This is a genomic window from Stenotrophomonas mexicanensis, from assembly GCF_032911605.1.
In the GTDB taxonomy this organism is placed as follows: domain Bacteria; phylum Pseudomonadota; class Gammaproteobacteria; order Xanthomonadales; family Xanthomonadaceae; genus Stenotrophomonas; species Stenotrophomonas maltophilia_A.
In genome coordinates, this window is record NZ_JAWJTG010000021.1 from 1 (window position 1) to 56,282 (window position 56,282).

Annotated in this window: 50 protein-coding genes, 1 tRNA gene and 1 pseudogene (1 of these 52 running past the window's edge); 16 read left to right on the plus strand and 36 right to left on the minus strand. The window is 68.0% G+C overall.

Annotated features, from left to right (window positions below; translation table 11 throughout):
- Positions 1-202: 202 nt before the first annotated feature.
- The 3 genes from R1L06_RS10680 (at position 203) to R1L06_RS10690 (ending at position 3,175) form a co-directional block, all read left to right on the plus strand.
- Positions 203-970 (plus strand): hypothetical protein, encoded by a 768-nt coding sequence (locus R1L06_RS10680; RefSeq protein ID WP_317217681.1) that lies wholly within the window; start codon positions 203-205, stop codon positions 968-970.
- Positions 971-1,349: 379 nt separating this feature from the next.
- On the plus strand, positions 1,350-2,288 hold the full coding sequence (gene panE / locus R1L06_RS10685) for a 2-dehydropantoate 2-reductase (RefSeq protein ID WP_317217682.1): 939 nt from the start codon (positions 1,350-1,352) through the stop codon (positions 2,286-2,288).
- Between the two features lie 50 nt (positions 2,289-2,338).
- Entirely contained in the window at positions 2,339-3,175 is an 837-nt protein-coding gene (locus R1L06_RS10690) for a Rossmann-fold NAD(P)-binding domain-containing protein (RefSeq protein WP_317217720.1), read from the plus strand.
- A 100-nt stretch (positions 3,176-3,275) separates the two neighbouring features.
- On the opposite strand, the gene R1L06_RS10695 is transcribed toward R1L06_RS10690, so the two are convergent.
- Entirely contained in the window at positions 3,276-4,073 is a 798-nt protein-coding gene (locus tag R1L06_RS10695; protein ID WP_049424300.1) for a TatD family hydrolase, read from the minus strand.
- Positions 4,074-4,140: 67 nt separating this feature from the next.
- Here R1L06_RS10695 and hrpB point away from each other — a divergent pair, with 67 nt between their 5' ends.
- Positions 4,141-6,645 (plus strand): ATP-dependent helicase HrpB, encoded by a 2,505-nt coding sequence (gene hrpB, locus R1L06_RS10700; RefSeq protein ID WP_317217683.1) that lies wholly within the window; start codon positions 4,141-4,143, stop codon positions 6,643-6,645.
- A 136-nt stretch (positions 6,646-6,781) separates the two neighbouring features.
- Entirely contained in the window at positions 6,782-7,156 is a 375-nt protein-coding gene (locus tag R1L06_RS10705) for a hypothetical protein (RefSeq protein WP_006401326.1), read from the plus strand.
- A gap of 93 nt (positions 7,157-7,249) precedes the next feature.
- Here R1L06_RS10705 and R1L06_RS10710 read toward each other — a convergent pair whose 3' ends face one another.
- From R1L06_RS10710 to R1L06_RS10720, 3 genes are all read right to left on the minus strand, one after another.
- Positions 7,250-7,789, minus strand: a complete 540-nt coding sequence (locus R1L06_RS10710; protein ID WP_317217721.1) for a pseudouridine synthase — start codon at positions 7,787-7,789, stop codon at positions 7,250-7,252.
- 68 nt (positions 7,790-7,857) lie between these two features.
- Positions 7,858-8,178: a hypothetical protein gene (locus tag R1L06_RS10715; protein WP_317217684.1), complete on the minus strand. Its 321-nt coding sequence runs from the start codon at positions 8,176-8,178 to the stop codon at positions 7,858-7,860.
- A gap of 77 nt (positions 8,179-8,255) precedes the next feature.
- Positions 8,256-9,113 carry a class I SAM-dependent methyltransferase gene (locus tag R1L06_RS10720; RefSeq protein ID WP_049398658.1) on the minus strand — a complete coding sequence of 286 codons (858 nt, stop codon included), beginning with the start codon at positions 9,111-9,113 and terminating at the stop codon, positions 8,256-8,258.
- Between the two features lie 169 nt (positions 9,114-9,282).
- On the opposite strand from R1L06_RS10720, the gene R1L06_RS10725 reads away from it, so the two are divergent.
- The 4 genes from R1L06_RS10725 to R1L06_RS10740 all read left to right on the plus strand — a co-directional run bounded on the left by R1L06_RS10725 (position 9,283) and on the right by R1L06_RS10740 (position 13,719).
- A complete protein-coding gene (locus tag R1L06_RS10725) occupies positions 9,283-10,239 on the plus strand; it encodes an aldo/keto reductase (RefSeq protein ID WP_049424161.1) in 957 nt (318 codons plus the stop codon).
- Positions 10,240-10,886: 647 nt separating this feature from the next.
- Positions 10,887-10,960, plus strand: a tRNA-Thr gene (locus R1L06_RS10730).
- Between the two features lie 357 nt (positions 10,961-11,317).
- Positions 11,318-12,442: a slipin family protein gene (locus R1L06_RS10735; RefSeq protein ID WP_317217685.1), complete on the plus strand. Its 1,125-nt coding sequence runs from the start codon at positions 11,318-11,320 to the stop codon at positions 12,440-12,442.
- Positions 12,443-12,498: 56 nt separating this feature from the next.
- Positions 12,499-13,719 carry an RtcB family protein gene (locus R1L06_RS10740; protein WP_317217686.1) on the plus strand — a complete coding sequence of 407 codons (1,221 nt, stop codon included), beginning with the start codon at positions 12,499-12,501 and terminating at the stop codon, positions 13,717-13,719.
- A 167-nt stretch (positions 13,720-13,886) separates the two neighbouring features.
- Here the strand turns inward: R1L06_RS10740 and R1L06_RS10745 are convergent.
- Together R1L06_RS10745 and R1L06_RS10750 are read right to left on the minus strand one after the other, a co-directional pair.
- A pseudogene (locus tag R1L06_RS10745) lies at positions 13,887-14,789 on the minus strand (NAD(P)/FAD-dependent oxidoreductase); the annotation flags it as partial.
- The gene (locus R1L06_RS10750) at positions 14,779-15,234 is read right to left on the minus strand and encodes an Rrf2 family transcriptional regulator (protein WP_253143681.1); all 456 of its coding nucleotides are present in this window, start codon (positions 15,232-15,234) and stop codon (positions 14,779-14,781) included. The pseudogene R1L06_RS10745 and the gene R1L06_RS10750, both read right to left, overlap by 11 nt.
- Positions 15,235-15,417: 183 nt before the next feature.
- On the opposite strand from R1L06_RS10750, the gene R1L06_RS10755 reads away from it, so the two are divergent.
- Entirely contained in the window at positions 15,418-17,538 is a 2,121-nt protein-coding gene (locus tag R1L06_RS10755; protein WP_317217687.1) for a methyl-accepting chemotaxis protein, read from the plus strand.
- A 73-nt stretch (positions 17,539-17,611) separates the two neighbouring features.
- Here R1L06_RS10755 and R1L06_RS10760 read toward each other — a convergent pair whose 3' ends face one another.
- Positions 17,612-18,514: a LysR family transcriptional regulator gene (locus R1L06_RS10760; RefSeq protein ID WP_006401534.1), complete on the minus strand. Its 903-nt coding sequence runs from the start codon at positions 18,512-18,514 to the stop codon at positions 17,612-17,614.
- 107 nt (positions 18,515-18,621) lie between these two features.
- Here R1L06_RS10760 and R1L06_RS10765 point away from each other — a divergent pair, with 107 nt between their 5' ends.
- On the plus strand, positions 18,622-19,836 hold the full coding sequence (locus R1L06_RS10765; protein WP_317217688.1) for an MFS transporter: 1,215 nt from the start codon (positions 18,622-18,624) through the stop codon (positions 19,834-19,836).
- Between the two features lie 88 nt (positions 19,837-19,924).
- A complete protein-coding gene (dkgB, locus tag R1L06_RS10770; RefSeq protein WP_317217689.1) occupies positions 19,925-20,734 on the plus strand; it encodes a 2,5-didehydrogluconate reductase DkgB in 810 nt (269 codons plus the stop codon).
- Between the two features lie 113 nt (positions 20,735-20,847).
- Here the strand turns inward: dkgB and R1L06_RS10775 are convergent, their stop codons facing one another.
- A complete protein-coding gene (locus R1L06_RS10775) occupies positions 20,848-21,555 on the minus strand; it encodes an alpha/beta fold hydrolase (protein WP_317217690.1) in 708 nt (235 codons plus the stop codon).
- Positions 21,556-21,693: 138 nt separating this feature from the next.
- Here R1L06_RS10775 and R1L06_RS10780 point away from each other — a divergent pair, with 138 nt between their 5' ends.
- On the plus strand, positions 21,694-22,074 hold the full coding sequence (locus tag R1L06_RS10780) for a YbjQ family protein (protein WP_071228577.1): 381 nt from the start codon (positions 21,694-21,696) through the stop codon (positions 22,072-22,074).
- 63 nt (positions 22,075-22,137) lie between these two features.
- Here the strand turns inward: R1L06_RS10780 and R1L06_RS10785 are convergent, their stop codons facing one another.
- Positions 22,138-24,858, minus strand: coding sequence for a bifunctional acetate--CoA ligase family protein/GNAT family N-acetyltransferase (locus R1L06_RS10785; RefSeq protein WP_317217691.1), 2,721 nt, complete (start codon positions 24,856-24,858; stop codon positions 22,138-22,140).
- Between the two features lie 143 nt (positions 24,859-25,001).
- Entirely contained in the window at positions 25,002-26,372 is a 1,371-nt protein-coding gene (gene mgtE / locus R1L06_RS10790) for a magnesium transporter (protein WP_317217692.1), read from the minus strand.
- A 346-nt stretch (positions 26,373-26,718) separates the two neighbouring features.
- Here mgtE and R1L06_RS10795 point away from each other — a divergent pair, with 346 nt between their 5' ends.
- Positions 26,719-28,497 (plus strand): monovalent cation:proton antiporter-2 (CPA2) family protein, encoded by a 1,779-nt coding sequence (locus tag R1L06_RS10795; RefSeq protein ID WP_317217693.1) that lies wholly within the window; start codon positions 26,719-26,721, stop codon positions 28,495-28,497.
- A 126-nt stretch (positions 28,498-28,623) separates the two neighbouring features.
- On the opposite strand, the gene R1L06_RS10800 is transcribed toward R1L06_RS10795, so the two are convergent.
- The 26 genes from R1L06_RS10800 to R1L06_RS10925 form a co-directional block, all read right to left on the minus strand.
- The gene (locus tag R1L06_RS10800) at positions 28,624-31,962 is read right to left on the minus strand and encodes an ankyrin repeat domain-containing protein (protein WP_317217694.1); all 3,339 of its coding nucleotides are present in this window, start codon (positions 31,960-31,962) and stop codon (positions 28,624-28,626) included.
- Positions 31,955-32,215, minus strand: a complete 261-nt coding sequence (locus tag R1L06_RS10805; protein ID WP_010482302.1) for a YcgL domain-containing protein — start codon at positions 32,213-32,215, stop codon at positions 31,955-31,957. The genes R1L06_RS10800 and R1L06_RS10805 overlap by 8 nt, the downstream gene beginning before the upstream one ends.
- Before the next feature lie 160 nt (positions 32,216-32,375).
- Positions 32,376-32,816, minus strand: a complete 441-nt coding sequence (locus tag R1L06_RS10810) for a hypothetical protein (protein WP_010482305.1) — start codon at positions 32,814-32,816, stop codon at positions 32,376-32,378.
- A 62-nt stretch (positions 32,817-32,878) separates the two neighbouring features.
- Positions 32,879-34,117 carry a beta-ketoacyl-ACP synthase gene (locus R1L06_RS10815; protein ID WP_317217695.1) on the minus strand — a complete coding sequence of 413 codons (1,239 nt, stop codon included), beginning with the start codon at positions 34,115-34,117 and terminating at the stop codon, positions 32,879-32,881.
- Positions 34,117-34,848 carry a 3-ketoacyl-ACP reductase FabG2 gene (locus R1L06_RS10820; protein ID WP_057497835.1) on the minus strand — a complete coding sequence of 244 codons (732 nt, stop codon included), beginning with the start codon at positions 34,846-34,848 and terminating at the stop codon, positions 34,117-34,119. The genes R1L06_RS10815 and R1L06_RS10820 overlap by 1 nt, the downstream gene beginning before the upstream one ends.
- Positions 34,845-35,300, minus strand: coding sequence for a hotdog family protein (locus tag R1L06_RS10825; protein ID WP_317217696.1), 456 nt, complete (start codon positions 35,298-35,300; stop codon positions 34,845-34,847). Before R1L06_RS10825 ends, R1L06_RS10820 begins: the two co-directional genes overlap by 4 nt.
- Positions 35,297-36,481 carry a beta-ketoacyl-[acyl-carrier-protein] synthase family protein gene (locus R1L06_RS10830; protein WP_317217697.1) on the minus strand — a complete coding sequence of 395 codons (1,185 nt, stop codon included), beginning with the start codon at positions 36,479-36,481 and terminating at the stop codon, positions 35,297-35,299. Before R1L06_RS10830 ends, R1L06_RS10825 begins: the two co-directional genes overlap by 4 nt.
- Complete coding sequence (locus R1L06_RS10835) at positions 36,478-37,035, minus strand: DUF3261 domain-containing protein (protein WP_317217698.1); 558 nt, start codon at positions 37,033-37,035, stop codon at positions 36,478-36,480. The genes R1L06_RS10830 and R1L06_RS10835 overlap by 4 nt, the downstream gene beginning before the upstream one ends.
- Complete coding sequence (locus R1L06_RS10840; protein WP_032129172.1) at positions 37,023-38,273, minus strand: NAD(P)/FAD-dependent oxidoreductase; 1,251 nt, start codon at positions 38,271-38,273, stop codon at positions 37,023-37,025. The genes R1L06_RS10835 and R1L06_RS10840 overlap by 13 nt, the downstream gene beginning before the upstream one ends.
- 53 nt (positions 38,274-38,326) lie before the next feature.
- On the minus strand, positions 38,327-40,702 hold the full coding sequence (locus tag R1L06_RS10845) for an MMPL family transporter (protein ID WP_317217699.1): 2,376 nt from the start codon (positions 40,700-40,702) through the stop codon (positions 38,327-38,329).
- A complete protein-coding gene (locus tag R1L06_RS10850; RefSeq protein WP_107433483.1) occupies positions 40,674-41,303 on the minus strand; it encodes an outer membrane lipoprotein carrier protein LolA in 630 nt (209 codons plus the stop codon). Before R1L06_RS10850 ends, R1L06_RS10845 begins: the two co-directional genes overlap by 29 nt.
- Positions 41,300-41,731 carry an acyl-CoA thioesterase gene (locus R1L06_RS10855; RefSeq protein WP_071228589.1) on the minus strand — a complete coding sequence of 144 codons (432 nt, stop codon included), beginning with the start codon at positions 41,729-41,731 and terminating at the stop codon, positions 41,300-41,302. The genes R1L06_RS10850 and R1L06_RS10855 overlap by 4 nt, the downstream gene beginning before the upstream one ends.
- Positions 41,718-43,268, minus strand: a complete 1,551-nt coding sequence (locus tag R1L06_RS10860; RefSeq protein WP_317217700.1) for an HAL/PAL/TAL family ammonia-lyase — start codon at positions 43,266-43,268, stop codon at positions 41,718-41,720. The genes R1L06_RS10855 and R1L06_RS10860 overlap by 14 nt, the downstream gene beginning before the upstream one ends.
- The gene (locus R1L06_RS10865; protein WP_317217701.1) at positions 43,258-44,199 is read right to left on the minus strand and encodes a lysophospholipid acyltransferase family protein; all 942 of its coding nucleotides are present in this window, start codon (positions 44,197-44,199) and stop codon (positions 43,258-43,260) included. Before R1L06_RS10865 ends, R1L06_RS10860 begins: the two co-directional genes overlap by 11 nt.
- A 1-nt stretch (position 44,200) precedes the next feature.
- Positions 44,201-44,971, minus strand: coding sequence for a glycosyltransferase family 2 protein (locus tag R1L06_RS10870; protein WP_317217702.1), 771 nt, complete (start codon positions 44,969-44,971; stop codon positions 44,201-44,203).
- Positions 44,961-46,646, minus strand: coding sequence for an ApeI family dehydratase (locus R1L06_RS10875; RefSeq protein WP_317217703.1), 1,686 nt, complete (start codon positions 46,644-46,646; stop codon positions 44,961-44,963). The genes R1L06_RS10870 and R1L06_RS10875 overlap by 11 nt, the downstream gene beginning before the upstream one ends.
- The gene (locus tag R1L06_RS10880; protein WP_012512473.1) at positions 46,639-47,190 is read right to left on the minus strand and encodes a COG4648 family protein; all 552 of its coding nucleotides are present in this window, start codon (positions 47,188-47,190) and stop codon (positions 46,639-46,641) included. Before R1L06_RS10880 ends, R1L06_RS10875 begins: the two co-directional genes overlap by 8 nt.
- Positions 47,191-47,212: 22 nt before the next feature.
- The gene (locus R1L06_RS10885; RefSeq protein ID WP_006402206.1) at positions 47,213-47,470 is read right to left on the minus strand and encodes an acyl carrier protein; all 258 of its coding nucleotides are present in this window, start codon (positions 47,468-47,470) and stop codon (positions 47,213-47,215) included.
- 17 nt (positions 47,471-47,487) lie between these two features.
- Positions 47,488-47,745 (minus strand): phosphopantetheine-binding protein, encoded by a 258-nt coding sequence (locus R1L06_RS10890; protein WP_005411610.1) that lies wholly within the window; start codon positions 47,743-47,745, stop codon positions 47,488-47,490.
- Positions 47,732-48,529, minus strand: coding sequence for a lysophospholipid acyltransferase family protein (locus tag R1L06_RS10895; RefSeq protein WP_006402207.1), 798 nt, complete (start codon positions 48,527-48,529; stop codon positions 47,732-47,734). The genes R1L06_RS10890 and R1L06_RS10895 overlap by 14 nt, the downstream gene beginning before the upstream one ends.
- A complete protein-coding gene (locus tag R1L06_RS10900) occupies positions 48,522-49,265 on the minus strand; it encodes a beta-ketoacyl synthase chain length factor (RefSeq protein ID WP_317217704.1) in 744 nt (247 codons plus the stop codon). Before R1L06_RS10900 ends, R1L06_RS10895 begins: the two co-directional genes overlap by 8 nt.
- A 217-nt stretch (positions 49,266-49,482) precedes the next feature.
- A complete protein-coding gene (gene cydB, locus R1L06_RS10905) occupies positions 49,483-50,496 on the minus strand; it encodes a cytochrome d ubiquinol oxidase subunit II (protein ID WP_010482330.1) in 1,014 nt (337 codons plus the stop codon).
- Between the two features lies 1 nt (position 50,497).
- Positions 50,498-51,895: a cytochrome ubiquinol oxidase subunit I gene (locus tag R1L06_RS10910; protein WP_317217705.1), complete on the minus strand. Its 1,398-nt coding sequence runs from the start codon at positions 51,893-51,895 to the stop codon at positions 50,498-50,500.
- Between the two features lie 213 nt (positions 51,896-52,108).
- Positions 52,109-52,324 (minus strand): hypothetical protein, encoded by a 216-nt coding sequence (locus tag R1L06_RS10915; protein ID WP_125893349.1) that lies wholly within the window; start codon positions 52,322-52,324, stop codon positions 52,109-52,111.
- Positions 52,321-52,974: an RNA polymerase sigma factor gene (locus R1L06_RS10920; RefSeq protein ID WP_317217706.1), complete on the minus strand. Its 654-nt coding sequence runs from the start codon at positions 52,972-52,974 to the stop codon at positions 52,321-52,323. Before R1L06_RS10920 ends, R1L06_RS10915 begins: the two co-directional genes overlap by 4 nt.
- A 37-nt stretch (positions 52,975-53,011) precedes the next feature.
- Complete coding sequence (locus R1L06_RS10925) at positions 53,012-53,341, minus strand: hypothetical protein (RefSeq protein ID WP_005414880.1); 330 nt, start codon at positions 53,339-53,341, stop codon at positions 53,012-53,014.
- Positions 53,342-53,508: 167 nt separating this feature from the next.
- Here R1L06_RS10925 and R1L06_RS10930 point away from each other — a divergent pair, with 167 nt between their 5' ends.
- Together R1L06_RS10930 and R1L06_RS10935 are read left to right on the plus strand one after the other, a co-directional pair.
- A complete protein-coding gene (locus R1L06_RS10930; RefSeq protein WP_317217707.1) occupies positions 53,509-55,878 on the plus strand; it encodes a S9 family peptidase in 2,370 nt (789 codons plus the stop codon).
- On the plus strand, positions 55,875-56,282 hold the 5' portion of the coding sequence (locus R1L06_RS10935; RefSeq protein ID WP_317217708.1) for an NUDIX hydrolase. The gene runs 12 nt beyond the window's last position; 408 of the gene's 420 nt are visible here — the first part of the coding sequence; it begins with the start codon at positions 55,875-55,877; its stop codon lies off the right edge, out of view. Before R1L06_RS10930 ends, R1L06_RS10935 begins: the two co-directional genes overlap by 4 nt.

The following is a 56,282-nucleotide window of genomic DNA, read 5'->3' on the forward strand; positions in this document are numbered from 1 at the left end:
CGCATCCATGCGGCTCACGCCCCCGCAACCGGACCCACCCCGCCTTCGACAGATTTCCGCGAGATGTCGGAACGGCATGGACCGCTGTTGGTAGGTGTCGACCTTGGTCGACACGATAGATCCACGCCATGCGTGGATGGAGCGTTCACGGTAAGGCCGATGCTTGGCTCTTTTCGTTTCGGATTACGGCTAGGCTGTGGCGATGAAGATCACTCCCATTCCGTTGGACAAGGCCGTGTCGGATGGTCCGATCGATGCGTTCAGCCATGTCCTGCTGAGCGATTCGCCCATGCTGGATGAGGTGCTGGATTGCCTGGCCTCGCTGCAGGCGGCTGATCCCCTTCATCGTTATCTGTGCACGCTCGACGAAGTCGGCCAGTGCCGCTACACCAGCATGCACGCGTCCGACGACGAGCGCATCGCGCTGTACGAGGACGAAGACCCGGCGACGCCGGAAGATGCGTTGGCGGCACGCGAGCGGTTGCTGGCGCACGTCGTCGCGCAGCTTGAGCATTCCACGCATCGGTTGCAGTGGACAGCGCTGGCGGGTACGTTGATGTGCAGCGACGAAGACATCGAGGCGCTGGTCGCCGCCAATGCGAAGCCGGATCTCATCATCGATGACGTGGTCTGCGTGCAGCAGGTACCCGTAGCCAGTGACGACCTGCTGATTGCCGCCCTGCCCAACGGCTACTTCAGCGCGGACTGGGACCTCTTCCAGAACCACGCCCTGATCCGGCATCTGCAGGAGCGCTACGACTACCGTCTGTTCGGACTCGGCGCATCGTGGCTCGGTTTCCAGCGCGACCGCGCACCGTCGCCTGCAGAGGCGGGCGCGTTGGTCGCGGACCTGCAGCGCATCTACGCGGCCGGAACGCACGACACCTGGGCACAACTGGCTGCAACGCTGGCCACCCGCACCACACTGCTATTGGGCTACACCGAAGACTTCAGCGAACAACTACCCTGAGCACCGCTCTACACGAGCGAGCGCAGCGAGCGACCCGCTTCCGCTCTTGATCTGCTTTCCGTGGTGGCCGCGCCCGGAACATGTCCGTGGCCGGGCGGGTAGGTTGCGCAGGGGCGTGAGCCGCATGGGCCCGAAGCATGCCTCGGGCGGGTTGGGCAGGACGCCCAACCCCGGTCTTGCCGTGCGCGCAGGACTGCGCGCACGAGCAAGCGGCGACCGAGCTTACATGGATGTACTTGCAGCGCCCCCTGCGCGGCCTACCCGCCCGGCCAACCCCGATGAACAGTGCATTCCGCGAACCACCACGAGGGGCTCCGCCGTTGGCCGCAATCTCCGGCACAATCGCACTCCTGATTCCCCAGAAAACGGTGAACGTGCAATGCGCATCCTGATCCTCGGCGCCGGCGGTACCGGCGGTTACTTCGGCGGTCGCCTGGCCCAGGCCGGCGTGGACGTGACCTTCCTCGTGCGCCCCGCACGCGCCGCCCAGCTGGATCGCGACGGCCTGGTCATCCGCAGCCCGCTCGGTGATGCCAGCTTCCCGGTGCAGCACGTCACCGCCGATGCGCTGCCCGCATCGGCCGCGCAGAAGCCGTTCGATCTGGTCATCCTCAGCTGCAAGGCCTACGACCTCGACAGCTCGATCGACGCCATTGCTCCAGCCGTGGGCGCGAACACCACCGTGCTGCCGATCCTCAACGGCCTGCACCACTACAACGCGCTGGACCTGCGCTTCGGCCGCGACGCCGTGCTCGGCGGCCTGTGCTTCATCAGCGCCACCAAGGCCCCCGACGGCGCCGTGCTGCACCTGGGCAAGCCGGCCAAGCTCACCTTCGGCGAGCGCGACGGCGGTGCCATCTCCGAGCGCGTGCGTGCCTTCGCCGCCGCCTGCGCGCGGGCCAACCTCGATCACCTGGCCAGCGAGCACATTGGCCAGGAACAGTGGATCAAGTACACGTTCCTGACCGCGCTGGCCGCCGCGACCTGCCTGCTGCGCGCGGATATCGGCAGCATCGTCGCCACCGATGATGGCGAGGCGATCGTGCGTGGCCTGTACGACGAATGCCTGGCCGTGGCCGAAGCTGCCGGTGAGCCGATTCCCGATGCTGCGCAGGACACCGCACGCGGTACCCTGACCCAGGCCGGCTCTGCGTTGAAGGCTTCGATGCTGCGCGATCTGGAAGCCGGCCAGCAGGTGGAGGCAGAACAGATCGTCGGCGACATGCTGGCGCGCGCGCGCAAGGCCGACCAGGAAGCTCTGCTGCTGCAGGTCGCCTACAGCAGTCTGCAGGCCTACCAGGCGCTGCGCAGCGCGTGAGCGCCGCGTTGCAGACCAACGCGCTGCCGGCGCGGGTGCTGATCCTCGGCATGGGCTGGAGCGGGTGCGTGCTGGCTACGCATCTGCGGGCGTTGGGCGTACACGTGACCGGCACGGTGCGCGACCCGGCGTCGGCACCGCACGATGGCCTGCTGCGCCATCAGCTGCGAGCTGACATACCACCGTCGCCCGCCCTGCTCGATGAGATCGCGCAGGCCGAGGCCGTGCTGTGCAGCGTGCCGCCCGATGCCGAGGGTGACCCGGCACTGCGTCTGCTGCTACCGGCACTGCAGGAAAGTCCGGCACTTCGCTGGCTGGGCTATCTGTCATCCACGTCGGTCTATGCCGATCGGGCCGGCGGCTGGGTCAACGAGACCAGCGTGGCCGATGCCACTGAAACGTCCGGCATGCAACGCAGACGCGCCGAGGACCAGTGGCGTGCGCTGGCGGAGCAGCGCGGTATCGCCTCGGCGGTATTCCGCCTGCCCGGCCTGTACGGGCCGGGACGCAATGCGCTGCTGCAGTTGTCACAGGGCCGCGCACGCCACGTAGTGCGTCCTGGGCTGGTGTTCAACCGACTGCACGTGGATGACCTGGCAAGGGTCGTTACCGCATCGATGCAGCGGCTGTGTGTGGATGGGCTGTATCTGCCGGCCGACGACGAGCCGGCACCGCCGCAGCAGGTACTGGCCTTCGCCGCGCAGCTGGGCGGGTTTTCGATGCCACCTGCCATGCCCTGGGACGATCCCGCGCTGAACCCGACACTGCGGCGCTTCTACGAGAGCAGCAAGCGCATCGACAGCACCGGTACGCGCGAGGCGCTGGGCTGGGAGCCGCGCTTCCCGACGTATCGGGAAGGGCTGCGCGGGCTGCTGGAAGCACTCTGACCCGCTTGTAGAGTCGAGCTTGCTCGACTGCTTCTGCACGGCAGTCGAGCAAGCTCGACTCTACGACACACGGTCGCCGCGTTCGACGCGACGAAGGGAATCAACCCGCGTCGGGCAGGCGGAAGAACGCACGCGTCGCGGCAGTTGCATTCGCGGCGGTCACCGCCACGTCTTCGCCACGGTCACGCGCCAGTTCTTCCACGATGTGCGAGAGGAACATCGGTTCGTTGCGGCGGTCCTTCGGCAGCGGCTTCAGCGTGCGCGGCAGCAGGTACGGCGCGTCGGTCTCGATCATCAGGCGGTTGGCCGGGATGTTCTTCACCAGCTCGCGCAGGTGCCCGCCACGGCGCTCGTCGCACAGCCAGCCGGTGATGCCGATGTACCAGTCCTGGTCCAGGTAGTCGAACAGCTCATCGCGCTCACCGGTGAAGCAATGCACCACTGCCGGGCCGATGCGGCCCTCGAAGTTCTTCATCTGTGCCATGAAATCGGCATGCGCGTCGCGCTGGTGCAGGAACAGCGGCTTGCCATTGTCTGCGGCCAGCTGCAGCTGGCGCTCGAACGCGCGGTGCTGGGCCGGGCGCGGCGAGAAGTCACGGAAGTAGTCCAGCCCGCACTCGCCCACTGCCACCACTTCCGGGTGGGCATGCAGCGCGCGCATCTCGGCGTCGCATTCCTCGGTGTACTCCACCGCATGATGCGGGTGCACGCCGGCGGTGGCATACAGGAAGCCCGGGTGCTGCTGCGCCAGCTGCAGGGCCAGTGGCGAGTGCTCGCGGCTGGCACCGGTGATGACCATCTGCACCACGCCGGCCTGGCGCGCGCGGTCCAGCACGGCATCGCGGTCGCGGTCGAAGGAGTCGTGGGTCAGGTTGGCGCCGATATCGATCAGGTGCATGGTCATCGCGGGGGAAAAGTGCCCGCGCATTGTACCTGCGCCCGCCGTGGCCCCTTATCCTTTGCACATGAACGCCCCGCTCTTCCCTATCTCCCCGCTGCTGCCACAGATCCAGCAGCACCTGGCCGCACAGCCGCGGCTGGTGCTGGAGGCGCCGCCCGGCGCCGGCAAGACCACCCAGGTGCCGCTGGCGCTGCTCGATGCACCGTGGCTGCAGGGGCGGAAGATCATCCTGCTGGAACCGCGCCGGGTCGCCGCACGCAGCGCCGCGCTGTTCATGGCGCGGCAGCTGGGCGAAGAGGTGGGCGGCACGGTCGGCTACCGCATCCGCTTCGAGAACAAGGTTTCGGCACGCACCCGCATTGAAGTCGTCACCGAAGGCATCCTCACCCGCATGCTGCAGGACGACCCGATGCTGGAAGAGGTCGGTGCGATCCTGTTCGACGAATTCCACGAGCGCCATCTCAGCGGTGATCTCGGCCTGGCACTGGCGCTGGACGTGCAGGCACAGCTGCGCGATGACCTGCGCCTGGTGGTGATGTCGGCAACGCTGGATGGCGAACGGCTGGCACGCTTCCTCGATGCGCCGCGGCTGAGCAGCGAAGGCCGCAGCTACCCGGTGACGGTCAGCCATTTCCCGGCGCGCCGCGATGAGGCGCTGGAACTGCAGGTTCGCCGCGCGGTGCAGCAGGCCCTGGCTGAACATCCCGGTGACCTGCTGGTGTTCCTGCCCGGCCAACGCGAGATCGCGCGGGTGCAGGCCGGGCTGCAGGAATCGCTGGATGCCGGCGTCGAAGTGCTGGCCCTGCACGGTGAACTTCCGGTGGAGCAGCAGGCGCGGGTCCTGCAGGCGGCCAGTGATGGTCGTCGGCGTGTGGTGCTGGCCACCAACGTGGCCGAGTCGTCGGTGACGCTGCCCGGCGTGCGCGTGGTGATCGACAGCGGCCAGGCGCGCGAGCCGCGCTACGACCCCAACAGTGGCTTCACCCGGCTGGACGTGGTGGCCATCGCGCAGGCGTCGGCCGACCAGCGCGCCGGTCGCGCCGGTCGCGTGGCCGAAGGCGTGGCCTGGCGGCTGTGGCCGCAGTCGCAGCGGCTGGAACCGCAGCGCCGCGCCGAGATCGATCAGGTCGAGCTGGCCGGACTGGCGCTGGAACTCGCCGCCTGGGGCAGCAGCGACCTGCGCTTCCTCGATCCGCCACCGGCCGGCCCGATGGGTGCCGCCCGCGAACTGCTGCAGCGGCTCGGCGCGCTGTCCAGCAGCGGCGCGATCACCGCACTTGGCCGCCGTGTGCTGGCGCTGGGCACGCATCCGCGGATGGCGGCGATGCTGCTGGCCGCGCCCGATGCCCGCGCACAGGCGCTGGCCGCCGATCTGGCCGCCCTGCTGGAGGCGCGCGATCCGTTGCGCCAGGGCGGTGACGCGCTGGCGGCACGTTGGCGTGCGCTGGCGGCGTTCCGCAATGGCCGCGCACCGGGCGACGCCAACCGGAGCGGCCTGGCCGCGATCGATACCGCCGCCAAGCAGTGGCGTCGCCGCCTGCGCTGCGAGGCCGCACCACCGGCCAGCATCGAGGCGCACGAACTGGGCGACCTGCTCGCGCACGCCTTCCCCGACCGCATCGGTGTCCAGCATCCCAGCGATCCGCTGCGCTTCCTGCTGGCCAACGGTCGCAGCGCACGCCTGCACGATCTGAGCGACCTGCGTGGCGAGCCGTGGCTGGTAGCCAGTGAACTGCGCTTCGAGGCACGCGACGCGCTGCTGCTGCGTGCCGCACCGGTGGACGAGGGCCAGCTGCGCAAGGCGTGGCCGGAGCGCTTCGTGACCGAGGACGTAGTGCGCTGGGACAGCGGGCGTCGCGCCCTGGTGGCACTGCGCGAGACCCGTTTCGACCGCATCGTGCTGGACAGCCGCTCGGCCGGGCGGGTTGATCCGCAGCACGCCGCACAGGCGCTGACCGACGCGGTGGCTGAACTCGGCCTGCAGGCGCTGCCGTGGACCGAAGGCCTGCGTCAATGGCAGGCACGCGTGGAGTCGCTGCGGCGCTGGATGCCCGAACTCGGCCTGCCCGACTGCAGCGACAACGCCCTGCTGGCCACGCGTGCGCAATGGCTGCAGCCTGCGTTCGCCGGCAAGAGCCGCCTGGATGCGCTGGACGAGTCCAGCTTCGGCGAAGCGCTGAAGTCGCCCCTGGAGTGGTCACAGCGTCAGCTGGTCGAGCGTCATGCACCGACCCGCATCACCGTGCCCTCCGGGCTGGAGCGGCCGATCACCTACGCGCTGGACAGCGAGAGCGGCGAACCGCTGCCGCCGGTGCTGGCGGTGAAGCTGCAGGAACTGTTCGGCCTGGCTGACACGCCGCGCATCGCCGATGGCCGCGTGCCGCTGACCCTGCACCTGCTCTCGCCCGGTGGCCGCCCGCTGCAGGTCACCCAGGACCTGCGCAACTTCTGGGAAAACACCTACGCGGAAGTGAAAAAGGAAATGAAGGGCCGCTACCCGCGCCATCCGTGGCCGAATGACCCGTGGACGGCGACGGCCACCCATCGGGCCAAGCCGCGCGGGACCTGACCGGTGGGGCCGGCTGCGGACCCTGCCTGATCCTGAATGGCTGCGGTAAAGTCACGCCACGTGTGACCTCGACTGACATACCGTTTACGGGCAACGCGCGACACTGGACTTCGACCCGAGGCAAAGGACCCCCCGCATGAGCAAGCTGACCGTAATCACCGACCGCGCTCTGGAGCGCGCCCTGGAGCTGGCCCACACCGCCGGCGACGGCCTCAAGAGCGCCGGTGGCAGCCTGCGCAGTGCCGACTGGATCAAGACCGGTGCCGCCATTGGCGCGGTGAAGACTGGCGGCAAGGCCGCAACCAGGTTCGCGCGCCGCAACCCGGCAGTCGCCGTGGCTGCCGCAGCCGTTGGCGTCGGCCTGCTTGGCTATGCGCTATACCGCAAGCAGCAGAAGAAGAAGGCCGCGCAGGGCCATGTGGTGAACGGCCAGGCCCAGCGCATCAATGCGCGCGACCGCCGCAACGACACCGTGGTGGACGAGCACAGCGACATCGGCAGCGATGCCTGAGTCTGCGGGGGTCAGAGCCCTTCCTGCGGAAGGGATCTGACCCCACCAGCTACGAGAGGGCCGGGTACCGGAAGGTATCCGGCCCTTTCTGCATCAGCCGATCTGCCGCCACTGCCCCGGCTGCAGGTCGTCCAGCCGGTACGGCCCCATCGACACGCGTACCAGCCGCAGCGTCGGCAGGTTCACTGCCGCGGTCATCCGCCGCACCTGCCGGTTGCGGCCCTCGCGGATCGTGATCGCCAGCCAGCTGTCGGGTACGGTCTTGCGGAAGCGAACCGGCGGATCACGCGTCCACAGCGACGGCGCCGGATCGAGGCGCTCGATCTTCGCCGGCAGGGTCGGCCCGTCATTGAGCACCACGCCCGTGCGCAGCTGCTGCAGCTGTTCGTCGCTGGGCGTGCCTTCAACCTGCACCCAGTAGGTCTTGTCGGCCTTGTGCTTCGGGTCGGTCAGTTTGTGCGCCAGCGTGCCGTTGTCGGTCAACAGCAGCAGGCCCTCGCTGTCATGGTCCAGGCGCCCGGCGGCATACACGCGCGGCGGCAGGCCGAACCCGGCCAGCGTCGGCCGCGGCGGCACGCTGCGGTCGGTGAACTGGCAGAGCACGTTGAAGGGCTTGTTGAAGGCAATCAGCATTGCGGGCACGGCAGTCGGCAGGTGGGGCATTGTCCCATTCCCGCGTTGCCGCCGCGATCACGGCGGGCTCAGCCGAAGACCTTCCATTCCAGCAGGAACGAGCCCAGCACCAGCGCAATACCGCATGCCGCGATGACATTGGCCCGGCGCCGCAAGCGGGCCGGTGAGGGACTTGCGCTGCGTGCACGTTCATCCAACAGGATGCCGGCGAACAGCACTCCGAATCCAACGGCCCCGACCAGATCGTGGGCGTGCCCACCGTAGAACACGAAATCGATGAGCCGCGTCACTACCAGTACCGCGACAGCGATGTAAAAGATCTTTTTCAACAATCCATGTCCTTGCATACGATCGAATTCCGGCGCATGGCCGGCCTTGGGACCAGCCATGCGCCGCGCTACGCGCGATGAGCCGAGCATGGGCTCGGCTCTACAGAGTCAACATGCGTCAGCCCGGCTCTACCGCCTTACGGCTTGATGAAGCGCAGGGTCATGCGGTCACTTTCGCCGATCGCCTGGTACTTCGCATCATCGGCCTTGTCATGCTGGTTGGTCGGCGGCAGCGTCCACACACCGTTCGGGTGGTCCTTGGTATCGCGCGGGTTGGCGTTGACCTCACTGCGCGCATCCAGCTTGAAGCCGGCGGCTTCGGCCATCGCAATCACCTGCTGCTGGCCGACGTAGCCGGTGTCATCGTCGTCGGCCACGTCGGCCTTGGCGCGATGCTCGACCACGCCCAGCACGCCGCCCGGCTTGAGCACGTTGAAGAAGCCCTGGAACATGCCCTGCGCCTGGCCGGCCTTGCGCCAGTTGTGCACGTTGCGGAAGGTCAGCACCACGTCGGCTGAACTGGCCGGGCCGAACACCGGCTTGGCCGGATCGTAGGCGACCACGGCGGTCTTGCCGAACTGTGCCGGCGCACCGGCGTACTTCTTTTCCAGGCTGTCGCGGCTGCGCTGCTGGTAGTCACGGCCGCGGCCCTCGGGCACCGCCATCGGGTCGACCACGGCGGCAACATAGTGGCCCTTGTCCTGCAGCAGCGGCGCCAGGATTTCCGAGTACCAGCCGTTGCCGGGGGTGATCTCGATGACGGTCTTTTCCGGCGTCACCTTGAAGAACGACAGCGTCTGCGCCGGATGACGGAAGCCATCGCGCTTGACGTTGTTGGCATCACGGGTCGACGCCTTCACCGCCGCATCGATGGCCGGTGACACCTGGATCTTCGCCGGTGCCACCGTGGCCGGTGCGGCGAACGCGGGAACAGCGGCAAGCAGGGCCGAAGCAAGCAGCAGGCGGCAACCACGCAGGGACGAAGCAGGCATCATCGGAGCGACTCCAGCGGAAGATGCGGCGAGACTAGCAGCCGCGGCGTCCCAGGTGTTCACAAAACGTTAGCTGCGTGCGCATCGCGGAACACTGTTTTGTGGTCACCGCCGCAGCACGGTCACACAACGCGTTTTATTCTGGAGCACTTCCCCCAAGGAGTCCGTGCCCATGACGGCAACCCGCGAACTGGGCCGTTCCGGCCTGCATGTACGTCCGCTCGCCTTCGGTGGCAACGTGTTCGGCTGGAGCGCCGATGAGAAGGCCAGCTTCGCCCTGCTCGATGCCTTCGTCGATGCCGGCTTCAACCTGGTCGACACCGCCGATGTGTATTCGGCCTGGGTGCCGGGCAATGCCGGCGGCGAATCGGAAACGCTGATCGGCAAATGGTTCGCCCGCAGCGGCAAGCGCGACAAGGTGGTGCTGGCAACCAAGGTGGCCAAGTGGGCCGAACGCCCCGGCCTGACCCCGGACAACATCAATGCCGCGGTGGAAGATTCGCTGCGCCGCCTGCAGACCGACGTGATCGATCTGTACCAGGCCCATGAAGACGATGAATCCACGCCGCTGGAAGCGACCCTGGCCGCGTTCGGGCGCCTGATCGAAGCCGGCAAGGTGCGTGCGATCGGTGCGTCCAACTACAGCGCCACGCGCCTGGCCGATGCGCTGAAGGTATCCACCGACTACAAGCTGCCGCGTTACGAAACCCTGCAGCCCGAGTACAACCTGTACGACCGCGCCGGCTACGAGAAGGAGCTGGAACCGCTGGTGCAGCGCGAACAGATCGGCGTGATCGGCTACTACGCCCTGGCCAGCGGCTTCCTCAGCGGCAAGTACCGCACGCCGGCCGATGCGGCCAAGAGCCCGGCACGTGGCGAGAACGTGGTGAAGCGCTATCTGAATCCGCGTGGCCTGCGCATCCTGCAGGCGCTGGATGACGTGGCCAGCAAGCACAACGCCAGTGCCGCGCAGATCGCACTGGCATGGCAGATCGCACGGCCGTCAATCACCGCGCCGATCGTCAGCGCCACCAGCGTCGAGCAGCTGCACGATCTGCTGGCCGCAGCCAACGTGTCGCTGAGCGTGCAGGATGTCGCGCAGCTGGATGCCGCCAGCACGGAAGCTTGAGACCCGGTAGTGCCGGCCGCTGGCCGGCATTGCGCGGTAAAGAAGAAAATAATTGAACAAAATGGTTGCGCACGAATAAATCGTGGTTTATCGTGCGCACCTCGTTTCAACAACCACTGGAAACTTCCCTTGAACGCGCATTCCGTCGCCATCGCCAAACTGCTGCCATGCCTGCGCATGGACCTGCTGGCGCGCGCGTTCGGCAAGGAAGTCCAGCTGACAACGGCCTGATACCCGCCCTGCGGAGATCGGCCACCCCGATCTCCGAGGCTTGACGACGCCCTCGGAACGCAAGTCCCGGGGGCGTTTTCGTTTGCGTCGGCACAAGGACCCGCGATGCCAGAACTGCACCCCGCGCGGCAACCCGCCGCTCACTGACACAGGTTTTTTCCGCTCCGCCGAAGGATTTACTTCGCGCGAGTGGCGACGCCTGGACATTATCTGCATCGCATCAAAACATTATCGCTCGCGATAATGTCGATGGCCTGCACCCTCGATTCTCCAACGATCCCGTTTCCACCACGGGCTGGTGCGCGCGGCGTTGCCGTGGCGTATGCCGGAGGTCGCGGACATGCCATCGCCTGGATCGCCTGCTGGAAGCAGGCATCGGTTCGCCGGTACGCGGTTCGATTCCGCGCGGTCCCCAACTGGATAGCTCAGCTTGGTCAGAGCAACGGATCCGTAATCCGTCTGTCGTGGGTTCGATTCCCACTCCAAACCACATGACCTGTCACGTCATGACTTGAAGCAACACCCGGGGCGCAAGCCCCAGCGGCCATCGTCGCCGTCCACGGACCACGCCTTCGGGCAGGAACGTGGAAGGCAACGGACCGCACGCCGGGCCCCGGCCCGCCGCCACTGCCAGCCACGTTCCGCACCGGTGCTGCCTGCCGGGAACGACGATGGCAGCAGTGCCGGTGCACCGTAGGCTCCGCGCGTGGACCGTCCACCGGTGGCTGCCCTCTTCCGCTGCCTGCACGTGGTGTGCAGCCAGCCTCGCCACGACCTGATCGACCCGGGTCATGGCGATTCATCCGCAAAGGGTCGAACCACCAGAGCCATACAAGGAGAGACTCCCATGTTCTGGACCATCAAGGTCGTGATCGGCGACGGCGAGCGCGGCCTGGTGTATCGCAACCGTCGTTTCCAGCAGATCCTGCTGCCGGGCGTGCACCGCCTGTCGCCGTTCGGCGGCCGCCCGCACGTGGACATCCACACCGCATCGAAGGGCGCGGCCTATACCGGCAGCGACCAGGACAGCCTGATCGAGGCACTGGGCGCACGACTGGACACGCACTTCGTGCTGGCCAATGTCGGCGCCACCGAGGTCGGTCTGTTGCTGCGCAACGGCCGTATCGATGAAGTCCTGCCACCGGGCAGCCGCCGACTGTACTGGCGGGGCTCGGTCGACACCCGGGTGCGCGTGATGGCGCTGGGTGACGAGCCGCGCATCCCGGCGGACGTGCAGCAGCGCCTGGGCCAGCTGGGCGTGCTGCCGCGTGTAGCGGTGATCAGTACCGTGCCAAGCGAATCGGTCGGCCTGCTGTTCATCGATGGCACGCTGCGGCAGACGCTGGACGCCGGCCTGCACGCGTTCTGGAACTTCAATGGCAACGTGTCGGTGGAGCGTGTGGAGCTGCGTGCGCGTTCGCTGGACGTGTCCGGCCAGGAACTGCTCAGCCGCGACAAGGTGACCCTGCGGGTGAACCTGGCCGCGACCGTGCAGGTGGTCGACCCGGTGCGTGCACACCGCACGCTCAGCAATGCCGACGAGTTCGTCTACCGGCAGCTGCAGTTCGGCCTGCGCCAGGCGATTGCCGCGCGCAGCCTGGACGAGCTGCTGGGTGACAAGGCGGCACTGGACAGCGAGATCGCCGCGCATGTGCAGGCGACGATCGAGGGCCACGGCGTGCGGCTGCTCGGCGTGGGCATCAAGGACGTGATCCTGCCGGGTGAGATGAAGGAGATCCTCAACGGTGTGGTGCTGGCCGAGAAGCAGGCCCAGGCCAGCGTGATCCGCCGTCGCGAGGAGGCCAACGCCACGCGTTCGCAGCTCAACACCGCAAAGCTGATCGAGGACAACCCGGTGCTGATGCGCTTGAAGGAGCTGGAGGCACTGGAGAAGGTCACCGAGAAGATCGACAAGCTCACCGTGTTCGGCGGCCTGGATGGCGTGCTGAAGCAGCTGGTGACGATCAGGTAGGGGGTCGCGGCGGCGCAGGGACGCGCCGCCGGCCCATCAAGGACAAACACGAAGACATGGACACTCAACACAACTATCAATGGCTGCACGCCGAGGGCACCACGCCGATCAAGGGCTGGGTCAACGGTGTGCCGCTGGAAGCGCAGGCGCATGAGCAGCTGCGCAACATCGCCGAGATCCCGTTCGTCGGGCCGTGGGTGGCCGTGATGCCGGACGTGCACCTGGGCAAGGGCGCGACCGTGGGCTCGGTGATCCCGACCCGCGGTGCGATCATCCCGGCCGCGGTCGGCGTCGACATCGGCTGCGGCATGGCCGCGGTGCGTACAACGCTGCGTGCCAACGACCTGCCCGATGACCTGCGGCAGCTGCGCAACAGCATCGAGCGCAGCATCCCGGTCGGCAACGGCCGTGGCGGCGAGCACCACCGCATGCCCGACAGCATCCATACGCGGCTGGTGCAGTCCGGGCTGGCCGCCGGCCTGGAGAACATCAAGGACAAGCACCGCAGGATCCGCACCGACAAGCTCGACCGCCAGCTGGGTACGCTGGGCGGCGGCAACCACTTCATCGAACTGTGCCTGGACGAGACGGACACGGTGTGGGTGATGCTGCACAGCGGTTCTCGCGGCACCGGCAACCTGATCGGCACCTACTTCATCGAGAAGGCGCGCGAAGAGCTTGCGCGCCGTGTGCTCGGCTTCCACCTGCCGGACAAGGACCTGGCGTTCTTCATGGAAGGCGAGCCGCTGTTCGATGACTACGTCGAAGCAGTGTCGTGGGCGCAGGACTACGCCCGGCAGAACCGCGAGGCAATGATGTCGCGGGTGCTGGCCGAGATGCGCCACCGGCTGCCGAAGTTCCAGCTGGCGGCGATGGCGGTGAACTGCCACCACAACTACGTGCAGAAGGAGACGCACCTCGGCCAGGAACTGCTCGTTACGCGCAAGGGTGCAGTGAGTGCCCGCGAAGGCGAGCTGGGCATCATTCCCGGCAGCATGGGCACGCGCAGCTACATCGTGCGTGGCAAGGGCAACGCGGACAGCTTCCACAGCTGTAGCCACGGTGCCGGCCGGGTGATGAGCCGTGGCACTGCGCGGCAGCAGATCACGCTGGCCCAGCACCGCGAGGCCACCGCGCATGTGGAATGCCGCAAGGACAACGGCGTGCTGGATGAATCGCCGGCCGCGTACAAGTCGATCGACGACGTGATGGCGGCGCAGCTCGACCTGGTCGACGTGGTGCACACGCTGCGCCAGGTGCTGTGCGTGAAGGGATGATGGAACGGTGCCGGCCAAGGCCGGCACCTGCTCGACGGGCACGGGCGAATGGATGCCCGGGATCCGTAGAGTCGAGCTTGCTCGACTGCTCTTCCACGCCATGCGTCGATGAAACGGCGCCGACCAAGGTCGGCATCTACCAGAGCAGCACGTCGCGTCGGGGGTCGGCGCGGCACGCTGTCCTCGGCCACCAGCGCATGATGCACGCCGATCCCCGCGCGCACGCCTTCGGCGGCGGCCAGGGTGATGTTGCCTACCGTGGTCGCATCGCCCGCGGCGTATACGTTCGGCACCGAGGTCTGCTTCATCATGTCGACCTCGATCAGCACCCCCAGCGGGCTCTCGACCAATGTGCACCCCAGCTGCTGCACCAGCGGCGTGGCCATCGCCTGGGTAGCCGGCACGAACAGCGCACGCTGTGCGATGCGGCGGCCATCGGCCAGCTCCACTTCCAGCCAGGTCGGCTGGTCGCCCTGCACACCCAGCACGGGTGACGTCTCGATGTGCACTCCACGCTGCTGCATGGCGGCGCGTTCCTCATCGGTGATCTCCAGACCCATGCTGAAGAACGTGACATTGCCCCAGTCGGCGAACAGCGGCGCCTTGCTGGCGGACATCGGATGGCCGCCGAGCAGGCCGATGGCACCACCACCGACTTCATAGCCGTGGCAGTAGGGGCAGTGCAGCACGGTGCTGCCCCAGCGCTCGGCCAGTCCGGGCAGTTCCGGCAGCTGGTCGGCGATGCCGCTGGCCAGCAGCAGCTTGCGCGCGGCCAGCACCTGGCCATCGGCGGTACGCACTTCCACACCTTCGGCGGTGGTGCGGGCGTGCTCCACTTCGGCATGCACCCAACGCACCGTGGGGTAGTCCAGCAGCTGCTGACGCGCGGTCTTCAGCAGCTCGGCGCCGCTGATGCCATCCAGCCCCAGCACCCCGTGCGAATGACTGGCGAAGCGATTGCGCGGTGAACCGGCATCGATGACGGTGACCGGGCGACGGGCACGGGCCAGGATCAGGCCGGCGGCAATGCCGGCGTAGCTGCCGCCGACGATGAGCACATCAGGATTCATGGTGACCTTCCAGGGAACGGTGATGGGCAAGATGGCGGGCGAAGTCGGCGCCGAGCTGATCCAGCGTGGTCGCCTGCAGGCGCTGCTCAAGCAGCCGCTGCGCCTCGCGCGCGCCTTCGAGCAGGGCGCTGTTGACCAGCTGCTGGATCGGGCAGCCACCGCCGGAATCGCGAGCGCCGACCTGGACCAGCGGCGGTGCTCCCACCGCCAGATAGATGTCATGCAGGGTGATCGCCGCGGCATCGCGTGCCAGCTGACTGCCGCCGCCGTGACCACGGGTGCTGCGCACCAGGCCGGCCTTGTGCAGCTGTGCCAGCAGACGACGGATCACCACCGGATGGGTCGGCAGGCAGGACGCCAGCTGTTCGGACGTGCGCGGGGCGGTATGGCCGACCAGGTGCGCCATCACGTGCAGGGCGTCGGAGAGTGGGTTCGCGGATTTCATGTAACAACCTTAGTTACATTTAATTCCTCTGTCGAGGGTCTGCTTTCGTTCCATATGGACACATCTGTCCTATGAAACATCTCCTTCACATCACTAAACGAAACGCGAATGTGATCAACATCCCACTTCAGGGCGTGCGCAGCGAGTCGATACCGCAGTGCCCCTTCCCGAGAGTTCTTCCCCATGAATGCGTCTGTCCGTGCTCCGCGCCTGCAGTCCAAGCTGCTCGGCGCGGTTTCTGTTGGTCTGGCTGTGGTCCTGCTGTGCGCTCTGGCCGGCCTGGCCTCCGCCTGGTTGAAGTTGTCCACCGAGGTTCCACCCGAAGTCGCGCACAGCCGCGATGCCGAACGCCTGCAGCGCGAGTTCCGCGGCCAGGTGCAGGAATGGAAGAACGTACTGCTGCGTGGCCACGACGACGCGTTGCGCCAGCGCCACCTGGACGCCTTCGACAGCGAGGGCCGTCTGGTCGAGCAGCTGGCCAAGGGCCTGGTCAGCAGCCCGGATGCACGCACGCGCGAACTGGCGCAGGCGTTCATCGGCCTGCATGCGCAGCTGCAGCAGGACTATCACGCGGCGCTGCAGGCGTTCGCCGAGGCCAGCTACGATCCCGCCGCCGGCGACAACCTCGTGCGCGGCAAGGACCGCCCGGTGGCAACCGCGCTGGATGCGTTGAGTACGCACGCCACGCAGGTGGCCGAAGCGGCGGTAGCGGCCCGTTCGCAGCAGGCGCGGCAGACGCTGCTGCTGTGCGCGGCGCTGACCGTGCTGGCCGCCGTGCTGCTGCTGATGGGCCTGGGCTGGTGGCTGCGGCGTGCGGTGGTGCAGCCGGTGCTGGCGGTGGAAGCCGCTGCGCGTGCAGTGGCCGCCGGTGATCTGCAGCATGTTGTGCAGGTGCGCAGCCGCGATGAGATCGGTCGCCTCGCGCAGGCCATGCAGGCGGTGCAGTCCACGCTGCGCGGTGTGCTCGATGCACAGGCCACGATGGCACAGGCGCATGAAGCCGGCACCATCAGCCACCGCATGGATGCCAGTGCCTTCCCCGGCGCGTTCGGCACGATGGTGGCCGACAGCAACGCGCTGGTCGATGCGCACATCCAGGTAAAGATGCGCGCGATCGCGATCATGGGGCGCTACGCCATCGGCGACCTCAGCCAGGACATGGAGCGGCTGCCGGGCGAGAAGGCCGTGATCACCGACGCACTGGATACCGCCAAGGCCAATCTGGGCACGATCAATGGCGAGATCCGCCGCCTGGCCGAAGCCGCTGCCAGGGGTGACTTCAGCCAGCGTGGCGACAGCGCGCGCTTCGAGCATGACTTCCGCGCGATGGTCGATGGCTTGAACCGATTGATGCAGACGACCGAACTGAACCTCGGCGAGGTCTCCAGCATGCTGCGCGCGATTGCCGATGGCCGCCTCGGCGCGCGCATGCATGGCGATTTCCAGGGCGTGTTCGCGCGTATCGCCGGCGATGCCAACACCACCGCCGCGCAGCTGGCGACCATCGTCACCGACATCAAGCACGCCTCCGGCAACATCCACACTGCGGCTGCAGAGATCGCCGCCGGCAACAATGATCTGTCGCGCCGTACCGAGCAGCAGGCGGCCAATCTGGAAGAAACCGCCGCGTCGATGGAAGAACTGACCTCCACCGTGCGCCAGAACGCCGAGCACGCACGTCAGGCCAACCAGCTGGCGATCGGCGCGCACACGGTCGCCTCGCAGGGCGGCAACGTGGTCGGCCAGGTGGTGACGACGATGAGCGCGATCGAAACCTCGTCGCGGCAGATCGCCGAGATCATCAGCGTGATCGATGGCATCGCGTTCCAGACCAACATCCTGGCGCTGAACGCGGCAGTGGAAGCCGCGCGTGCCGGCGAGCAGGGCCGCGGCTTCGCGGTGGTCGCCAGTGAAGTACGCACGCTGGCGCAGCGCTCGGCGGCGGCCGCGAAGGAGATCAAGGCGTTGATCGAAGCCTCGGTTGAGCAGGTCGGGCACGGTGCACAGCGCGTGCGCGAGGCCGGTGACACCATGGCCGAGATCGTGGCATCGGTGCAGCGCGTGACCGACATCATGGCCGAGATTTCGGCGGCCTCGCAGGAGCAGAGCGCGGGTATCGAGCAGGTCAGCCAGACCGTGATCCAGATGGATGGCACCACCCAGCAGAACGCCGCGCTGGTGGAGGAAGCCAGTGCCGCCGCACGCAGCCTGGAACAACAGGCGAACCGGTTGATCGATGCGGTGGATGTGTTCGATCTGTCGACCACGGCGGCAGCGAAGGACGCGTTGGCGCGCGCGGCCTGATTGATCCGGTTGCCGGCCAGCGGCCGGCACTACCCATGCGATGAGCGGTAGTGCCGGCCGCTGGCCGGCAACCTCAGCGCACGTAGTCGCTCTGCGCCATCGCGTCGGCCAGGTAATCCACGAACGAGCTGATCCGCGACGATACGGCGGTGTTGCGGTAGTACACCGCATGGATCGGCTGGTACACATCCAGCGTCTGCGCCGCCAGCACCTGCACCAGGGTGCCGGCGCTGCGGTCGCGATCGGTGACGAAGTCGGACAGGCAGGTGATGCCCACGCCCTCCACCGCCAGCCGGCGCAGCGTCTCGCCACTGGATACGGCAATATCCGGGCGCACCAGCAGCAGCCCATCCGACTCTCCGGGCAGCGGCCAACGGTTGAGTGATTCCGGCTCGTTGAAGCTGAGCAGCGTGTGCTGGCCCAGTGCGGCGACGCTGGCCGGTTCGCCGTGCCTGGCCAGGTAGGCCGGGCTGGCCACCAGCCGCAGCTGGCAGCGGCCCAGCAGCCGCGCATGCAGGGTGGAGTCGGCCAGCGGGCCGATCCGGATCGCCAGATCGGTGCGCCGTTCGAGCAGGTCGATGTAGCGGTCGGAACTGTTCAACTCCAGCTGCACTTCCGGGTAACGCGCGCGATAGCCGGCCACCAGCGGCGCGATCACGTGCAGCACGAACGGCATCGCCGCATCCACGCGCAGGCGCCCTGCCGGGCGCTCGCGGCGCGCCGCCATCTGTTCCTCGGCCGATTCCACCGCATCGATGATCGCGCGCGCATGGCGCAGGAACGCCTCGCCTTCGGCGGTCAGGTGCAGGCGGCGGGTGGTACGGGTCAGCAGGGTGATCCCCAACTTGTCCTCCAGCCGCCCCAGCGCGCGGCTCACGCCCGAGGGTGTCTGCCCCAGCTGCTCGGCGGCGGCACTGATCGAGCCGCTGTCGATCACCGAAAGGAACGCCTGCATTTCATCTAGAGTGGTCTTCATGTCCCTATTATTGACTGCACGGCAATAGTGATTGGCGTGAAGACCGGTTTTTCGGCAAAGGTCGGCGGCGCAGACTGCGCAGCCTCTTCCTCCTGCTGGACCCTGTCATGACCCGTGGCATTCCCCTCGCCCTGCTGGCGTTGACCCTCGGTGCCTTCGCCATCGGCACCACCGAATTCGTCATCGTCGGCCTGATCCCGACCATCGCCGGAGACCTGCAGGTCAGCCTGCCCTCGGCCGGCCTGCTGGTCTCGCTGTACGCGCTGGGCGTGGCCATCGGCGCGCCGGTGCTGACTGCGCTGACCGGACGCGTACCGCGCAAGCAACTGCTGGTGGCGCTGATGGTGTTGTTCACGCTCGGCAATGTCGTCGCCTGGATGGCACCCGGGTATACCTCGCTGATCATCGCCCGCATCCTGACCGGCCTGGCGCACGGCGTGTTCTTCTCGATCGGCGCGATCATCGCCACCGCCGTGGTACCGAAGGAGAAGGCGGCCAGCGCGATCGCCATCATGTTCACCGGCCTGACCGTGGCGCTGGTGACCGGCGTGCCGCTGGGCACCTTCATCGGCCAGCATCTGGGCTGGCGCGCGACCTTCCTGGCGGTGGCCGGCCTCGGCGTGGTCGCCCTGATCGGCGCGCTGCTGTTCGTTCCGCGCAACCTGCCGCAGAGTGCGCCGGCCAGCCTCCGCCAGCAGCTGGCCGTGCTCGGCCAGCCACGCCTGCTGCTGGTCTATGCGATGACCGCGCTGGGCTACGGTGGCACCTTCCTGGCCTTCACCTACCTGGCGCCGATCCTGCAGGACGTCACCGGCCTTCCGGCCAACGCCGTGAGCCTGGTGCTGCTGGTGTACGGCGTGTCGGTGGCGATCGGCAACCTGTGGGGCGGGCGCATGGCCGACCGCTTGGGCCCGGTGCCCGCACTGAAGCGCATCTTCGGACTGCTGGCATTGGTGCTGTTCGTGCTCACGCTCACTGCCTACAACACCTGGTTGATGCTGCTGACGGTGCTGGCGCTGGGTGCGGTAGCGTTCGGCAACGTGCCCGGCCTGCAGGTCTACGTGGTCAAGCAGGCGCAGCGCTATGCACCGCAGGCCACCGACGTGGCCTCGGGCCTGAACATCGCCGCGTTCAACGTCGGCATCGCCCTGGGCGCCTCGCTGGGCGGCCTGGTGGTGGAGCACATCGGCCTGATGCATACGCCCTGGCTGGGCGCGCTGGTGGTCGTACTGGCCTACGCGCTGACCGTGCTCAGCGGCCGCCTCGACCGCCGTGATGGCGTCGACCACCGCGCCGACGGCATTGCCGCCACCGCGCATTGATCCATGCAATGCACCGTTGCCGGCATGCATACGGTGCCTGTCCTAACCTCTTCCCTCTGCTACTCCCTTCCCCCCGTTGGAGCTTCCCATGACTGTCCCCGCTTTCGGTCTCGGCACCTTCCGCCTCAAAGACCAGACCGTGATCGACTCGGTGCGCAATGCGCTGGAGGTCGGTTACCGCGCCATTGATACCGCGCAGATCTACGGCAACGAAGCCGAAGTCGGCCAGGCCATCGCCGAGTCCGGCGTGTCGCGTGATGATCTGTACCTGACCACCAAGGTGTGGATCACCGAGTTCAAGCGCGATGCGCTGCTGGCCAGCCTGCGCATCAGCCTGGAGAAGCTGCGCACCGACCGCGTCGACCTGGCGCTGATCCACTGGCCGTCACCGAATGACAAGGTCGATGTTCCGATGGAGGAATACCTACCAGCACTGGCCGAAGCCAAGGCGCAGGGGCTGACCCGCGAGATCGGCATCTCCAATTTCACCATCGCGCAGACCCGCAAGGCGATCGAGATCCTCGGTGCCGAAGCCATCGCCACCAACCAGATCGAGATCCACCCGTACCTGCAGAACCGCCTGCTGGTGAAGTTCCTGCAGGACAATGGCATCCACATCACCGCCTACATGAGTCTGGCTTATGGCGAAGTGCTGAAGGACCCGGTGATCCAGGCTATTGCCGGCCGCCACCAGGCCACCCCGGCGCAGGTTGCGCTGGCCTGGGCGCTGCAGCAGGGCTTCTCGGTCATTCCGTCGTCGACCAAGCGCGAAAACCTGGCAGCCAACCTGGAAGCAGCGGCCGTACGCCTGACCGACGAAGACATGGCGCAGATCGCCAAGCTGGATCGCGGCCATCGCCTGGCGAATCCGGAAGGGATTGCCCCGGCCTGGGATTGATCCCAACTGCGGTTACGTATCGGAATCGTAGGTGCCGACCTTGGTCGGCACTGGTCTCTGGTCAGTCGATGACACATCGTGCCGACCAGGGTCGGCACCTACCAAAGGCAGAGCTATCCCTCGCCTTGCAGCAACCACTCACGCATGGCCGCACTGACCTCGTCCGGCTTTTCCATCGGTGCCAGGTGCCCGCAATCAGGCACCACCACCAGCTGCGAATGCGGCGCCAGGGCGTGCATCTCCTCGCTCACCGCCAGCGGCGTGATGCGGTCGTTTGCACCGCAGACGATCAGCAGCGGATAGCGGTAGCCGGCCAGCACGTCATGGCCGTCGCGGCGCTCCAGCGCGCTCTGGCGCAGGAACACTTCGGCGCCCAACCGCGCGGTCATGTCGCGCACACGCTGCACCAGCACGTAGTCATCCAGCCGCGAGGCATCGATGTAGCTGCGCATCAGCACGTCACCGAAGCCGTGGAATTTTCCTGGCAAGCGCACGCTGGCACGTTGGCTGCGGCGCTGCTCGGCACGTTCCGGCGAATCGGCATGGATCGAGGTATCGATCAGCGCCAGCTGCAGCACACGTTCCGGCGCGATGCGCAGGATCTGCTGGGCGACGAAACCGCCCAGCGAGAAACCGGCCAGCGCAAAGCGCTCCGGCGCCTGCGCCAGCACGTCCTCGGCTACGCCCTGCAGGGTTTCGCCGCGGGTCTGGTCGCCCACCGTGCATTCGGCGATGTCGGCCAGGTCAGCCAGCTGTGCGCGCCACAGCTCGGCATCGTTGAGCAGGCCGGGCAGCAGCAACAGGGGGATACGGTCGGTCATGGGGGTATTGTCGCGCCATCACGGTGACGGAGCCATGCCGCAACGGGCGGTTGCATTGTAGAGTCGAGCTTGCTCGACTGCTCCACAGCCAGTCGAGCATGGCTCGACTCTACAGAATGCAACGACACGGACGCGACCATGGCAGACCCCTACAACAGCGGCTCCCCTTCCCCGCCCGCGCTGCGCTTCGACGATGCGCTGGTCACCACCGCCTTCGAGCTGCCCGGCCATCGCGTCGTGCGCAACCTGGGCGTGGTCCGCGGCATCACCGTGCGCTCGCGCTCGATCGTCGGCAACTTTCTGGGCGGCATCCAGACGATCTTCGGCGGCAACATCACCATCTACACCGAACTGTGCGAGCAGGCCCGCGAGGAAACCTACCGCGACATGGTCAAGCACGCGCGGCAGCTGGGCGCCAACGCGATCATCGGCATGCGCTACGACGCCACCGACGTGATGACCGGGCTGACCGAGGTGCTGTGCTATGGCACGGCGGTGGTGGTGGAGCCCCTCCGCTAACCCGGCCGTAGAGTCGAGCTTGCTCGACTGCTTCCCGATGGCGACAGTCGAGCAAGCTCGACTCTACAAGTCCGGTGCCGGCACCTCGACCTGCTGCACCGGCAGGGTCACCATCATCACCGTCGGGTCATCCGGATCCAGCCTGGTCTTGAAGCCCAGGCTCTGGCACATCGCCAGCATGGTGCTGTTCTCGCGCAGCACCTGGCCTTCGACCACGTCCAGGCCCAGCCACTTGGCGTACTCGATCATGATCGCCATCAACCGCCAGCCGATGCCGTGGCCCTTCAGGTCCGAACGGATCAGGATGCCGTACTCGCCACGGTGGTAATCGGCATCGGCGTGCAGGCGTACCGCGCCCAGCATTTCGCCGCTGCGCGGTTCGATCGCCACCAGCGCGATCGAGCGTGCGTAATCGAGCTGGGTCAGGCGCGCGATGAACTCGTGGCTGAAGTGCTTCACCGACTGGAAGAAACGCAGGCGCAGATCCTCGTCACTGACGCGGGCGAAGAACGCACGGAACAGTGCGTCGTCCTCCGGCCGCACCGGGCGCACGAAGGCACGGCCGCCATCGGACAGCTCGATGGTGCGCTCCCACTCTTTCGGGTACGGGAACACCGAGAAACGCGGGTGGCCGCGGCCCTTGTGCAGGATGCGCGACGGCGCCACCGCCACGCGGGCGTCGAGGGCGAGGATGCCCTTGCCGTCGACCAGCAGCGGGTTGATGTCCAACGTGCGCACTTCGGGGATATCGGCAGCCAGTTGTGCCAGCTTCACCAGCGCCAGTGCCAGTGCACGCTCGTCGGCGGCGGGCACATCGCCGTAGGCCTTGAGGATGCGCGAGGCGCGGGTCTGGCCGATCAGCTCGTGGGCCAGGCGCAGGTCCAGCGGCGGCAGCGCCAGCGCCTTGTCATTGATCACTTCGACGGCAGTGCCGCCGCGACCGACCACGATCACCGGGCCGAACGTCGCGTCATCGGCGATGCCGACGATCAGTTCGCGCGCCTTCGGGCGGACGATGGTCGGCTGTACCAGCAGGCCATCGATGCGTGCATCCGGCCGCAGCTGGCGTGCGCGCGACAGGATCGCGTTGGCCGCGCTCTGCACCGCCGGCAGCGTGGACAGGTTCAGGCGCACGCCATCCACTTCCGACTTGTGCGGAATGTCCGGCGACAGGATCTTCAGTGCGACAGTGGCACCGCGCTCCAGCAGCGGCTGTGCCAGATCCATCGCTTCGTGCGCATCACGCGCATGCATCACCGGCGCGGACGGAATGCCATAGGCCTTGAGCAGTTCATGGGTGGCCAGCGGGTCCAGCCACTGCTGGCCGTTGGCCAGTGCGGCATCGACCAGTGCGCGCGCGGCGGCCGTGTCGACACTGAAATCCTGCGGCAGGCTGGGCGGCGTTTCCATCAACGCGTTCTGCGCCTCGCGGTAGCGCACCAGGTGCTGGAAGCCGCGTACGGCTTCGGCCTCGGTCGGGTAGGTCGGGACGCGTGCCGCGTTGAGCGTGGCCGTGGCCTGGTCGTCGTTGCCCAGCCACACCGCGAAGACCGGCTTGTCGCGGTGATGGCGTGGGCGCAGGCCCAGTGTGCGGGTCAGTGCTTGTGCGGCGTCGGCCGACGAGGTGAATGCGGTCGGCACATTGACCACCATCACCGCGTCGTTCTCGTTGTCGGCCAGCAGCGCTTCGATGGCCGCGGCATAGCGATCACCATCCGCGTCAACCACGATGTCGACCGGATTGCTGCGCGACCAGCCCTGCGGCAGCACCGCGTCAAGCTTCTCCACCGTGCTGTCGGACAGGTTGGCCAGCGTGCCACGCAATGCGATCAGCTGGTCCACCGCAAGGCGGCCAACGCCGCCACCGTTGCTGAGGATGGCCAGGCGTCGGCCGGGGAACGTCCCCAGCCGTCCCAGCGACTCGGCGGCGGTGAACAGCTCATCCAGCGCGCTCACGCGCAGCAGGCCGGCACGGTTGAACGCCGCACCGTAGACATCGTCGGCGCGGGCCAGCGCCTGCACATGGGTATCGCGGCTGCCCGGCTGCACGCGCTCGGCGCGACCGGATTTCACTACCACTACAGGCTTGGCACGGGCGGCGGCACGCGCAGCCGACATGAACTTGCGCGCATCCTTGATCTGCTCGACGTAGAGCAGGATGGCGCGGGTACGGTAGTCGGTGGCGAAGTAATCGAGCAGGTCGCCGAAGTCGACGTCCATCGTGTCGCCCAGCGAGACCACGGCGGAGAAGCCGACCGAGCGCGCCACACCCCATTCCACCAGCGCAGCGGCAATGGCCGAGGATTCGGAGATCAGCGCGAGGTCACCGGCCTGCGGGAAGTGCGCGGCGATGCTGGCATTGAGCCGCGCATGCGGTGCGATCACACCCAGGCAGTGCGGGCCAAGGATGCGCAGGCCGTGCTTGCGCGCCACCGTTTCCACCTGTTCCGACAACGAGCCCGGGCCTTCGCCCAGGTGCGCGGTGAGGATGATCGCGGCCTGCACGCCGCGTTCGGCGGCGGTACGCACTACCTGCGGCACGATCGCCGCCGGTGCGGTGATGACGACCAGGTCCGGTACCCAGTCCAGATCCTTCAACCGCTTGATCGTGCGGATGCCATCGATCTCGGCATGCCGCGGGTTGATCCACGCCACCTTGCCAGGGAAGCCGGTACCGCGCAGGTTGCGCATCACCGCGCGCCCGGCCGAACGCTCACGTGGGCTGCCGCCGATCACCGCGACCGACTGCGGACGAAACACGGACTGCAGGTGGTAGGTACTCATGCGCCTACGGTACCCAAAAAAGGGGACGGAGGGGATTAAGTCGTTTGTGCCTCATGTGCCTTGAACGACTTAATCCCCTCCGTCCCCTTTTTGTTCTGCGTGCCGACCAAGGTCGGCACCTACCGGAGCACGATGGTTCCGACTTACAGCAGCGTGCCGTGCAGGATCATCGCGGCGATGCTGAAGTAGATCACCAGGCCGGTCACGTCCACCAGGGTGGCCACGAACGGCGCCGAAGCGCTGGCCGGGTCGAAGCCGAACCGCTTCAGGATGAACGGCAGCATCGAGCCGGACAGCGAACCGAAGGTGACGATGCCGACCAATGCCGCGCCGATGGTGATCGCCAGCAGGATCCAGTGTTCGCCGTAGTCGTGCAGGCCGCCCAGCTGCCAGATCACGATGCGCACGATGGCCAGGCAGCCAAGGATCGCGCCCAGCACCATGCCGGTGGGCACTTCGCGCAGGGCCACCTTCCACCAGTCACGCAGGCGCAGTTCGCGCAGTGCCAGGCTGCGGATCAGCAGCGAGGTGGCCTGCGAGCCGGAGTTGCCGCCCGAACTCATGATCAGCGGAATGAACAGGGTCAGCACCACGGCGCGCGCCAGTTCATCCTCGTAGTGCTGCATCGCGCTCGCGGTCAGCATCTCACCCAGGAACAGCACGCTCAACCAGCCGGCGCGCTTGCGCAGCATCTCGAAGAAGCCGATCTGCATATAGGGCTTGTCCAGTGCCTCCATGCCGCCGAACTTGTGCGCGTCCTCGGTGGATTCCTCGATCAGCGCATCGAGCACATCGTCCACGGTGACGATGCCAAGCATCTGCTGCTGGTCGTCGACCACCGGGATCGCCAGCAGGTCGTGGCGGCGGATCAGCCGCGCCACTTCCTCCTGGTCCATCAGCGCATCCACCGTCACCGGCGGATTGACCTGGGCCACATCCAGGATCGATTCCTCGGGCAGGCCGGTGATCAGCCGGCGCATGGTCACCACCTGCTGCAGCTGCTGGCTAGCCGGCTCCAGCACGTAGATCGCGTACACCGTCTCGCGGGTGCGCTCGACCTGGCGGATGTGCTGCAGGGTCTGGGCCACGGTCCAGCTGGCAGGCACCGCCACGTACTCGGTGGTCATCAGCGCACCGGCAGTGTTGGGCGGGTAGCTGAGCAGCTTCTGGATGGCCTGGCGGGCGTCGGTGCCCAGCAGCGGGATCAGCCGCGCGCGTTCTTCCTCATCCAGCTCGTGGACGATGTCGGTGGCGCGGTCATCGGCCATCAGTCCCAGCAGCGCCGCAGCCCGCGCCGGCGGCAGCGCGGCCACCAGTTCGCCACTGCGGTGCAGCTCCGGCGCTTCGAGCATCTTCACCGCGCGCGGCAACGGCAGCGCCGCCAGCGTTTCCGCGGCGCGGGTCAGTTCCAGCGTATTGAGGAATTCCACCGCGTCGGCGGTGTTGTAGTTCGCCAGCGGTGCGGCCAGTGCGGCGGCATCGGCCACCGGGCGCAGCAATTGCTTCTGGTTCATCGGTTTTGCCTTGTGGGGGTGCGACCTCGCGCAACGCCAACGCAGGCAAACCGTCCCGATGTCAGGCGGTGGCCATCGCTGGCGTCGAACGAGGTCGACTTCTACTGTCGCTGGACATGGGTTGGGGACTCCGGGATGCGTATGCCGACGGACGCGCCGCCAGCGGCGGGCAGTCTGGACCCGTGGGCCATGCAGGTCAACCCGGCAGCCTTGCGCAGGGCGCCTGCCCGGCAGGTTGTTCTCGTGCATACACGGGCCGGCGCGCATAATGACGCGGTGGCACTCGCCTCCCCTTCCCCCACCCGAACGGACGCACCGCGGGCTTCTCCGATGACCAGGTATTCCCATGCATAGCGGTGGTCTGGAACTGGCCCTGGTGCTGCTGCTGGCGGCGGTCATCGCCGTGCCGGTGTTCAAGAAGTTCGGCTTCGGCGCGGTGCTGGGCTATCTGGCGGCCGGTGTGGTGCTGGGCCCGGACGGGCTGGGCTTTGTGCAGGACGCCGACCGCATCCTCGGCGCCGCCGAGATCGGCGTGGTGATGCTGCTGTTCGTGATCGGTCTGGAACTGTCGCCGGCCCGCCTGAAGGTGATGCGGCGCTCGGTGTTTGGTGCCGGTGCGGCACAGGTGGCGCTGTCCGGGCTGGTGCTGGGCGGCCTGCTGCTGCTCGACCATTTCCAATGGAAGAGCGCACTGGTGGTGGGCGTGGCACTGGCGCTGTCGTCCACCGCGGTCGGCCTGCAGCTGCTGTCAGAACACAAGGCGATCAACAGCGACCATGGCCGACTCGGGTTCGCCATCCTGCTGTTCCAGGACCTGATCGCGATTCCGCTGCTGGCGGCCATCCCGCTGCTGGGCGGGGTAAAGAACGAGACCCTGCGCTGGGAAGACGCCGCCGTGGCCCTCGGCGCGCTGGCGGTGGTGATCCTGTGCGGGCGACCGGTGCTGCGCAAGGTGTTCGGCATCATCGCGCGTACCCGCAGCCCGGAAGTATTCACCGCGACCGCACTGCTGGTGGTGCTGGGCACCGCCTGGTTCATGCAGGAGGCCGGCCTCAGCCCCAGCCTGGGCGCGTTCCTGGCCGGCGTGCTGCTGTCCGATTCGGAGTTCCGGCACGAACTGGAAGCGCAGATCGAGCCGTTCAAGGGGCTGCTGCTGGGCCTGTTCTTCATTGCGGTGGGCATGGGCATCGACGTCGACCGCATCGTTGCCGAGCCGTGGCTGATCGCCGCCGGCGTGGCGATCCTGCTGGTGGTCAAATTCAGCCTGCTGTACGTGATCGGGCGCATCGCAAAGCTCAGTTCACGGCACTCGCTGCTACTGGGCAGCGTGCTGTGGCTGGGCGGCGAGTTCGCCTTCGTGGTGTTCAACGAAGCGCAGCGCGCGCACCTGCTGGGCAACGCCAACCATGACCGCCTGGTGGCGATCGTCGGCCTGTCGATGGCGATCACGCCACTGCTGATGATCGCGCTGCTCAAGCTGCTCGGCCAGGAGAAGGCAACGCCGCGCGAGGCAGCCGAGGCCGACAAGGTGGCGCCGGACAACCGGCCGAAGGTGCTGATCGCCGGCATGGGCCGCTTCGGCCAGGTCATCGCGCGCCTGCTGACCGCGCAGAAGGTGCCGTTCGTGGCGCTGGAAGCGAATCCGGACACCGTGGCCGACCTGCGCCGCTTCGGCAACCAGCTGTATTACGGCGACCCGACCCGGCCAGAGATGCTGCGCGCGGCCGGCGGCGAGCACATCGATGTGTTCGTGATCACCGTGGACGACCCGGAGACCAACCTGCGTGCAGTGCGCATGGTGCGCCGGCTGTACCCGGACGCGAAGGTGCTGGCGCGTGCACGCAACCGCCAGCATGCGTGGCGCCTGATGGACATGTCGGCCGAGCCGTTCCGCGAAGTGTTCGGCACCAGCCTGGAAATGAGCGGGCGCGTGCTGACTGCATTGGGTGTTGCACCTGAAGTGGCCGAACGCCACGTGCAGCGCTTCCGCGAGCACGACGAGCAGCTGCTGCGCGACCAGTACCTGGTGTACGACGACGAGGCGGCGGTGATCCAGACCTCGCGCGATGCACGCAACGACCTGATGCACCTGTTCGAGGCCGACGCGGAAAGCGACGGCAAGTAGGCGTGCCGACCAACGGTCGGCACCCACCACAGATTGCGGTAGTGCCGGCCGCTGGCCGGCAGCCTCGGGATCCCGGAGGTTTCATGAGGTTGCCGGCCAGCGGCCGGCACTACCCATTTCCAGGGATCAGCCGTTGTCGCGCAGGAACCGCGCCATCGACGAAACGCCCGGCACGCGCGGTTCGAACTCGCCGGCAACGTCGATGAAGCCACGCATCACCGCGATCTCGCGCGGGCTGCGGTTGAGGCTGTCGCGCACTTCCGGATCGGCACCGGCGCGCAACAGGCGCTGCACCAGCAGCGGCAGGCCGTGCAGGGCAGCCAGATGCAGCGGGCCGAAGCCACGAGGATCACGCACGTCCAGGCTCACGTCCTCGTCCAGCAGGCGCTCTACCGCCGCCATCACCACCTGCTCGTCGCAGGCGGTACCCGGCTCGGCACGCGCACCCAGCAGCAGCAGCAGCGGCGTGACCGAACCGGCGGCGGCCTGGTCCGGTTCGGCACCGGCCAGCAGCAGGGTGTCGAGCAGGGCCAGCAGGCGCGAGCGGTCGCGGGCACTGAAACCGTACAGCGCGGCACAGTGCAGCGGGCCCAGCTGCTGCGCGTCACCGGCATGCACGTCGGCACCGGCGGTGAGCAGGCGCGCGACGATGTCCGGCAGGCCCAGCGCCGAGGCCAGCATCAGCACGGTCACGCCGCCCGGCAGGCGGTGTTCCAGCTTGGCGCCGGCGTCGAGCAGGGCCGAAACGATGTCCACCTGGCGCATGCTGACCGCCGCCGACAGCGGCGTCGCACCACTGGCAGCGGCGTGCTGCGGATCGGCGCCGCGTGCCAGCAGCAGGTCGGTTACTGCCAGATGGCCACCACCGGCCGCACGCAGCAGCGCGGTGCAGCCCTGTGCGTCGACTGCGTCGACGGCAAATCCCAGATCGATCAGGCGGCGCACCGCATCGACGTCACCGGCCATCGCAGCGGCCGGCAGATCGGCCTCGCGCAGGGTGCGGCGCGGCAACGGCCACACCCGCCAGTCGAGCCAGTCGGCCAGGTCACGGCGACCGATCGACAGCGCCACGCCCAGCGGCGTCTGCCCATCGGCGGCACGTGCTTCCGGCGAGGCACCGTGCTGCACCAGCAGCTTCAGCGCGCCTTCGCGGGCCAATGCGGTGGCCAGATGCAATGCGGTCATGCCATGGCTGTCACGCGCTTCACGATCGACACCGGCCTTGAGCAGGGCCTGCTGCAGGCGCAGCCAGCCCAGGCGCACTGCCAGCGACAACGGCGGGTCACCCGCCGGCGAGGCCGCGAACGGATCGGCACCACGTTCCAGCAGTTCCAGCGCCAGCTGCTCCAGGCCGCGGGCGGCCTGATCGTGCTGTGCGCAGGCGGCAAGGAAGCGCGCCAGGCCACCGCGTCCGGCCGGCGACAGGCCGCGCTGCAGCATGACCTGCAGCGCCGGCACCGCATCGATGCCGCGCGACAGCAGCGCGAACATCGGCGTGTCGGAGCAGGCGTCACGCACGTAGGGATCGGCGCCGTGGCCCAGCAGCCAATCGACCGCACGCGGCTCCAGTGCCAGTTCCGGATCGAGCAGCAGGCCACCCAGTTCTTCCGGCTGGCACAGCTTGGCCAGCGCGGCCATGCCATCGGTGTTGCCGAAGCCCAGCGCTTCGCGCAGCAGGGTCAGCGGCGGACGGTCCGGCAGCAGGCCACTGGCGCTGGCGGCTTCGCCGCGCTCGGCCAGGCCATCACTGACGGCGGCCGGCAACGGATAGGACGGGTCCAGCAGGGCCACAATCGCCCAGCGACCGGCTTCGGCGGCGTAGTCCACCGCACGGCGGCCAACCGGATCGGTGGCATCGGCGGCGATGCCCAGCTCGACCAGGCGCTTGATCAGCAATGGCGAGACATCCTCGGCCATCGCCGCCAGCTGCACCGCATTGCGGCCTTCGCCGTCCACCGCAACCAGATCCGGCTTGTGCGGCAGCAGATGCTCGACCACGGCAGCGCGACCGGCACGGGCCGCTTCCAGCCACGGCGTACGGCCCAGCGCATCGCGCGCTTCCAGATTGGCACCGGCACCCAGCAGCACGCCGATGATCTCGACGTGGCCAGCCAGTGCGGCCTCATGCAGCGCGCTGCGGCGCTGGCGATCACGCGCGTCAGCCCGCGCCTTGTGCTTGAGCAGCAGCTGCACGCCGGCCGGATCGTCGTCTTCGGTGGCGGCCGCGGCCAGCAACACCGGGGTGCCTTCGGCCGGTTCGCTGCGCGCACCGCGTTCGAGCAGGAAGCGGGCCAGGCGCCAGTTGCCGACCTGGCAGGCCACGGCCAGCGGCGACCAGCCCTCGTTGTTCAGCGCGTCGACTTCGGCGGCGGCATCGCGCAGCAGCGCGGCCACGCCCGGGTCGGAACTGCGCGCCGCATGGTGCAGCGGGGTGTTGCCATCGCTGTCGATGGCACGCGAATCGGCACCGTTGGCGAGCAGGGTCATCACCGCTTCGGGACGGCCGTGCCAGCTGTCGCGGGTGGCGGCCAGCAGCGGGGTCATGCCCCGGTGCGGCGCATTCACATCGACGCCGCGGGCGATCAGTTCGCGCAGCAGGCGCAGGTCCGGCAGCACCGCCGCCAGCACCGCCAGGCTGCGCTGGTCGCGCCAGTTCGGGTCCGGCAGCGCATACGGATCGGCACCGGCCTGCAGCAGCTGCAGGCCCCGGTCGATGCGGCCATGGCGGGCGGCTTCATACAGGGCCGGGGTCAGCTCCTGCGGCGCCATCGCCTCCAGCGGCGCGGTTTCGACCGCAGCGGCGAACATCGGTTCGTGCTCGTTGCCGGCGCTGGCCAACGGGCTCGCGCGCAGCGACACCAAGGGTGCCGGCGCCACCCGCTGCAGCAGCAAGTGCAGTACGGGAGACAGCAGCACCACCGCCAGCGTGGCGGGCCAGCGCGAGCCTTCCGGCAACAGGCCCGGCCAGGCCGGCAGCACCACCAGCGCGGCCAGCGCGATCACCAGCGCGGCGACACCGAGACCGCGCCAGGCGGTCAGGTCGCGTCCGGCCAGCGCCTGCCAATGCTGGGCGAGATTGCCATCCAGGCGTTCGACATCGTTCCACAGCGGCCAGGTGCGCCAGGCCGCCAGCAGGCCGGCACTGACCAGCACGCTCAGGCCCAGCACCGCGGCCAGGCTGCCGCTGTCACGCAGCGCCGCCAGCGGCCAGGCCAGCAGCAGCGCCAGCAACAGCGGCGCTGCCGTCCACAACGCCAGCAGCGCCGGCAGGTCCTGGCGCGCGACGATCTTCAGCGGCAGCAGCGCTCGGCTGCGACGCCACCACGACACACCCAGCGCGAACGCCGGCTGCGCCAGTGCCGCAAGGATGGCGCCCGGAAAGCCGCCCACGGCGGCGCCCAGCGCCAGTACGGCACCCACGGCGAAGGCGATCGACAGGGCGCGCGGACGGGACGTGTCAGTCATAGTGGCGCGGCATCAGGCTGGCCACCGACGGCGGCACCTGCAGGTAGAACCCGCGCTCGCTCATTTCGCTGCGGACCTTTTCCGGATCGGCCTGGGCCAGGCGGCGCTGGGCATCCAGGGCCACGTCCAGGACGAAGGCGAGCGTCCCCAGCGAGGTGAGCAGCGGCGCAGGCAGCGCGCTGAAATCATCGCGACGGGGAACGTAGACGTAGGTGTCCGGCTTGAGTTGGCTTTTATAGACGTAGGCGTGCATGTCCGCGGGACGATAACCCGGGAAGAGCCATGATTGTGTCGGAAAGCCGACACCGGGGAAAGCCGTCAGCCGACGATGGCGGCGTGATCGGCGGCGTTTCCCCGGCAGGATTCAGCAATGTGGCGGCGGCGTTCAGCCAACGCCGCCGCCACACGGGCGCTTACTTGACCTTGGCGTAGGTGCCCTTCAGCGCGACACCGGCGAGGATCGCACCGGCATAGCATTCGTAGTTGGTGCTGCTCTTGAACTCGTTCTTCTTGTAGTAGCTGACGATGTCGACCACGGCGTTGGCGCCGCGCGACTTGGCACCGTCCTGCAGCGCGCGCAGCGCCGACAGCGCGACCCAGCGGCAGGCCTCGGCATCGCTCTTGTTGGCGGCGTTGGTCTTCTTGTTGGTCACGTCTTCGCCCAGGCGCTGCTGCACGCTGACCGGCTGGCCGGCCAGGTAGAAGCGGACGCTGCCGTCGATGCCGGCGTCCTTGGCAGCCTGCGAACTGACCAGTTCCTGCAGGGACTGCTCCACGCGGGTATCGCGGGCAGAAGCGGTGGAGGCCAGGGCCAGCAGTGCGGTGGCCGTGGCGATCATCAGGGTGCGGCGCATCGGAACATCTCCTTGTCGAGGGTGCGGGTAGGTTGCGGGAACAGCGGCGGTGGGGCGGTGGATCACTCGCGCCAGCGGCGGAACACCAGCGAGGTGTTGATGCCACCGAAGGCGAAGTTGTTGCTCATCACGTACTCGGCCTGCAGTTCACGGCCCTGCCCGGTGATGAAGTCGAGCTGGCCGCAGCGTGGATCGACCTCGGCCAGGTTCAGGGTGGGCGCGAACCAGCCGGCGCGCATCATCTCGATGCTCATCCAGGCCTCGAACGCACCACAGGCGCCCAGCATGTGGCCGACGTAGCTCTTCAGCGAGCTGATCGGCATGCGGCTGCCGAACACCTGCGCGGTGGCCTGGGTCTCGGCGATGTCACCGTGGTCGGTGGCGGTGCCGTGGGCGTTGACGTAGTCGATCTGCGCCGCGTCCAGCCCGGCATCCTCCAGCGCCAGGCGCATGGCCTGGGCCATGGTGTCGGCACTGGGCTGGGTGACGTGCTGGCCATCGCTGTTGGTGCCGTAGCCGACCACCTCGGCAAGGATGGTGGCGCCACGTGCCTGCGCGTGCTCCAGGTCTTCCAGGATCAGCGTACAGGCACCCTCGCCCAGCACCAGGCCATCGCGGCCGGCATCGAACGGGCGCGGCGTGGTCTGCGGCGCATCATTGCGCACGCTGGTGGCGAACAGGGTGTCGAACACTGCCGCGGCAGTGGCATCGAGCTGCTCTGCACCGCCAGCCACCATCACCGTCTGCTTGCCGCTGCGGATCGCTTCGTAGGCCGCGCCCACGCCCTGGCTGCCCGAGGTGCAGGCACTGGAGGTGGTGTAGACGCGCCCGGACAAACCAAAGAACACACCGATGTTGACCGGCGCGGTGTGGCTCATCATCTTCAGGTAGGTGGTGGCACTGATGCCGTCGGTGGTGAACTCGTTGAGCATGCGGCCGAATTCACCGGTGGCCTCGTGGCTGCCCGAGGACGAACCGTAGGCCACGCCGGTACGGCCACTGCGCAGCACCGGGTGCTCGAGCAGGCCAGCCTCGCGCAGTGCCACCTCGGTGGCGCGCACCGACATGATCGCGACCTTGCCCATCGAGCGGGTGGTCTTGCGGTTGTAGTTCGGCGGCAGCTCGAAGTCCTGCGCCGGCGCGGCCAGCTTGGTGTTCAGGCCGGCATAGACATCCCATTCGGGCATCGTGCGCACGGCATTGCAGCAGCTGCGCAGGTGCGCTTCGATGGTGGGCCAGTCGTGGCCGAGCGGACTGATGGCAGCGGCACCGGTGACCACCACGCGATGATCGGCAGCCATCAGAGCATGCCTCCGTTCACCGAGATCACCTGGCGGGTGATGTAGCCGGCCGGCTCGGACAGCAGGAACGCCACCGTGGCCGCCACTTCGTCGGGACGACCGACGCGGCCGGCGGGAATCAGCTTGAGCGCGTGTTCGATCACTTCATCGTTGAGCATTTCGGTCTCGATCAGGCCCGGGGCCACGCAGTTGACGGTGATCTGGCGGCTGGCCAGTTCCAGCGCCAGCGCCTTGGTGGCACCGATGATGCCGGCCTTGGCGGCACTGTAATTGACCTGGCCGCGGTTGCCGGCCAGCCCGGACACCGACGACAGGGTGACGATGCGGCCCGGCTTGCGCCGCCGCACCATCGGCATGATCAGCGGATGCAGCACGTTGTAGAAGCCATCCAGGTTGGTGTGGATGACCTGGTCCCAATCCTCCGCCGACAGCGCCGGGAAGGCGCCATCACGGGCAATACCGGCATTGCAGACCACGCCGTAGTACGCGCCATGCGCTTCGACGTCGGCCTCCAGCGCGGCGCGTGCGGCCTCGCGGTCGGCTACGTCGAACGCCAGCACGCGGGCCTGCTGGCCCAAGGCCTGGATCTCGGCCACCACGGCCTGTGCTTCTTCCAGGCGGCTGCGGCAATGCACCACCACGTCGAAGCCATCGCGCGCGATGCGCAGCGCGATGGCCCGGCCGATGCCCCGGCTGGCGCCGGTCACCAGCACGCTTCGATTCCCTGTCATGCCTGTCCACTCTCCAGATAGGCCGTCGCGTCGGCCGGTTCGAACACCGACACGTTGGCTGTCGCCCATTCGTCCTCGCCCGCCAGGATGCGGCAGGCGAACATCCCCAATCCATTGTCACCCAACAGCTCGCAGCGCGCCTGTACGCGCAGCCGCGAACCGCTGGGGAAGCTGCTGCGCGCGCTGCTGTAGCGGCGGCTGCCGAGCAGGAAGCCCAGCTGCGGCGGCTTGCCGGCCGCACGCGCGCGGCAGCCGGCCCAGGCCGCGATGGCCTGCGCCATGTATTCGATGCCGACCCATGCCGGCACCTGGCCATCCTCGACGAACAGGCCGGCCTCGGGCACCACCAGTTCGGCCTCGATGGCGTCCTGGTCCCACTGCGTGATGCACTCCAGCAGGCACATGTCCTGGCGATGCGGCACCACGTCTTCGATCGCGTACAGCGTGTTCATCGACGCTCCAGTGCCAGCACGGCATTGCTGCCGCCGAAGGCGAACGAATTGCTCAGCACCCGCCGCGGCGCCTGCACCAGGCAGGAGCCCGGCGCGACCAGCGGCAGCACCGGCAGTGCGGGGTCGGGCACGCCGTCCCACCAGTGCGGCGGCAGCTGCTGCTGTGGGTTCTCGGCCAGCAGGATCCAGCACAACGCCGCCTCGATCGCGCCCGAGGCACCCAGCGTATGGCCGGTCAGCGGCTTGGTCGAACTGGCCGGCACGCCGTTGCCCAGCACCTGCGAGACCGCCAGGCTTTCCATCGCATCGTTGTGCCCGGTGGCGGTGCCATGCAGGTTCACGTAATCCACTTCGTCGGCGCCCCAGCCGGCGCGCAGCAGCGCCTGCTGCAGGGCGTCGATGGCCCCCATCCCCTGCGGATCGGGGGCGGACATGTGATGGGCATCGGCCGATTCGCCCCACCCGGCCAGGCACACCGGACCCGGCTCGCGGGTAAGCAGGAACAGCGCGGCGCCCTCGCCGATGTTGATGCCGGCGCGGTGCTGCGAGAACGGATTGCAGCGCAGTGCCGACACCGATTCCAACGCGCTGAAGCCGGCCACGGTGAAGCGGCACAGCGAATCGGCACCGCCGGCAATCACCGCATCGACGATGCCGGCGCGCAGCATGCGCGCGGCCGACATCAGCGCCTTGGCGCTGGACGAGCAGGCGGTGGACAGGGTCCACGCCGGCCCCTGTGCACCACTGCGCTGGCGCACGAACTGCGCGGCGGTGCCCATTTCCTGCTGGGCGTAATCGAAGCCCTGCGGCCACTGGCCCTGTTCGGCGTGGCCGCGCAGGGCCTGCTCGGATTCACCGATGCCCGAGGTGCTGGTGCCCAGCACCACCGCCACGCGCTCGGCACCATGGCGGGCGATCGCGGCGGCCACCGTCGGTGCGATCTGCGCCAGTGCCACGTCCAGCAGGGCGTTGTTGCGCCCGCGCAGGGCCACCGGCAGGTCCTCCAGCGCCGGCAGCGGCGTGCGCACCTCTCCCAGCGCCAGGGTGCGCCCCGGCAGCAGGCTGTCGTTGTCGCTGAGCCCGCCCGGCACATCGGCGAACATCGCCGACGCGACCGCGGCGCGGCCATCGCCGAGCGCGCAGACTACGCCCAGGTCGTTCAGGTAGATCGGTGCACTCATCGGTCCTGCCCGGCCATGTCGATCGATTCGATGCGCAGCGCATAGCCTTCGGCGCGGTTGTCCAGCTGCACGCTGCCATCGTCCAGGCGCTGCAGCTGCAGCCACACCGTGCCGTCGCGCGACAGGCTGCGCTGCCGGCCGTCATCGCTCACCTGCCAACCGGCCGGCAACGCGGCGGCAATGGCCGCGGTCGGCCACAGCGCGAACTGCAGGTCATCCAGCACGCGCTCGGCACGCACCTGCGGCGGCAGCCACGGTGCGCGCTGCTGGGTCAGCTGCTGGCCGTCCCACTGCAGGCGCACGCCGGTCTGGCCCATCGCCTGCACCGCCAGCTGCACCTGCTGCGCATCGGCTTCCAGCAGAGCATCCAGGTCGCGCTCATGCGTACCGAAACGGAAATGCAGCTGCTGCTGCAATGCCAGCGGCGCCGGCAGGCTGGTCGGCGACAGGCGCAGCGGCGGCAGTTCCACCAATGGCTTGGGCATGCGGCCGGCACAGGCGGCCAGCAGCAGGCACAGCAGCACGGCCGCGGTACGGGCGATCAGGCGCTGCACAGCTGCTCCAGCACGCGCATGCGGCGGCCGCTTTCGTCGGCCACATACGGGTTGTTGGTGTCCCAGGCGTAGCCGGCCAGGATGGAACTGATCATGTCGCGTACTTCGGGCTGCTGCTGCGGGTGGTAGATGATCTTCTGGAAGCCGCCCTCGTACCAGCTTTCAACGAAGCGGCGGAAGGTCTTCACGCCGGCACGCAGCGGGATCGAGAATTCAGCTTCCCAGTCGACGGTTTCACCGGCATAGCGGCGCGCCAGGCATTCGCTGGCCAGCTGCGCGGACTTGAAGGCGATGGTGACGCCGGAGGAGAACACCGGATCAAGGAACTCGCCGGCATTGCCCAGCAGGGCGTAGCCCGGGCCCCACAACGAGCTGACATTGGCCGAGTAACCGGTGATGCGACGCACCGGCAGCACCGCCCATTCGGCGTTGGCCAGCAGCCGGGTCAGGTTGGGGTCCTCGCCAACGATGGCCTGCAGCTTCTGCAGGTCGTCGCCTTCGTAGCGTTCGAAGAACGACGGCTCGGCGACCACGCCCAGCGAGCAGCAGCCGTTGGAGAACGGGATCGTCCAGTACCAGACGTCGATGTGCTCGGGATGGGTGGTGATCAGGATCTTGTTGCGATCGAAGTCCGCTTCGGCCGGAATGTTGTCGCGCACGTGGCAGAAGATCGCGCCGCGCACCGGGAAGTTGGACGGCGATTCCAGCTGCAGCAGGCGCGGCAGCAGGCGTGCGAAACCGGATGCATCGAGGATGAAATCGGCTTCGATGCGGTACTCGCTGCCGTCCGGACGGCGCACGGTCACCGCCGGCTGCTCGCCCGGCTCGACCGCAAGCACTTCATCGCCGAAGCGCAGCGTGGTGCCCATGCGCTCGGCACCGCGCGCCAGCACGTTGTCGAAGTCGGCGCGCTGCACCTGGTAGGTCGTGCCCCAACCCGGCGAGAACTTCTTCCTGAAGTCGAACGCGGTGCGCGCCTCGCCATGCACGAAGGCCGCGCCGTTCTTGTGCTGGAAGCCCGCTTCGACCACGTCCTGCAACAGGCCGGCAGCCTCGATGTACTCCATGCTCTGCGGCAGCAGGCTTTCACCGATGGAGAAACGCGGGAACTGCTGGCGCTCCAGCATCAGCACCTGGCGGCCCTGCTGGCGCAGCATCGCCGCCGCCACGGAGCCGGCCGGGCCGGCACCGATGATCAGGATTTCAGTACGTTCGACAGCATCCACAGCAGTATTCATCGGTGCGTCCTTGTTGCTCGATCAAGTGGAAAGAAGGAAGTCGGAAAACAGGCTCAGGCCGGCGGCAGATCGTGCGGCGGCGGCCGGAACAGCGGCGAGATCAGCCAGACCAGGCCGATGCCGAACAGCAGGGTCAGGCCGAACGCGCGCAGCGCCGGGGTCTGCGACAGGCCCAGCAGGCCGAACGACAACCAGGTGCTGGCCGCGCCCACGCACACTGCCAGCCAGGCGCTGGCATCGCCACGGTGCTCGATCAGGAAGATGCCGTAGTCGATGCCCATGCCCAGCAGCAGCATCAGTGCCAGTACGTTGAACAGCTGCAGCGGTTGGCCGAACAGGCCCAGCAGGCCCAGGGTCAAGGCACCGGCGATCAGGGTCGGTGCGAACACGCGCCAGGCCTGGCGGCGGTAGCGCAGCCACAGCGCGCCGAACACCAGCGCGATGCCGACCAGCAGCAGCCCACCCATCAGCTTGCGGTAGTGGCCCAGCAGCGTGGAGAAGTCGGCGGTGCGATCCACCCAGCGCACGCCCGGCAGGCCTTCGGCCGCGCCCTGCAGGGTGGCCAGCGCATCGGCGCGCGACAGGTCATCGACCATCACCACGCTGATCATCTGCCCACCGACCTCACCCACCCACAGGTGACGGAACGGCTGCGAGGCCGGCGAGGCCAGGAACGCTTCGGCGCTGAGTGGTGCGGCCGCGAACTGCGGTCGCTGCAGCGGCTCGCCCACGGCCTCGGACACGGCCGACAGCACGCCGGGTTCCACCCTCGCGGTCAGCGCGGCATCGGCCTGCTGGCGCGACGGCGACGGCAGCCAATCGCTGATCGCGCGATAGCCACCAATGCGCTTGTCGTTGGCCAATACACGCAGGCGCTCGGTCAGTGCTTCTTCGCGCTGCAGCAGCTGCGCGGCATCGGCACCCTGCACCAGGTAGAACTGCGCCGGGCTGGGCATGCCCAGCAACTGGCTCAGGCGGATCTGCTGCGCCATCAATGCCGGCGGCGACGACTGCAGGCTGCGCAGGTCGTCGTTGCTCTGCAGGCGCGCGATGCCGACGGCAGACAGTGTCAGCGTGATCACCACGAACATCGTCACCGCGCGGCGGCCATGCAGGCGCGGGAAACGCTCCAGCGTGTTGCCCAGCCACTGCGAGAAGCGGGTCTGGCGGATCTCGCCACCATCCAGCCACGGGAACCAGAAGATCACCGTGAGGAAGGCGGCAGCTAGACCGACCACCGAGAACAGCGCCATCTGGCGCAGGCCCGGGAACGGGGCCAGGCCCAATGCCAGGTAGGCCAGCGCACTGGTCAGCAGGGCCAGCCACAGGCCAGGCAGCAGATGCCGCAGCAGTTTCCAGCGACGATCGGCCGGCTCGGCCTGGCGCGAGGCGAACCAATGAATGCCGTAATCCTCGGCCACGCCCACCAGCGATGCACCGAACACCAGAGTCAGCACGTGCACCTTGCCGAACACCAGCACGGTCACCGCCAGCGCCACACCACAGCCGATCAGCAGCGAGGCGGCCACCAGCAGGATCGGCCGCAGCGAGCGGAATGCCAGCCACACCAGCAGCAGCACCGCCGCCAGCGACCCCCAACCGATGGTGTTGATCTCCTGGTTGGCCTGCACCGCGGCCGCTTCGGCGTGCAGTGGCACGCCGGCATGCAGGATCTCCAGATCCGGAGCGGCCGCTTTTGCTGCCTGCCCGGCACGTTCCAGCAGGCCATCGAGATGGCGTTCGCCGTCGAGCTGGAACGCCGAACCCGGCGTGTCGAACTGCAGCGCGGCCCAATGCTTGTCCTCGGCTTCGAGCAGGCCGTCATCACCCAGCCGCAGCCCTGAACCCTGCGCCTGCTGCTGCCACCACTGCGGCCACAGCGACAACGGGTCCTGCCGCCAGTCGGTCAGGCGCGGCGCGCCCATCGGGCCGTACAGCGCGGCCAACGCCTGTTCGGCCAACGCGCCCGGCTCGCTGCCCTGCAGCTGCTCGCGCTGGGCCGGGGTCAGCAGGCGGTCACGGTACGGCGCGTAGAACGCGCGCGCCTCATCGAACCAGCCTTCGATCGAGCCGCTGGGTACCAGCAGGGCGTGATCGGCGTCCTTGGCCATGGCTGCAGCAAACGCGGCCTGCGCACGCTTGGCGGCAGCGCCGTCCTTGCTGCCCAGCAGCACCACCACCTGCCGCGAACTGCCATCGGCAATGCGCCGGGTGACATCGCTCAACAGGCGGTCGTGTGCATCCTGCGGCAGCAGGGCGAGGATGTCGGTGTCGATCCGCGATTGCTGGCTCCACAGGTGCCACTGCTGCGCGCCCAGTACCACCAGCACCAGCAGCCAGGCGATGCCCAGCCAGTGCCACCAGCGCCGCAACCGGTCCGGTGCGTTCGATGCCGCGGCCTCACTCAAAGCGGCGGGCCTCGTCGGCATTGAGCGTGGCCGGTGCCTCGCTCAATGCGCTGAACTGGATCTGCGTGCGGTCCTTGTTGGCCTCGACGATCTCGACCTGGCGCACGTAGCGGTCACCCTGCAGGGTCAGCGACTGGAACGCCTTGGCCAGCATCGCCGACTTCGGCGTCAGCCGCAGCCGCCAGCCCTGCCCTTCACGGCTGGCCGCCACGTTGAACTGGCTGGACAGCGCCTGCACGTCGCCACTCATCAGCGCGAACATGATCGCGTTCACCGAACGCATCGCCGGTTGCTGCCGTGCATCGAGTTCGACGCGGGTGCTGCCATCGCGCTGGCGGCTGAGGATGCGGTCGGCGGTGACCACCACCTCGGAGGGGAACGGCTTGAGCGTGGACCAGATCACGCCGTGCTGGCGCGCGACCACGAACCGGCCCTGAGAACGCAGCGGGTTCTTGAAGCCGCTGACCTGCTTTTCCTGGCTGAACTGGCCACGCAGCACATCCGGCCGGGCCACCGCCTGGGTGATCGCATCGATGGCGGGGTCGGCCGCCTGCACCAGCGGTGCGGCCACCAGCAGCAGCGCGCACAGCAACGCACGGGCGAAACGGTTCGCTCGGTTCATGGCGCAGGCACTCCCAGGCGTTCCCACAGCACCGGCGGGCACTGGTACAGCATTTCCTTGCTGGCCGCGTCCACCGCAACCTGGATGGTCATCGCGCGGGTCAGCACCTGGCCGCTCTGCGCATCGAGAATCTCGTACTCGATCTTCAGCCGGTTCTCCCATTCCACGATGCGCGCGATCACGCGCAAGGCCTGGTTGAACAGCAGCGGGCGCACGTACTTCACCCGGGCATCGACCACCGGCCACAGGTAGCCCGATTCGAGCATCTGCGGGTAGTCGTAGTCGTAGCGCCCGAGCAGCGCGCAGCGCGCGATCTCGAAGTACTTGAAGTAGTTGCCATGCCAGACCACGTTCATCGGATCGCAGTCATGGAAGGCCGGGGTCAGCGAAATCTCGCCGGCCCGTTCGATTGCTTCATTCACCGGCATACAGCTCCCAACGTTGCGCGCGGATCTCCACCAGCAGTTCCCGCAGTTCGCGATCCAGCGCGCGGTCTTCTTCAACCAGGGCGATGCGCTGCCCCAGGTCGGCGTACATGTCGGCCAGACTGCCATGCAGCTGCGCGTTCATGCCAACCCGTTCGCGCAGCGCCAGGCCCTGGCGGGCAGCGATCAGCATCGCGGCCACCACCTGTTCAGTCAGCTCGATCACGCGCAGGCAATCGCGCGCGGCGATGGTGCCCATGCTGACCTTGTCCTGGTTGTGGCACTCGGTGGAACGCGAAAACACGCTGGCCGGCATGGTCTGCTTCAGCGCTTCGGCGGTCCACGCCGAAACGCTGATCTGCAGCGCCTTCAGGCCATGGTTGATGGCCGCGCGCGGGCCAGTGGCCGCCGACAGGTTGGCCGGCAGGCCATGGTTGTAACGGGCATCGACCACCAGCGCCAGCTGCCGGTCGAGCAGATCGGCGACGTTGGCCACGGTGTTCTTCAGGGTGTCCATCGCCAGCGCGACGTGGCCGCCGTAGAAATGACCGCCGTGCAGGATGCGCTCGCCGTCAGCATCGATCAGCGGGTTGTCGTTGGCGCTGTTCAGTTCGGTTTCGATCAGCTGGCGCAGGAACGGCAGGCTGTCCTCCAGCACGCCGATCACATGCGGCGCGCAGCGCAGCGAGTAACGGTCCTGCAGGCGCTGTTCATTGCGCGGCGGACGCTCGCTGTGCAGGTCGCTGCGCAGGCGCGCGGCGATGCGGCCCTGGCCCGGGTGCGGCTTGGCGGAGAACAGGGTTTCGTCGAAGTGATGCGCGTTGCCGTCGCTGGCCAGCACGTTGAACGCAGTCAGCCGCGTGGCCATGCGCGCCAGGTAATCGGCGCGCTGCCAGGCCAGGCAGGCCAGGCCGGTCATCACGGCGGTACCGTTCATGATCGCCAGGCCTTCCTTCGGCCGCAGCTTCAGCGGGGTCATGCCGATCTTCGCCAGCACATCCGCCGCCGGCTGCACGCGGCCGTCGTGCAGCACCTCGCGCTCGCCGCACAGCACAGCGGCCACGTACGACAGCGGGGTCAGGTCGCCACTGGCACCGACCGAGCCTTCGGCCGGAATCATCGGCAGTACATCGTGCTGCAGCAGCGTGGCCAGGCCTTCCAGCAGCGGCACACTGACACCGGACATGCCGCGCACCAGCGACGCCAGGCGCGCGGCCAGTACCGCACGGGTCTCGACCGGGTCCAGGTAACGGCCCAGGCCACAGCCGTGGTAGGTGTACAGGTGGTGCGGCAGCTCAGCCACCAGCGCCGGCGGGATGTTCACCGTGCACGAGTCACCGTAGCCGGTGGTCACGCCATAGATCACGCCGTCCTCGCGCAGCAGGCGGTCGAGGAAGTCGGCACCGCGCTGGATATGCGCGCGGAACGCCGGCGCGTCGCTCAGTGCGGCCTCGCACTGGCGCTGGGCCAGAGCAACCACGTCTTCAATGGTCAACGGTGCATCGCCAAAGCGGCACACGGGTACGGCGTCAGTCGTCATGCAGAGCCTGATCCCAGAAGGGGAAGAAGTTGAACCAGTCCAACGGGGACTGGATGACCTGGAGTTCCAGCCAGCGCGCGAAGCGCTGTGCCTGTTCGGCCAGTGCGGCATCGCGCGAGCCACGCGGCAGCACGATGCGTTCGGCGAACTGTTCAAACGCAACGCGATAACCCTCGCCCTGGTGCAGGCAGGCCATCGTGTAGACCGGGCAGCCCAGCGCGGCGGCGAGCACGTAGGCACCGATCGGGAACGGCGCGCGGTGGCCAAGGAAATCGGCGGTGACGCTGCGGCCGCCCTGCACCGGCGTGCGGTCGCCGACGATGGCGACGAAGCCACCGGCCGCCACGCGCTCTGCCAGCATCACTGCCGTGGCCGGGCCCATTTCGGTTACCTGCACCAACTCCACCGCCGCCAGCGGGTCCAGCCGCTGCAGCAGGCGGTTGAAGCGCTGCGCATGCGCGGTGTGCACCAGCACGGTGATGCGGAACCCCGGCACCTGTTCGGCCAGTACCTGGCACAGCTCCAGGCAGCCGATGTGCGCGGTGAGGATCAGCCCGCCTTCGCGGCGCGCGATCTTCTCCAGCACCAGGTCGCGATGCAGGTGGATGCGTTCGGCCGGATAGCGCCCGCCCAGGCCGAGGATCTTGTCCAGCATCGTATCGGCGAAGGCGAAGAAATGGCGCAGGCTGTCACCCCGGGTCGGCGTGCGGCCGAGCACGCCGCTGTATGCCTGCAGCCGCTGCAGGTACTGCATCGACGCCTGGCGGCCGACGCGGTTGCCCAGCCAATGGCAGGCCACCACCGGCCACACGCACAGGCGGAACGGCCAGCGCCCGAACCAGCGGTGCACCCAGCACAGGAACAGCACGCCGGCCACCGAGGTGGATTCGCCGATGTCGGCCCAGTGCGGGGCCCCCTGCGCGGCCGCCATTTCAGCGCTGCCCCCGCAGGCGGCGCCACAGCAGGCGCGGTGCGCGCCAGAGCATGCCGAAGAACAAGCGGGTGTGCATGCGGCTGATGCGCACGTTGTCGCGCCACACATCGAAGTGCGAGACGCCATCGGATGGATAGGTCACGCGCGTGGCCAGGTGCTCGACCGGCAGGTGCCGCCAGTACAGGCGCACCATCACTTCGGTATCGAAATCCATGCGCCGGCCGATGGTCTCTTCGCCGACCAGGCGCAGCACTGGCGGCAGTGGATACACGCGGAAGCCGCACATGGTGTCGCGCAGATGCAGCGACAGCGTGTTGATCCAGACCCAGATGTGGGTCGCGTAGCGGCCATACAGGCGCGCCTTGGGAACGCTGGCGTCGTAGGCCGGAATGCCACAGATCACCGCCTCGGGATGGGCGCGCGCCGCTTCGATGAAGCGTGGCAGATCGCGGGTATCGTGCTGGCCGTCGGCATCGATCTGCAGCACGTGGCTGTAGCCTCGCGCGCCAGCTTCGGCGAAACCGGCCAGCATCGCCCCGCCCTTGCCCTGGTTGACGTCCAGGCGCAGCAGGTCGACGCCCTGGCGCTGTGCCAGCGAACGCAATGCTGCCGCGCACGCCTCATGCGAGCCATCGTCGACCAGCAGGCATGGCAGGCCGGCGGCCTGCACGCCGTCGACCACCGCCGCGATGGCATGCTCGTGGTCGTAGACGGGAATCACCACCAGTGGCGCGAACGCGGCACCGGCAACGGCCGGATCAGTCCGCATCGGCGAAGACCACCTTGCCGCTGGCATGCACACCGTGGCTGGAGGTGTAACGGAAGGCCAGCACGCTGCGTGTGGCATCCCAGTCCAGCTGCAGGGTCAGCTCATCACCCGGGCGGGCCACGTGCTGGAACTTCACCGCATCCATGCGCAGAAACGCTGCCGGCATCGGGAACACCTGGCGGCCGAAACGCACCGCCCAGTCCAGCTGCGCCACGCCGGGCAGGATCGCTGCCTGCGGGAAGTGGCCCTGGAATGGCCGCAGCGCCGGGTCGAGGGTCATGCGCAACGTGGCGCTGGCCGCATCGCGGTGATCCCAGACCGGCACCGGCATCAGCGGCTGGAACAACGCTGCCAGTGCCGCCTGGGTGACCTTGCCCTGTGCGTTGATCGGCAGCGCCGGCACCAGCCGCCAGCGGCGCGGCCGGGTGACCGCGTCATGTGCCTGCGCCAGGCGCGCGCCAAGGCGCTGGCCCAGCGCGCGGCGCGCGGCCTCACCGCCCTCCAGCAGCGTCGTATCGGCCGGTACCACCACCGCGGCCAGCTGCTCGCGCTGCCCGGGCAGCACCAGCACGCGCACGTCATCCACTTCGGCGTCTTCGCGCAGCGCACGTTCCAGCGCATCCAGTGAAACGCGGCGTTCTTCGATCTTGACGATGCGGTCGGCGCGGCCCAGCAGGCGGAAGCGGCCATCGGCCAACGCTTCAACGCGGTCCTGGGTACGCCACCAATCCGGGGTTTCCAGATGTGCGGAGGCCACCGCCAGGCAGCCCTCCTCGATGCGCCACTGCACGCCGGGCAGCGGCTGCCACGGCGGCAGGTCGGTGTCCCAGCGGCGCCAGGCGATGCCGCCGGTCTCGCTGCTGCCATAGACCTCGGTCGGTGCCACGCCCAGCCACTGCCGCACCTGGCGTGCGGCTTCTTCCGGCAGCGGGCCACCGGAGGAGAATACCGCGCGCAGGCGGCCATGCAGGCTGGCCCAGTCGAGCTGCTCGGGCAGGCGCTTGAGGTGGGCCGGGGTCGCGACCAGCACCGTATCGGTACCGGCCAGCGCACCCACCAGATCTTCGTGGAAGAACCGGCGTGGATGGATCAGGCGGCCGGCAGCCAGCGGCCACAGCACGCGGAACAGCAGGCCATAGATGTGCTGGTGCGACACCGTGCCATGCACCTGCACGCCTTCCAGCTGCGTGCCGAACGCAGCCTGCAGTGCGTCCACCTCGCGCGTCAGCTGGTCCATGCGCTTGTTGATCGCACTGGGCTGTCCGGTGCTGCCGGAGGTGAACACGCACAGCTCGCAGGCGCGCTCGTCCAGCGCCTGAAGACCCTCGTCCGGTGCGGCGTCCAGCGCCGCCAGCGGACGATAATCGGCGGACACGTCGCCTGCGAAACCACTCACCTGCGGCTGCAGCGCCTGCAGCGTGGCCGGCAGGTTGTCGGCAGCCAGGAACACCCGCTTGCCGGCATGCCAGGCACCGAACAACGCAGCGGCAAAGGCCACCGCATCCTCGAAATACAGGGCCCAGTCACGGCCTGCGGCCGCCGCAAACGCGGCGCGCCAGGCCAGTACGCGCTGGCGGAAGCGAGCGTGGTCGATCACCTCGCCATCGCAGACGCCAACACTTCGATGCGGCCGCGCCTCCAGCAGCAACCGGTCCAGGGCAATCCACTCAGCCATGCGCGTGCGCCGCCTTCACCCGCCGCCGCACCAGCCACTCACCTGCGAACAACACGCCCATCATCACGTACGCCAACAATCCGTTGTAGAGCATCCAGACCCGGTCCGACGCGTACAGCGCGGTCAGCAGGGCCAGGCTGCCGTTGAGAACGAAGAAGCCGCACCACACCTGGGTGACGCGGCGGGTATAGGCCACCGCGAACGGGGGCAGGTCCGGTTCCTGCAGCCGTGCCAGGCGTTCCACCAGCGGCGGGCCGAAACGCAGGCTGGTGCCGAATACCGCCAGCATCACTGCGTTGACCAGCGCCGGGTACAGCTTCAGCGGCAGGGCCTGGTTGAGCACGGTGGCCAGCACCGCCAGCAGGCCGGTGCCGGCGGCCGCGGCCCACCACAGCGGCTGGCGCGTACTCAGCGCGCGCAGCAGGGCCAGGGTGAACAGCAGCAGCGACAACCAGCGTGGCTCGAAGCGGCCCATCGCCAGGTACACCAGCACCGGGTAGGCCAGCGAGATCGCAGCCACCACGACCGTGCGTGCGCGTGCCATGGTGGAGCCGCCGGCGCTGCGGTCAGGCGGCTGCCTGGTCCGGCAGCAGCCTGTGCACCACATCGACGATGTCCTGCACGGTACGCACGGCCTTGAACGCTTCCGGCTGCAGGTTGCGGCCGAGCAACGGCTTCAGCTGAACGATCAGGTCGACCGCGTCGATGCTGTCGATGTCCAGGTCGTCGTACAGGCGGGCCTCCGGGGTGATCCGGGCGGTTTCGATCTCGAAGCTGTCGGTCAGGATGCTGACGATGCGTTCGAACAGTTCATTCTTGGTCATGGCAGGTCCTGGCACCGTTACGACTGGCGGGCGGCGACGAACTCGCCGAGCGCGCGCACGCTGGAGAAATGGCGACGGGTTTCTTCCGAATCGGCCGAGAGGCTCACACCGTACTTCTTCTGCAGCGCCAGGCCCAGCTCCAGCGCGTCGATCGAATCCAGGCCGAGGCCCTCGACGAACAGTGGGGCGGTCGGATCGATGTCCTCCGGCGTGATGTCCTCCAGCGAAAGGGAGGAAATGATCAATTCCTTGATCTCGTGCTCAAGTGCTTGCACGGTTCGGATCTCCAGACAGGTCGAAATAACGAGAAAGGTGCTCGGTGACGCGACGGGCTGCCAAGGCATCCCCCCTTGGCGAGTCGTCTTCGGCCAGAAATGGCGCGATCGGGATATCTTCGCCGATCTGCAGCCGAACGTGAAAGCGACGTGAGGGGACACGATACCACTTCTGCCCCTTGGTCAGCGTTGGCGGGCTGCAGGTGATCCGCACCGGGGTGACGTCCAGGCGGCCCCGTACGGCGATGTTGGCGGCCCCACGCTGCAGCCGCGGCGGCTGCCCGGGCACGCTGCGGGTGCCCTCCGGGAAGATCACCAGGGTGCCGCCGGCATGTACCGCCGCCACGCAGTCATCGACCAGGCCGGCGCCATCGTCATTGGAGATGTAGCCGGCGGCCCGTACCGGGCCACGCATGAACGGGTTGCAGGCCACGGCCCGCTTCACCACGCAGTCGGCGTTGGGCAGCAGCGAGATCAGGCAGACCACGTCGATCAGGGTCGGGTGATTGGCCAGTACCAGCAGGCCGTCGCGCTGCAGGCGTTCACCGCCCTCGATCTCGTAGGTCATCACCCCCAGCCCGCGCATCAGCCGCAGATGGCTGGCGAAGGCGGCCTGGACCACGCGGCGGGCCCGGCGGCGGCGGACCACCGGGTCGCGCATCAGCAGCAGTACCGGCATCACCAGAACGCCGAGCAGCAGGCCGCCCAGGCCAAATGCGACAAAGCTCAGGCCGGTGCCAAACACCCGCCAGGCATGGTCGAGGCGGCGCAGCAGCTCAGCCACGGCGGCTCCAGCGCCAGCGCTGGCCGTGGGCCACGTGTTCCAGCGCCGGCGCGCCGGACAACATGAACCGGTGCAGGTCCAGCGCATGCGGCAGCAGGCCGGGCGCAGTGCCGGCCTGGGCGTCGGCCGGCTGCCACTGTAGCGACAGCGTCGGCCGGCCCTCTGCCGGGGCGGTCAGGCGCCAGCACCAGGCAAAGAACGGGTAGGGTTCGTCGGCGAACGTCGCGTAAATTTCCGGAAGTGGCGACTCATAGACCACCACCCGCACCTCGCGGGCACCGTCGGCCAGCAGGCCGACGGCCTCCAGGCAAGCCGTCTCCACCGTGGCCTGGCCCGCCGCCAGCGCCAGGTAGTTGCCGCGGTGGCCGCGGGCGATGGAATACAGCGCGGCAATCGCGTTGTGCACGGACAGGCCGAATCCGGTCGGCGACAACGGCTGGTCGCCGACCAGCGCGCCCAGCAGGTCCATCGAACGGGCCACGTCGCCGTGGCGGCTGGCGAACACCAGCGGCACGTCACTGTCGGCGCCCTGCCCGTCCTCGCACCAGCACGCGGCCTGGATCGCCATCCGGCCCAGCCGCTCGATGCGGCGGCGCTGCATCGCCGGCACTTCGGCCAGCGCCGGCGTGTCCGCGCCGTGCGGCAGGTACGGCGCATCGGCCCAGCCCAGCCACTGGCTACGCTCACTCAGGCCGGGCGCCCAGGCAGCCCAGTCGACGATGGAGAATTCGATCATTTAGCGATGGTGCTTCAACGGGAGAACGATAGGCACGAGCCATTACGGCGACGCGCGGCGGCCCCCCGTTCCTGCAGCCGTGCGTCCGTCCAGGACGTCGCCGGCTGCCCCCCTGGCCGCCGGAAAGGAGCGCACGCTAGCACGTCCCGCGCAGGGTGTGCAGGTTTCACATTTCCCAACACGGGGCCCGGCACCGGCAGGCCCCGTCTTCAATCGATCAGTGGTAACCGGTGTCGGCGTGCACCTTGCCGCGGAATACCCGGTAGGACCACGCCGTATAGCCGAGGATGACCGGCAGCAATATGACCAGCCCGACCAGCGTGAAGCCCAGTGACGACGCCGGCGCGGCGGCCTGCCACAAGGTCATCGACGGTGGCAGCAGATAAGGCCACATGCCCAGCACCAGGCCGAGGAAGCCGAGCACGAACAGGGCCAGGCTGAGCAGGAACGGCGGCAGGTCACGGCGCGGGTGGGTGGCACTGCGCCACAGCGCGGCGGCTACCGCCAGGGTCAGCAGCGGCACCGGCGACAGCCACCAGAAGTTGCCGTCGCTGAACCAGCGATCCATCAACCGCGAATCGAGGAACGGCAGCCAGCTGCTCACAAGGCCCATCGCCGCGATCACCGCCACCACCAGCGGCCGGGTCATCTGCCGCGCCAGCGCCTGCACGCGGCCTTCGGTCTTCAGGATCAGCCAGGTGCTGCCCAGCAGCGCATAGCCGGCCACCAGCGCGGCACCGGTCAGCATCGCGAACGGGCTGAACCAGGCAAACGGCCCGCCCTGATAGACACCGTCCACCAGCGGGATGCCCTGCACCAGGGTGCCGAGGATCACGCCCTGGGCAAACGTGGCCAACAACGAACCGAGGCCGAACGCCACGCTCCACAGCCGGCGCGATCGATGCGCCTTGAAGCGGAACTCGAAGGCCACGCCGCGGAACACCAGCGCCACCACCAGCAGCAGCACCGGCAGGTACAGCGCCGACAGCAGCACCGCATACGCCTTCGGGAACGCCGCCAGCAGGCCGGCGCCACCGAGCACCAGCCAGGTCTCGTTGCCGTCCCAGATCGGCGCGGCGGTGTTCATCATCAGGTCCAGCTGTTCCTCGTCCTCGGCGAACGGGGCAAGGATGCCGATGCCGAGCACGAAGCCGTCCAGCACCACGTACATCAGCACGCCGAAGCCGATCACCGCGAACCACGCCACCGGCAGCCAGGTCATCAGGTCCATGTCAGCGCTCCTCCAGCGGTTCATCGGCGGCCGACAACGGACGTGCCGGGGTATGGCTGCCATGGTCCAGCGACGGCCCCTCGGCATACGGCTGCGGCCCATGGCGCAGGATCTTCACCAGGTACCAGATGCCCCAGCCGAACACGAAGGCATAGCCGACCACATAGACACCCAGCGACAACGCCGTCATCCACGCACTCTGCGGGCCGACCGCATCAGCGGTGCGCAGCACGCCATATACCACCCACGGCTGGCGCCCCATCTCGGTGACGAACCAACCCGACAGCAGTGCGATGAAACCGCTGGGCAGCATCCAGTTCCAGCCGCGCAGCAGCCACGGCGAATCCAGCAGCTTCCTGCGCCACAGCTGGAAAGCCGACACCCAGGCCAGCAGCAGCATCAGCGTGCCCAGCCCAACCATGATGCGGAAGGCGAAGAACACCGGCGTCACCGGCGGCCGCTCGCTGGCCGGCACCGAGGTGAGCGGATCGAAGGTGCCGTCCAGGCTGTGGGTGAGGATCACGCTGCCCAGCTTCGGGATGGCGACTTCGAAATCGTTGCGCTCTTCCTTCTCGTTCGGCAGCGCGAACACCACCAGCGGTACGCCCTCACCTTCCTGGGTTTCATGCCAATGCGCCTCCATCGCCGCGATCTTCATCGGCTGATGCTTGAGCGTGTTCAGGCCATGCATGTCGCCGACGAAGATCTGTACCGGCACGGTCAGTGCGGCGAACGCCACCGCTGCGACCAGCATGCGCCGCCCCGCTTCCACGTGCGTGCCCTTGCGCAGGTACCACGCGCCGACGCCACCGATCACGAAACAGGTGGTGATGAACGAACCCAGCGCCATGTGCGCCAGGCGATAGGGGAACGAGGGATTGAACACCACCTGCCACCAGTCCACCGGATGCACAATGCCGTTGACCATCTCGTAGCCGGCCGGCGTATGCAGCCAGCTGTTGGACGACAGGATCCAGAACGTGGAGAACAGCGTGCCCAGCGCCACCATGCAGGTGGACAAGAAATGCAGGCGCGGCGAGACCCGGCCCCAGCCGAACATCATCACGCCGAGGAAGCTGGCTTCCAGGAAGAACGCGGTCAGCACCTCATAGGTCAGCAACGGACCGATGACCGTACCGGCCACCTCGCTCAATCGTGGCCAGTTGGTGCCGAACTGGAAGGCCATGACGATGCCGCTGACTACGCCCATGCCGAACGACACGGCGAAGATCTTCTGCCAGAAGAAATACAGCTCGCGCCACACGGGCAACTTCGTGCGCAGCCACCGCCATTCGATGAAGGCCAGCCAGCTGGCCGTACCGATGGTGAAGGCGGGGAACAACACGTGGAAACTGATGACGAATCCGAACTGGATCCTGGACAACAACAACGCGTCCAAGGGACGCCTCCTGCCTGTGACCGGTGGGATACCGGACCACTTTAGGAGGATTTCGTTAAGGTGGGATGCGACCGGGTGACGCGCTGCTTCACTTTGTCGCAGGGGTCAACCGTTCTGGTAGCTGCCAACCTTGGTTGGCACACACGCCCAGACGCCGACCAAGGTCGGCATCTACCAACAGCGACTGGAGCGGCCCACCGCCCGGAGGGTGCCTCAGTGCCAGAAATACCAGACAGCCGCCGCCACCAACGCCCCCAACAACACCACCTGCACCACCACATAGCCCACGCCACTATCGCGCGATTCAGCGGCAATGCGTTTCTGCAGCGCCTCGCTCACATCCGGCGTTTCTTCCTGCTGTGTCTGCTCACGCAACGCCTGCGCCAGCGCGCGTTCTTCCGCATCGCGAGGGTCGGTCGATGGGCTCACAGCAGTTCTCCGGCGGCGGCATGCCGCGTCAGTTCCTGCTTCAGGACCTGGCGCGCGCGGTGCAGGTGGCTCTTGATGGTACCGCGTGCCAGCCCGGTCACCTGCTCGATCTCGACCAGGTCGAAGTCCTCCAGGTAGTGCAGGCCAACGATCAGGCGCTGCGGTGCACTCAACCGCTCCAGCGCCACGCCAAGATGGCGCCCCGCCTGCAGCGCCTCGTTCAGTTCAGCCGGCCCCGGTCCTTCATCGCCGATTCCCAGTTCCTCCGGCACCTCCACCGCCACCATCCATTGCGCCTCCAGCCGCCGCCGGCGCAGGTGCTGCAGCGCGGTGGTGTAGGCCACCCGCGAAACCCAGGTACGCAGCGAGGATTCGAAGCGGAACCGGTGCAGCTGGCGGAACACGGCCAGGAAGGTCTCCTGCAGCAGGTCGGCGACCTGGTCGCGGTCGCCGACCATGCGTCCGATCACATGCGCGCAGGTGCGTTGATGGGTTTCAACCAGTTGCGCGAAGGCCGCCTGCGAACCGTCGATGATGGCCCGCACCAGGGCCTGGTCCGCGTCCAGCGGCTCGGCGGGCGGTGCCGCCGCTGCTGCATCGTGGCGGCGACGGCCCCGCAGTGCCGACAATGCTTCGCCGAGCAGGCTCATCTGCGGGGCGCCCCCTGTGCCCGTGGCATGCGCCGGCTCAGCCCTTGCGTGCGGCGGGGCGGGTGAAGTGCCAGGCCAGCAGCTGGCCCAGGCCAGCACTGCCGACCAGCGCGGCGGCGGCGCCGAAGGTCAGGTCACGGGCACCGATGGCTTCCAGCAGGGCCATGGCCAGGGCCAGGCAGACCAGGCTGATGCCCCAGCGCAGCGCGCCCTGGCGGCGGCGCTCTTCTTCCAGCACGGCCAACGAGCGGATCACTTCCTCCGGCACGTGCGGGGCCACCAGCTTGCTGCGCGCGCGCGCATCGGCAATGGCATGGATCGCGTAGGCGATGCAGATGAAGAGGGTGATCGGGATCAGTTCCTGCATGGTCGGGCTCCTGTTCGGTGGATGATGCGGGTTCAGGAGAATGGATGCGCGACCACGGCAACCGGTTGCACCACTTTGCCAATCCCGCCGCCATGACCTGTGGCCCCTGCCCCGGGCCCTTGCGGCTGCTACGCTTGGCCGGTTTCCTCTTCTGGTGCCGTCCGCCCATGTCCCGAGTGCTGCCCCTGTCCCTCCTGCTGTCGGCCGTGCTGGCCGCACCGGCTGCGCATGCCGCGCCGACGCCGATCACCATCGAACAGGCCATGGCCGACCCGGACTGGATCGGTCCGCCGGTCGAGAAGGCCTGGTGGTCGTGGAACAGCCAGCAGGTGGAATACCAGCTCAAGCGCAGCGGCAGCCCGGTGCGCGATACCTTCCGCCAGCCGGTGGCGGGTGGCGTGGCCGCACAGGTGGCCGATGACCAGCGCGGCACCCTGGACGTGGCCGAGCCGGTCTACGACCGCAGCCGCAGCCGCAGCGCCTTCGTCCGCAATGGCGACGTGTTCGTGCGCGACCTGCGCAGCGGCGCGCTGACCCAGCTGACCCGCAGCAACGAGCGCGCGGGCAACGTGAACTTTGCTGCCGACAATGGCGTGATCTGGCGCGTTGGCCAGAACTGGTTCCACTGGACCGCCGCCAGCGGCGTGCAGCAGGTGGCCAGCCTGAAGGCCGAGAAGGATCCGCGCACGCCGCCGAAGGCCGACGTGCTGCGTGACCAGCAGCTGCGCACGCTGGAAACCCTGCGCCGCGACCGCGACCAGCGCGAAGCACTGAAGGACCAGGACCAGCGCTGGCGCCAGGCCGACCCGACCCGCGCGCCGGGCCCGGTGTACCTGGGCACCGACGTGGAGATCGCCGACAGCGTGCTGTCGCCGGACCTGACCCACCTGATCGTGGTGACCAAGCCGAAGGACTTCGATGACGGCCGCGGCGGCAAGATGCCGCTGTACGTGACCGAGTCGGGCTACGAGGAAACCGAAGACACCCGCACCCGCGTCGGCCGTAACGGCTTCGAGCCGCACACCCTGTGGTACGTGGACGTGCGCACCGGCAAAGCCGAGAAGGTCTCGCTGTCCAGCCTGCCCGGCATCGCCACCGACCCGCTGGCCGAGCTGCGCCGCAAGGCCGGCAAGGATGCGCTGAAGGGCGACCGCAGCGTGCAGGTGATGAGCGACTTCATGGGCGGTGGCATCCGCTGGAGCGCCGACGGCCAGCAGGCCGCGGTGATGCTGCGTGCCAACGACAACAAGGACCGCTGGATCATCAGCGTCAACGCTGCCGATGGCCGCGTGCAGAACCGCCATCGCCTGACCGACAACGGCTGGATCAACTGGGGCTTCAATGATTTCGGCTGGATGGCCGATGGCCGCACGCTGTGGCTGCTGTCGGAGGAATCGGGCTTCTCGCACCTGTACACCCAGGCCGGCACCGCCAAGCCGCAGGCGCTGACCAGCGGCAAGTGGGAAACCTCGGCGCCGGTGCCGTCGGCCGATGGCAAGGGCTTCTACTTCCTGTGCAACCAGCAGGCCCCGCATGACTACGAAGTCTGCGCGATCGACACCGGCAGCCGCCAGGTGCGCGAGCTGACCAGCCTCAACGGCGTGGAAGACTTCTCGCTGTCGCCGGACGGCCAGCAGCTGCTGGTGCGCTACTCCGGCGCCTACCTGCCGCCGCAGCTGGCCGTGCTGCCGAGCACCGGTGGCCAGGCCCGCGTGCTGACCGACACCCGCACTGCCGACTACAAGGCGCGCCAGTGGATCCAGCCGAAGCTGGTGGCAGTGCCGTCCAAGCATGGTGCCGGCGTGGTCTGGGCCAAGTACTACGAACCGGAAAACAAGGAACCGGGGAAGAAGTACCCGATTGTGATGTTCGTGCACGGCGCCGGCTACCTGCAGAACGTGCACCAGCGCTACCCGGCCTACTTCCGCGAGCAGATGTTCCACAACCTGCTGGTGCAGAAGGGCTACATCGTGCTGGACATGGATTACCGCGGCAGCGAGGGCTACGGCCGCGACTGGCGTACGGCGATCTACCGCAACATGGGCCACCCGGAACTGGAAGATTACAAGGATGGCCTGGACTGGCTGGTCGACACCCAGCAGGGTGACCGTGACCATGCCGGCATCTACGGTGGTTCCTACGGCGGCTTCATGACCTTCATGGCCCTGTTCCGCTCGCCGGGCACGTTCAAGGCCGGCGCCGCGCTGCGCCCGGTGGTCGACTGGCACCAGTACAACCACGGCTACACCAGCAACATCCTCAACACTCCGGACATCGATCCGGAGGCGTACCGCGTGTCCTCGCCGATCGAGTACGCGCAGAACCTGCAGGACAACCTGCTGATTGCCCACGGCATGATGGATGACAACGTGTTCTTCCAGGACTCGGTGAACCTGACCCAGCGCCTGATCGAACTGCACAAGGACAACTGGTCGATCGCTCCGTACCCGCTGGAGCGCCACGGCTACGTCCGCGCCGATTCCTGGCTGGACCAGTACAAGCGCATCCTCAAGCTGTTCGAGCAGAACCTGAAGTGAGCAACGCCGCGGCCACGATCCACATCGTGGCCGCGGTCATCCTGGATGACCGCGGCCGGGCGCTGGTGGTGCGCAAGCACGGCGCTGACCGTTTCATCCAGCCGGGCGGCAAACCCGAACCCGGCGAAACGCCGCTGCAGGCGCTGGCCCGCGAGCTGGACGAGGAACTCGGTGTGCAGCTGTGCGTCGAGACCGCCATCGCGCTGGGCACGTTCCAGGACTGGGCGGTGAACGAGCCCGGCCACCGCGTGCAGGCCCAGGGCTGGTGGGTGCAGGTGGACGGCATGCCACAGGCACGCGCGGAGATCGCCGAACTGGCCTGGGTGCCGCTGCAGCCACCGAACGGCCTGCCCTTGGCACCGCTGAGCGAACACCATATCCTGCCGGCCGTCGCCACCCGGTTG

What these genes read in the sequence shown, in the direction of transcription:
- dkgB (WP_317217689.1), top strand. Translation starts at nt 19,925, where the DNA reads ATGACTGTCCCCGCTTTCGGTCTCGGCACCTTCCGCCTCAAAGACCAG.
- R1L06_RS10810 (WP_010482305.1), bottom strand. Translation starts at nt 32,816, where the DNA reads ATGCGCCGCACCCTGATGATCGCCACGGCCACCGCACTGCTGGCCCTG.
- R1L06_RS10850 (WP_107433483.1), bottom strand. Translation starts at nt 41,303, where the DNA reads ATGAACCGAGCGAACCGTTTCGCCCGTGCGTTGCTGTGCGCGCTGCTG.
- R1L06_RS10930 (WP_317217707.1), top strand. Translation starts at nt 53,509, where the DNA reads ATGTCCCGAGTGCTGCCCCTGTCCCTCCTGCTGTCGGCCGTGCTGGCC.
- R1L06_RS10830 (WP_317217697.1), bottom strand. Translation starts at nt 36,481, where the DNA reads ATGAGTGCACCGATCTACCTGAACGACCTGGGCGTAGTCTGCGCGCTC.
- R1L06_RS10865 (WP_317217701.1), bottom strand. Translation starts at nt 44,199, where the DNA reads ATGGCGGCCGCGCAGGGGGCCCCGCACTGGGCCGACATCGGCGAATCC.
- R1L06_RS10815 (WP_317217695.1), bottom strand. Translation starts at nt 34,117, where the DNA reads ATGGCTGCCGATCATCGCGTGGTGGTCACCGGTGCCGCTGCCATCAGT.
- R1L06_RS10800 (WP_317217694.1), bottom strand. Translation starts at nt 31,962, where the DNA reads ATGACTGACACGTCCCGTCCGCGCGCCCTGTCGATCGCCTTCGCCGTG.
- R1L06_RS10725 (WP_049424161.1), top strand. Translation starts at nt 9,283, where the DNA reads ATGACGGCAACCCGCGAACTGGGCCGTTCCGGCCTGCATGTACGTCCG.
- R1L06_RS10820 (WP_057497835.1), bottom strand. Translation starts at nt 34,848, where the DNA reads ATGACAGGGAATCGAAGCGTGCTGGTGACCGGCGCCAGCCGGGGCATC.
- R1L06_RS10680 (WP_317217681.1), top strand. Translation starts at nt 203, where the DNA reads ATGAAGATCACTCCCATTCCGTTGGACAAGGCCGTGTCGGATGGTCCG.
- R1L06_RS10760 (WP_006401534.1), bottom strand. Translation starts at nt 18,514, where the DNA reads ATGAAGACCACTCTAGATGAAATGCAGGCGTTCCTTTCGGTGATCGAC.
- R1L06_RS10755 (WP_317217687.1), top strand. Translation starts at nt 15,418, where the DNA reads ATGAATGCGTCTGTCCGTGCTCCGCGCCTGCAGTCCAAGCTGCTCGGC.
- R1L06_RS10795 (WP_317217693.1), top strand. Translation starts at nt 26,719, where the DNA reads ATGCATAGCGGTGGTCTGGAACTGGCCCTGGTGCTGCTGCTGGCGGCG.
- R1L06_RS10740 (WP_317217686.1), top strand. Translation starts at nt 12,499, where the DNA reads ATGGACACTCAACACAACTATCAATGGCTGCACGCCGAGGGCACCACG.
- mgtE (WP_317217692.1), bottom strand. Translation starts at nt 26,372, where the DNA reads ATGAACCAGAAGCAATTGCTGCGCCCGGTGGCCGATGCCGCCGCACTG.
- R1L06_RS10925 (WP_005414880.1), bottom strand. Translation starts at nt 53,341, where the DNA reads ATGCAGGAACTGATCCCGATCACCCTCTTCATCTGCATCGCCTACGCG.
- R1L06_RS10875 (WP_317217703.1), bottom strand. Translation starts at nt 46,646, where the DNA reads ATGGCTGAGTGGATTGCCCTGGACCGGTTGCTGCTGGAGGCGCGGCCG.
- R1L06_RS10785 (WP_317217691.1), bottom strand. Translation starts at nt 24,858, where the DNA reads ATGAGTACCTACCACCTGCAGTCCGTGTTTCGTCCGCAGTCGGTCGCG.
- R1L06_RS10845 (WP_317217699.1), bottom strand. Translation starts at nt 40,702, where the DNA reads ATGCCGACGAGGCCCGCCGCTTTGAGTGAGGCCGCGGCATCGAACGCA.
- R1L06_RS10805 (WP_010482302.1), bottom strand. Translation starts at nt 32,215, where the DNA reads ATGCACGCCTACGTCTATAAAAGCCAACTCAAGCCGGACACCTACGTC.
- R1L06_RS10860 (WP_317217700.1), bottom strand. Translation starts at nt 43,268, where the DNA reads ATGACGACTGACGCCGTACCCGTGTGCCGCTTTGGCGATGCACCGTTG.
- R1L06_RS10880 (WP_012512473.1), bottom strand. Translation starts at nt 47,190, where the DNA reads ATGGCACGCGCACGCACGGTCGTGGTGGCTGCGATCTCGCTGGCCTAC.
- R1L06_RS10765 (WP_317217688.1), top strand. Translation starts at nt 18,622, where the DNA reads ATGACCCGTGGCATTCCCCTCGCCCTGCTGGCGTTGACCCTCGGTGCC.
- R1L06_RS10855 (WP_071228589.1), bottom strand. Translation starts at nt 41,731, where the DNA reads ATGCCGGTGAATGAAGCAATCGAACGGGCCGGCGAGATTTCGCTGACC.
- R1L06_RS10695 (WP_049424300.1), bottom strand. Translation starts at nt 4,073, where the DNA reads ATGCACCTGATCGATATCGGCGCCAACCTGACCCACGACTCCTTCGAC.
- panE (WP_317217682.1), top strand. Translation starts at nt 1,350, where the DNA reads ATGCGCATCCTGATCCTCGGCGCCGGCGGTACCGGCGGTTACTTCGGC.
- R1L06_RS10735 (WP_317217685.1), top strand. Translation starts at nt 11,318, where the DNA reads ATGTTCTGGACCATCAAGGTCGTGATCGGCGACGGCGAGCGCGGCCTG.
- R1L06_RS10690 (WP_317217720.1), top strand. Translation starts at nt 2,339, where the DNA reads ATGGGCTGGAGCGGGTGCGTGCTGGCTACGCATCTGCGGGCGTTGGGC.
- hrpB (WP_317217683.1), top strand. Translation starts at nt 4,141, where the DNA reads ATGAACGCCCCGCTCTTCCCTATCTCCCCGCTGCTGCCACAGATCCAG.
- R1L06_RS10920 (WP_317217706.1), bottom strand. Translation starts at nt 52,974, where the DNA reads ATGAGCCTGCTCGGCGAAGCATTGTCGGCACTGCGGGGCCGTCGCCGC.
- R1L06_RS10870 (WP_317217702.1), bottom strand. Translation starts at nt 44,971, where the DNA reads ATGCGGACTGATCCGGCCGTTGCCGGTGCCGCGTTCGCGCCACTGGTG.
- R1L06_RS10900 (WP_317217704.1), bottom strand. Translation starts at nt 49,265, where the DNA reads ATGATCGAATTCTCCATCGTCGACTGGGCTGCCTGGGCGCCCGGCCTG.
- R1L06_RS10885 (WP_006402206.1), bottom strand. Translation starts at nt 47,470, where the DNA reads ATGACCAAGAATGAACTGTTCGAACGCATCGTCAGCATCCTGACCGAC.
- R1L06_RS10825 (WP_317217696.1), bottom strand. Translation starts at nt 35,300, where the DNA reads ATGAACACGCTGTACGCGATCGAAGACGTGGTGCCGCATCGCCAGGAC.
- R1L06_RS10715 (WP_317217684.1), bottom strand. Translation starts at nt 8,178, where the DNA reads ATGGCTGGTCCCAAGGCCGGCCATGCGCCGGAATTCGATCGTATGCAA.
- cydB (WP_010482330.1), bottom strand. Translation starts at nt 50,496, where the DNA reads ATGGACCTGATGACCTGGCTGCCGGTGGCGTGGTTCGCGGTGATCGGC.
- R1L06_RS10780 (WP_071228577.1), top strand. Translation starts at nt 21,694, where the DNA reads ATGGCAGACCCCTACAACAGCGGCTCCCCTTCCCCGCCCGCGCTGCGC.
- R1L06_RS10750 (WP_253143681.1), bottom strand. Translation starts at nt 15,234, where the DNA reads ATGAAATCCGCGAACCCACTCTCCGACGCCCTGCACGTGATGGCGCAC.
- R1L06_RS10840 (WP_032129172.1), bottom strand. Translation starts at nt 38,273, where the DNA reads ATGAATACTGCTGTGGATGCTGTCGAACGTACTGAAATCCTGATCATC.
- R1L06_RS10710 (WP_317217721.1), bottom strand. Translation starts at nt 7,789, where the DNA reads ATGCTGATTGCCTTCAACAAGCCCTTCAACGTGCTCTGCCAGTTCACC.
- R1L06_RS10775 (WP_317217690.1), bottom strand. Translation starts at nt 21,555, where the DNA reads ATGACCGACCGTATCCCCCTGTTGCTGCTGCCCGGCCTGCTCAACGAT.
- R1L06_RS10705 (WP_006401326.1), top strand. Translation starts at nt 6,782, where the DNA reads ATGAGCAAGCTGACCGTAATCACCGACCGCGCTCTGGAGCGCGCCCTG.
- R1L06_RS10720 (WP_049398658.1), bottom strand. Translation starts at nt 9,113, where the DNA reads ATGATGCCTGCTTCGTCCCTGCGTGGTTGCCGCCTGCTGCTTGCTTCG.